A 56592-nucleotide genomic window follows, 5' to 3' on the forward strand; every position below is an offset into this window, starting at 1 on the left:
ATGGGGGCCTTCCAGTGGGCGGCAGTGGCGCAGACGGTACGAATGCCGGGAAGCGCCCGAACGAGCAACTGAGCTCGTGGTTCGTGCGCAGCGGCTGGTCGAAGGGCGAGCTCGCGCGTCAAGTGAACCGCCGGGCGCGCCAGATGGGCGCACACCACATCAGCACCGACACCTCGCGCGTGCGGCGCTGGCTCGACGGCGAGCAGCCGCGCGAGCCCATCCCGCGCATCCTCTCGGAGCTGTTCTCCGAACGGTTCGGCAGCGTCGTCGCCGTCGAGGACCTCGGTCTGCGCACGGCTCACCAGTCACCCTCGGTGTCCGGCGTCGACCTCCCCTGGGCGGGCCCGCAGACCGTCGCCCTGCTCAGTGACTTCTCCCGCAGCGACCTGATGCTGGCCCGCCGGGGCTTCCTCGGCACCTCGCTCGCCCTGGCCGCCGGCCCCGCGCTCATCGAACCCATGCAGCGCTGGCTCGTCCCCACCCCGGCCGGCGAACCGGCCCGGGCCGAACCGACCGCGCCGCGCCGCCCCACCCGGCTCTCCCGCGCCGAGCTGGACCTGCTGGAGTCCACCACCGTCATGTTCCGCCAGTGGGACGCCCAGTGCGGTGGCGGGCTGCGCCGCAAGGCGGTTGTCGGCCAACTTCACGAGGTCACCGACCTGTTGCAGGAGCCACAGCCCGGCGCGACCGCGAAGCGGCTGTTCAAGTGCGCCGCCGAACTGGCCGAACTGGCCGGCTGGATGAGCTACGACGTGGGCCTCCAGCCCACTGCCCAGAAGTACTTCGTGCTCGCCCTGCACGCCGCCAAGGAGGCCGGTGACAAGCCGCTGGGCTCGTACATCCTCTCCTCCATGAGCCGCCAGATGATCCACCTCGGACGGCCCGACGACGCCCTGGAGCTCATCCACCTCGCCCAGTACGGGAGCCGTGACTGCGCGACCGCCCGCACCCAGGCGATGCTGTATGCGATGGAGGCCCGGGCGTACGCCAACATGGGCCAGCCCAGCAAGTGCAAGCGCGCCGTGCGCATGGCCGAGGACACCTTCGCCGACGTCGGCCTCGACGGCGAGCCCGAGCCCGACTGGATCCGCTTCTTCTCCGAGGCCGAGCTCAACGGCGAGAACGCCCACTCCTACCGGGATCTCGCCTATGTGGCCGGCCGCAGCCCCACGTACGCTTCGCTCGCCGAGCCCGTGATGGAGAGGGCCGTGGACCTCTTCTCCAAGGACGAGGACCACCAGCGCTCCTACGCGCTCAACCTGGTCGGCATGGCCACCGTGCACCTGCTCAAGCGTGAGCCCGAGGAGGCCACCAAGCTCGCCGAGCAGGCCCTCGGCGTCGCCCGGCGGGTCCGCTCCGAGCGGGTCAACACCCGGCTGCGCAAGACCGTCGACACGGCGGCCCGCGACTTCGGGGACGTACCGGAGGTCGCCAGGCTCACCGACAAGCTCACCGCGCAGCTTCCGGAGACCGCCGAGGCGGTCTGACCACAGGTTTCGACACCGGTCCGAACACACACGGCACAAGACGCACACGGTAAGACGCACACGGCGCGAGACGCGCACGGTGCACGACACATACGGCACAGACTCCGGCCGCGACCGTCACCCCGTACAGCCCGACTCGGCTCCCCCATTGCCAGGTCAACAGGGTGACCGTCGCGGCCGGTCCCGTGACGTGCGCAGAGGGTACTCCCGTGACATCCCCGTGACCCGGCGGTTCATAGCGACGTAACACACCGGACCTCTTCGTCACTGCGGCGAAACATCGTGCGGCATCGACCGAAATAGCGCTGCGCAAATCTCGGGCCCATAACCGGCCACCCCTCATAGCCGGCGCAGCACCGGCTCCGCCCCGCACAGGCCGACCGACGACGAGGAGACGCCGATGCCCCCAGGCATCACGACCCTTGCGGCAGACGCAACGCTGTCCGCCGCGAACACCGGGTTCATGCTCATCTGTTCCGCCCTGGTGATGCTCATGACGCCGGCCCTCGCCTTCTTCTACGGAGGCATGGTCCGCGTGAAGTCCACCCTCAACATGCTGATGATGAGCTTCATCAGCCTCGGGATCGTCACGATCCTGTGGGTGCTCTACGGCTTCAGCATCGCCTTCGGCACCGACACCGGCTCCGTCGTCGGATGGTCGTCCGACTACGTCGGTCTCAGCGGCATCGGGATCACCGAGCTGTGGGACGGCTACACCATCCCGGTGTACGTCTTCGCCGTCTTCCAGCTCATGTTCGCGATCATCACGCCCGCGCTGATCAGCGGCGCGCTGGCGGACCGCGTGAAGTTCACCGCCTGGGCGCTGTTCATCGCCCTGTGGGTCACCGTCGTCTACTTCCCCGTCGCCCACTGGGTGTGGGGCTCCGGCGGCTGGCTCTTCGAGATGGGCGTGATCGACTTCGCGGGCGGCACCGCCGTCCACATCAACGCCGGTGCCGCGGCCCTCGGCGTGATCCTGGTCATCGGCAAGCGCGTCGGCTTCAAGAAGGACCCGATGCGGCCGCACAGCCTGCCGCTGGTCATGCTCGGCGCCGGCCTGCTGTGGTTCGGCTGGTTCGGCTTCAACGCCGGCTCCTGGCTCGGCAACGACGACGGCGTCGGCGCGGTGATGTTCGTCAACACCCAGGTCGCCACCGCCGCCGCCATGCTCGCCTGGCTCGCGTACGAGAAGATCCGCCACGGCGCCTTCACCACCCTCGGCGCCGCCTCCGGCGCGGTCGCCGGCCTCGTCGCCATCACCCCGGCCGGCGGCTCCTGCTCGCCGCTCGGCGCGATCGCCATCGGCGCCATCGCGGGTCTGCTGTGCGCCATGGCCGTGGGCCTGAAGTACAAGTTCGGCTACGACGACTCCCTCGACGTCATCGGCGTCCACCTCGTCGGTGGTGTCGTCGGCTCCCTGCTGGTCGGCTTCTTCGCCACCGGCGGCGTCCAGTCCGACGCCAAGGGCCTCTTCTACGGCGGCGGTTTCGAGCAGCTCGGCAAGCAGGCCACCGGTGTCTTCGCGGTCCTCGCCTACTCTCTGGTCGTCTCGGCGCTGCTCGCCTTCGTCATCGACAAGGTGATGGGGATGCGGGTCAGCGAGGACGACGAGGTCCGGGGCATCGACCAGGTCGAGCACGCCGAGACGGCGTACGACTTCAGCGGGGCCGGCGGCGGAGCCGGTTCGCGCAAGACCCTCACCGAGGCCCTGCCCGCAGCGGAGAACAAGAAGGTGGACGCATGAAGCTCATCACCGCGGTCGTCAAGCCGCACCGGCTGGACGAGATCAAGGAGGCCCTCCAGGCCTTCGGAGTCCAGGGCCTGACCGTCACCGAGGCCAGCGGCTACGGACGGCAGCGCGGCCACACCGAGGTCTACCGGGGCGCCGAGTACACCGTCGACCTCGTCCCCAAGATCCGCATCGAGGTGCTGGTCGAGGACGACGACGCCGAACAGCTCATCGACGTGGTGGTGAAGGCGGCCCGCACCGGCAAGATCGGTGACGGGAAGGTGTGGAGCGTCCCCGTCGACACCGCCGTACGCGTCCGCACCGGCGAGCGCGGACCCGACGCACTGTAAGGAGCCCCTGGGGTGACGAGTACCGAAGTGACCAGCGAAGACTCGGGACCCAGCGGCTACGCGGCGGCCCGGCTGCACCTCCTGCGACAGGAGGAGCGGTCCGGGCCGCCGCGCCGTGCGGCCCTGGCGCGGCTCACCGACGACTGGCTGGCCGCGCTGTTCGCCGAGGCGGCCCCCGCGCGCGGCGTGGCGCTGGTCGCCGTCGGTGGCTACGGGCGCGGCGAGCTCTCGCCGCGCAGCGACCTCGACCTGCTCCTTCTCCATGACGGCACCACGGACCCGGCCGCCATCGCCGACCGCGTCTGGTACCCCATCTGGGACCAGGGCCTCGCCCTCGACCACTCCGTCCGCACCCCCGCCGAGGCCCGCAAGACCGCCGCCGACGACCTCAAGGTCCAGCTCGGCCTGCTCGACGCCCGCCACATCGCCGGCGACCTCGGCCTCGTCACCGCCCTGCGCACCGCCGTCCTCGCCGACTGGCGCAACCAGGCCCCCAAACGCCTGCCCGAACTCGACGAGCTGTGCCGCGAGCGCGCCGACCGCTCCGGCGAGCTCCAGTTCCTCCTCGAACCCGACCTCAAGGAGGCCCGCGGCGGACTGCGCGACGCCACCGCCCTGCGGGCGGTCGCCGCCTCCTGGCTCGCCGACGCCCCGCGCGAGGGGCTCGCCGAGGCGCGCCGCACCCTCCTCGACACCCGCGACGCGCTCCACCTGGTCACCGGGCGGGCCACCGACCGCCTCGCCCTCCAGGAACAGGCCCAGGTCGCCACCGCCCTCGGGCTCCTCGACGCCGACGCCCTGCTCCGCCAGGTGTACGAGGCGGCCCGGACCATCTCGTACGCGGCCGACGTCACCTGGCGCGAGGTCAACCGCGTCCTGCGCGCCCGCTCCGCACGCCCACGCCTGCGCGCCCTCCTCGGTGGCTCCCGCGGCGGCAAGGCCCAGCCCGAGCGCACCCCGCTCGCCGAGGGCGTCGTCGAGATGGACGGCGAGGTCGTCCTCGCCCGCACCGCCCGCCCCGAACGCGACCCGGTCCTCCCGCTGCGCGCCGCCGCCGCGGCCGCCCAGAACGGCCTGCCCCTCTCCCTGCACGCCGTACGCCGCCTCGCCGCCGCCACCAAGCCGCTGCCCGAGCCGTGGCCCGCCGACGCCCGCGAGCAGCTCGTCACCCTCCTCGGCGCCGGGGAGCCCACCGTCCCCGTCTGGGAGGCCCTGGAGGCCGAAGGGCTCATCAGCCGCCTCCTGCCCGACTGGGAACGCGTCCGCTGCCGCCCCCAGCGCAACCCCGTGCACACCTGGACCGTCGACCGCCACCTCGTCGAGACCGCCGTCCGCGCCTCCGCCCTCACCCGCCGCGTCGGCCGCCCCGACCTGCTCCTGGTCGGCGCCCTCCTGCACGACATCGGCAAGGGCTGGCCCGGCGACCACTCCGTCGTGGGCGAGACCATCGCGCGCGATGTGGCCGCCCGCATCGGCTTCGACGCGCACGACGCCGACGTCATCGCCACCCTCGTACGCCACCACCTCCTCCTCGTCGACACGGCCACCCGCCGGGACCTGGACGACCCGGCGACCATCCAGTCCGTCGCCGCGGCCATCGGGTCGCCGTCCACCCTGGAGCTGCTGCACGCCGTCACCGAGGCCGACGCGCTCGCCACCGGCCCCGCGGCCTGGTCCTCGTGGCGCGCCTCGCTCGTTGCCGACCTGGTCAAACGCGTCGCCGGCGTCCTGGCGGGCGACACCCCGCCGGCCCCCGAGCCCGCCGCCCCCAGCGCCGAGGAGGAACGCCACGCCGTCGAGGCCCTCCGCACCGGCGAACCGGTACTGACCCTGCACGCGCAGGAACACTTGCCGGCCGACCACCCGGAACCGGAGCCGGTCGGAGTCGAGCTCCTCATCGCCCTCCCCGACCAGCCGGGCGTGCTGCCCGCGGTCGCCGGGGTCCTCGCCCTGCACCGCCTCACCGTCCGCTCCGCCGACCTGCGCGCCATCGACCTGCCCACCGAGCTCGGTCCCGCCGCCGTGCTCGTACTGGACTGGCGCGTCGCGGCCGAATACGGCTCCCTCCCGCAGGCCACCCGGCTGCGCGCCGACCTCGTCCGCGCCCTCGACGGGTCCCTGGACATCAGGGCCCGCCTGGCCGAGCGCGAGGCGGCCTACCCGCGCCGGCGCGGCGTCACGGCGCCGCCACCCCGGGTCACGGTCGCGGAGGCGGGCTCGACGCTGGCCACGGTCATCGAGGTCCGCGCCCACGACGCCCCGGGCCTTCTGCACCGCATCGGGAACGCCCTGGAGGGAGCCCGGGTCAGGGTGCGCAGCGCCCACGTGTCCACGCTGGGCGCGAACGCGGTGGACGCGTTCTACGTCACGGACGCGGCCGGCGCGCCGCTGCCGCCCGCGGACGCCGCCGAGGTGGCGCGGGCGCTGGAGGCGGACCTGCGCACCTGAGGCCCGGTTCCGGCCGGGGCTGCTACGGATGGCCGCGAGCCGGATACCCTTGGGGGCGACTGTCCGCCCGACCCCTAGACCCGAGGATCCGCGACCACCGTGTTCGATACCCTCTCCGACCGCCTTGCCGCGACATTCAAGAACCTCCGGGGCAAGGGCCGCCTGTCCGAGGCGGACATCGACGCCACCGCCCGCGAGATCCGCATCGCCCTGCTCGAGGCGGACGTGGCGCTGCCCGTCGTCCGCGCCTTCATCAAGCAGGTCAAGGAGCGGGCCCTCGGTGCGGAGGTCTCGCAGGCGCTGAACCCGGCCCAGCAGGTCATCAAGATCGTCAACGAGGAGCTCATCGGCATCCTCGGTGGCGAGACCCGCCGCCTCCGGTTCGCCAAGAACCCGCCGACCGTGATCATGCTCGCGGGCCTCCAGGGTGCCGGTAAGACCACCCTCGCCGGAAAGCTCGGCCTCTGGCTGAAGAGCCAGGGTCACTCCCCGCTGCTGGTCGCCTGCGACCTCCAGCGCCCCAACGCCGTCAACCAGCTCGGCGTCGTCGCCGAGCGCGCCGGCGTCGCCTTCTACGGCCCGCAGCCCGGCAACGGCGTGGGCGACCCGGTCCAGGTCGCCAAGGACTCGATCGAGTACGCCCGGACCAAGGTCCACGACATCGTCATCGTCGACACCGCCGGCCGCCTGGGCATCGACCAGGAGATGATGCAGCAGGCCGCGGACATCCGTGACGCGGTCTCGCCCGACGAGATCCTCTTCGTCGTCGACGCGATGATCGGTCAGGACGCGGTCAACACGGCCGAGGCCTTCCGCGACGGCGTCGGCTTCGACGGTGTGGTGCTCTCCAAGCTCGACGGTGACGCCCGTGGTGGTGCCGCCCTGTCGATCGCGCACGTCACCGGCCGCCAGATCATGTTCGCCTCCAACGGCGAGAAGCTGGACGACTTCGACGCGTTCCACCCGGACCGCATGGCGTCCCGCATCCTCGGCATGGGCGACGTGCTGTCGCTGATCGAGAAGGCCGAGCAGACCTTCAGCCAGGAAGAGGCCGCCAAGATGGCCTCCAAGCTGGCGAGCAGCAAGGGCAAGGACTTCACGCTCGACGACTTCCTGGCCCAGATGGAGCAGGTCCGGAAGATGGGCTCCATCTCCAAGCTGCTCGGCATGCTCCCGGGCATGGCCCAGATGAAGGAGCAGATCAACAACATCGACGAGCGTGACGTGGACCGTACGGCCGCGATCATCAAGTCGATGACGCCGGGCGAGCGCCAGGACCCGACGATCATCAACGGCTCCCGCCGGGCGCGTATCGCCCGTGGTTCCGGTGTCGAGGTCAGCGCGGTGAAGTCGCTGGTCGAGCGGTTCTTCGAGGCCCGCAAGATGATGTCGCGCATGGCCCAGGGCGGCGGCATGCCGGGCATGCCGGGGATCCCGGGCATGGGTGGCGGCCCCGGCCGCCAGAAGAAGCAGGTCAAGCAGGCCAAGGGCAAGCGCAAGAGCGGCAACCCGATGAAGCGCAAGGCCGAGGAGGCCGCCGCCGCGGCGCGCCGCGAACAGGCACAGCAGGGTGGGGCGTTCGGGCTGCCGAACGGTGAGCCCGGCAAGGACTTCGAGCTCCCGGAGGAGTTCAAGAAGTTCATGGGCTGAGGTTCGCGAGGTTCATCGGCTGAGCGAGGCTTCAAAGGGGCGTCCACCACGGGTGGGCGCCCCTTCGTCCGTAATGCCGCTTCCGTCCGCCTCTCGCATCATGGCTGCGTGGCCAATTCCGTACCCCCTCGCGACCGCACCGACCAGCCCTGGCGCTCCGAGGGCGCACCGCCGCCGCCCCCGCCGCGCAAGAAGATGCCGGGCTGGATCGGGCTGCTCCTGGCCGCGGTGGCCGTCTTCGTCCTCACCAATCTGGCCCTGTCCTTCTTCGGCGACGGCGACGAGCGGACCATCTCGTACACCGAATTCAGCCGGCAGGTTTCGGATGGAAACGTCGCCAAGATCTACTCCAAGGGCGACGCCATTGAGGGCGAGCTGAAGAACAAGCAGCGCTTCACCACCCAGCGGCCGGCCTTCGCCGACGACAACCTCTGGGCGGAGCTGACGAAGCAGAAGGTCACCGTGACGGCCGAGCCGGTCGTCGACAGGCCCAGCTTCCTCGCCAACCTGCTGTTCTCGCTGGCGCCGATCCTGCTGCTCGTCGTGCTGTGGCTGGTCATCGCCCGCCGGATGAGGGGAGCCGGGTTCGGGGCGGGCGGCATGCTCGGCCGCAAGGCCCCGCCCAAGCCGGTCGAGCTGGAGGTGGGGCAGCGGACCACCTTCGCCGACGTCGCGGGGATCGACGAGGTGGAGGGCGAGCTCAACGACGTCGTCGACTTCCTGAGGAACCCGCAGGCCTACCGTCGGATGGGCGCCAAGATGCCGCGCGGCGTCCTGCTGTCCGGCCCGCCCGGCACCGGCAAGACGCTGCTGGCACGGGCCGTGGCGGGGGAGGCGGGCGTGCCGTTCTTCTCCGCGTCCGCGTCCGAGTTCATCGAGATGATCGTGGGCGTCGGTGCCTCGCGCGTACGGGAACTGTTCAACGAGGCCCGCAAGGTCGCCCCGGCGATCATCTTCATCGACGAGATCGACACCATCGGGCGCGTGCGGGGCGGTGGCGCCGCCATGGGCGGGCACGACGAGCGGGAACAGACGCTGAACCAGATCCTCACCGAGATGGACGGCTTCTCCGGCGCGGAGGGCGTCATCGTCATCGCGGCCACCAACCGCGCCGACGTCCTGGACCCGGCGCTGACCCGCCCCGGCCGCTTCGACCGGATCGTCCACGTCAGCCCGCCCGACCGGGGCGGCCGCGAGGCCATCCTCCGCATCCACACCCGTGACATCCCGCTGGCCGGGGACGTCGACCTGGCCCAGGTCGCCCGTACGACGCCGGGCATGACCGGCGCCGAGCTGGCGAACCTCGCCAACGAGGCCGCCCTCCTCGCGGTCAAGCGCAGGCAGCACCAGGTCACCCGCTCCGACCTCTCCGACGCGCTGGAGAAGGTCCAGCTCGGCGCCGAACGCGCCCTGGTCATGCCCCTGGAGGAGCGGCGCCGCACCGCGTACCACGAGAGCGGGCACGCGCTGCTCGGCATGCTCCAGCCCGGCGCCGACCCGGTCCGCAAGGTGACCATCGTCCCGCGCGGCCGCGCCCTGGGAGTGACCCTGTCGACGCCGGACGCCGACAAGTACGCGTACACGGAGGAGTATCTGCGCGGCCGGATCATCGGCGCGCTCGGTGGCATGGCGGCCGAGCACGTCGTCTTCGGCGTCATCACCACGGGCTCGGAGAGCGACCTGGAACAGGTCACGAACATCGCGCGCGGCATGGCGGGCCGCTGGGGCATGAGCGAGCGGGTCGGCCGGCTCAGCGCCATCCCGGGCGACGCGCAGCAGGCGTACGGGCTGTCGGCGGCGCCCGCGACGCTGGACGCGGTCGCGCATGAGATGCGCCGCATCGTCGACGAGTGCTACGAGAGCGCCTGCCGGCAGCTCCAGGAGCACCGCCCCAGGCTGGACGCGCTGGCGGCGGCGCTCCTGGAGAACGAGACGCTGGAGGAGGAAGAGGCCTACCGGGCCGCGGGCATCACCCGCCTCGGCAAGGAGTAGCCGTGCACGCCTGGCCGTGCACGCCTTCCGGCGAGTCGGGGCCGTGGCGCGTCAGGGCGTCCTGGCGACCAGGTAGCGGAACACGTTCGGCATCCACACGGTGCCGTCGGGGCGCACGTGCGGGTGGAGGGCCTCGGTGACCTCCTTCTCCACCGTCGCCTGGTCCGAGGCGGCCACGGCCGCGTCGAACAGGCCGGTCGAGAACAGGCCGCGTACGGCGCTCTCGATGTCCGCGTACCCGAACGGGCACGCCACCCGTCCCGAGCCGTCCGGCCGGAGCCCGGCCCGCGCGGCCACCTCCTCCAGGTCGTCCCGGAGGGCCGGACGCCACGTCGCGCCGGTGCGCAGCCGCTCGGTCAGCCTGCCCGCCACCCGCAGCACGGCCGATGTGGCACACCGCTCCGGCGGGCCCCAGCCCGCCAGCACCACCGCGCTGCCCCGTTCCGCCAGCCGTACCGCCGCCGCGAGGGCGGGCGCCAGCCCGTCGGAGTCACCCGCGGTGCAGCCGATCGGCTGGAAGGCCGTGATGAGGTTGTACGCCGGACGGGTGGGATCGGCGGCATCGGCCGGCCCGCCGTACAGCAGTCTCGTCTCGCCGCAGCGGTGGGTTTCGCGCCCTGCCGCGTCGGGGAGCAGCCGCTTGCGAGCCAGGTCCACGCGCGCGTGGTCCGTGTCGACACCCGTGACCTGCGCGCCGCGCGCGGCGGCCATCAGCAGGGCGAGGCCCGAGCCGCATCCGAGACCGAGGAGCCGCGTTCCGGTACCGACCTCCAGATGCTCGTACACCGCTTCATATAGCGGGACCAGCATCCGTTCCTGGATCTCCGCCCAGTCGCGGGCACGGCCGGGCGCATCCGAAGCCGGAGGGGCCGAGGCCGGGTGGGGGTGGTGCTGGACGAGCATAGGTGTCATCGAAAGCGCCCCAATCCGCCGAGAGGTCCATCTGTGCGTCTGTGCCCTGATTGACAGCCCCCGTGTACGTGCGCTCGCACTCCCCGTAGCCAGGGAACTCCGCATCCGGCCCCAAGTCCAGGGGTCGGGGAGCAATGCTTACGTGCCCCGGTTGTGCGCCCCCGAGTGCGGCACGAACCACCTCCCATAGTGGAGGCGCCCCGCGATTCCCGCCATGCCAGGACGGCGGCCCGGCTCCCACCACCCCTCCCGGCCAGCGGCGTTCCCGTTTCCCGGGCCCCTTTCCACCACACCGTCCGGGGCCCGCCCGCCCCCACTGCGCCCCCGGCGCGGGCGGCCGGGCCGTGCCCCGGGGGCGGTGGCGCCGACAGCGGGCGGTGGCGGTAGGGTCGCCTTCGGCAACCGGCGGCCTCCTGGCCGGTGCGGCGCCTCGGCCCGGTGGGTGTACCGACCCGGCCGGCGCCTCGACCGGGGCGGCGACCGGCGCGCGGCGGCCGGCTACGCGCCGGGGCGTACGCGCCGCTACGTACCACCTTGATGCGAGCTGCGCGGCTTCTCCGCAGATCAGCGCACTGGCCCTCGTCGGGACGCATCAACGGCAACTGACGGGTACGTGCAAATTATTTGGGATGCCCCGGAATGGAACCCGCGGGCACTCCGGCTCGTTGTCACGACGTGAGCACGACACCACCTGTTCTCGCCGCAGAGCTGGCACAGGCGTGGGCCGACATTCAGCGGCACCACCCCGAGCTGCCCGATCTCGCCGCGCCCGAATCCCTGATCGGAGAGTCGTCGTCCGCATGTGGCGCCGAGCTCTCCTTCGAGCGACTGCTCCATGAGGCAGTCCACGGCATCGCCGCCGCGCGAGGCGTCCGCGACACCTCGCGCGCCGGTCGCTACCACAACCGCAGATTCCTGGCGATCGCCGAGGAGATGGGCCTGGACCACTCCGAGGAGCCGCACCCCAGCAGCGGTTTCTCCCTGGTCACGCTCAGCCCCGAGGCCAAGCGCCGGTACCGCCCGACCATCGAACGGCTCCAGCGCGCCCTGAAGGCGCACACGGTCGCCACGGCGGCGGACACCAAGCGCTCCTTCCGCGGGCCGGCCGCCCGGCACGGCTCCTCCGGTGGCGGCGTGCGGGTCAAGGCTGTGTGCGACTGCGGGCGCAACGTCCGGGTCGTGCCCTCGGTCCTCGCGCAGGCGCCCATCGTGTGCGGCGGCTGCGGGAAGCCCTTCCGAATCCCGGAAGCCGTGGGCGCGGCAAGCTGACCCCGCGTGATGTGGCACAATGGCTAGCTGTACTCGACAGTCGAACAGGACCCCTCTCTCCTCCGGCTGACGCGTCCATCGGGCACTCGAGTACCGCAACCCCACGCGGCATCCCGTTGTGCCCAACCACGTCAAGACCAGGAGACACCACACCCGTGGCAGTCAAGATCAAGCTGAAGCGTCTGGGCAAGATCCGTTCGCCTCACTACCGCATCGTCGTCGCCGACTCCCGTACCCGCCGTGACGGCCGGGCCATCGAGGAGATCGGCCTGTACCACCCGGTGCAGAACCCGTCGCGCATCGAGGTCGACTCGGAGCGTGCGCAGTACTGGCTGTCCGTCGGCGCCCAGCCGACCGAGCCGGTTCTCGCGATCCTGAAGCTCACCGGCGACTGGCAGAAGGCGAAGGGCCTGCCGGCCCCGGAGAAGCCGCTGCTGGCCCCGGCGACCAAGGAAGAGAAGCGTCGTTCCTTCGACGAGTTCGCCAAGGCGCTCGAGGGTGACGAGGCGAAGGGTGAGGCCATCACCCCGAAGGCGAAGAAGGCCGACAAGAAGGCGGACGAGGCCGAGGCCGCGTCCACCGAGTCGACCGAGGCCTGAGCATGCTCGAGGAGGCTCTCGAGCACCTCGTGAAGGGCATCGTCGACAACCCCGACGACGTGCAGGTCGCCTCGCGCAACCTGCGCCGCGGGCGCGTGCTGGAGGTCCGGGTCCACCCCGACGACCTCGGCAAGGTGATCGGCCGCAACGGCCGCACCGCGCGCGCTCTGCGTACAGTCGTGGGTGCCATCGGCGGGCGGGGCATCCGCGTCGACCTCGTCGACGTGGACCAGGTCCACTGATCAAGTTGGCAGTTTTACCTTAGTTGCGCCGGCGCGGGCCGGGGAGGGCTACGGCTCACCCCGGCCCGTCGTCGTACGACAGGAGAGATGAGAACGTGCAGCTCGTAGTCGCACGGATCGGCCGCGCCCACGGCATCAAGGGCGAGGTCACCGTCGAGGTGCGTACGGACGAGCCCGAGCTGCGGCTCGCGCCCGGTGCCGTACTGGCCACGGACCCGGCCTCCACCGGCCCGCTGACCATCGAGACCGGCCGCGTCCACAGCGGCAGGCTGCTGCTGCGCTTCGAGGGCGTACGGGACCGCAACGCCGCCGAGGCGCTGCGCAACACCCTGCTGATCGCCGACGTGGACCCGGACGAGCGCCCCGAGGAGCCCGACGAGTACTACGACCACCAGCTCATGGACCTGGACGTCGTCCTCGCCGACGGCACCGAGGTCGGCCGGATCACCGAGATCTCCCACCTGCCCTCCCAGGACCTGTTCGTGGTCGAACGGCCCGACGGCAGCGAGGTCATGATCCCGTTCGTCGAGGAGATCGTCACCGACATCGACCTGGACGAGCAGAAGGCGATCATCACCCCGCCGCCCGGTCTCATCGACGACCGGGCCGAGGTCGCCTCCTCCCGTGACGCCGCCGACTCCAAGGAGGCCGCCGGCTCCAAGGACGCGGGAGACCAGGGCTGATGCGGCTCGACGTCGTCACGATCTTCCCCGAGTACCTGGAACCGCTGAACGTCTCCCTGGTCGGCAAGGCACGCGCGCGTGGCCGGCTCGACGTCCACGTACACGACCTCCGGCAGTGGACCTACGACCGGCACAACACGGTCGACGACACCCCCTACGGCGGCGGCCCCGGCATGGTCATGAAGACCGAGCCCTGGGGCGACGCCCTGGACGACGTACTGGCCTCCGGCTACGAGACCGGCGCCCACGGTCCGGTGCTGGTCGTCCCCACGCCCAGCGGGCGGCCCTTCACCCAGGAGCTCGCCGTCGAGCTGTCCCAGCGCCCCTGGCTGATCTTCACCCCCGCCCGGTACGAGGGCATCGACCGCCGCGTCATGGACGAGTACGCCACCCGGATACCCGTGTACGAGGTCTCCATCGGCGACTACGTGCTGGCCGGCGGGGAGGCCGCCGTCCTGGTCGTCACCGAAGCCGTGGCGCGCCTGCTGCCCGGCGTCCTCGGCAACGCCGAGTCCCACCGGGACGACTCCTTCGCCCCCGGTGCGATGGCCAACCTGCTGGAAGGCCCCGTCTACACCAAGCCGCCCCAGTGGCGGGGCCGTGGCATCCCCGACGTCCTGCTCAGCGGCCACCACGGCAAGATCGCCCGGTGGCGGCGGGACGAGGCACTGCGGCGGACCGCCCGCAACAGGCCTGACCTGATCGAGCGCTGCGACGCGTCCGCGTTCGACAAGAAGGACCGCGAAACCCTCTCCCTGCTGGGCTGGACGCCGGAACCCGGTGGCCGATTTTGGCGCAGGCCCCAGGACGTGGAAGAATAGGCCGCTGCTGTACGTCCGGCGCGCGCCCCTGCCACAGGGGGACACGACGCCCGTCCGACGCGATCAGCACCCCTTTTCTCATCTCGACATTCCGTTGATGACCTGTGGCATCAGCGAGGAAGCAGACACACATGTCTCACCTGCTCGACACCGTCAACTCCGCGTCGCTGCGGACCGACGTCCCGGCGTTCCGTCCCGGTGACACCGTGAACGTCCACGTTCGCGTCATCGAGGGCAACCGCTCCCGTATCCAGCAGTTCAAGGGCGTCGTCATCCGCCGCCAGGGCGCGGGCGTCAGCGAGACGTTCACCGTCCGCAAGGTCTCCTTCTCCGTCGGCGTCGAGCGCACCTTCCCGGTGCACAGCCCGATCTTCGAGAAGATCGAGCTCGTGACCCGCGGTGACGTCCGTCGCGCCAAGCTCTACTACCTCCGTGAGCTGCGCGGCAAGGCCGCGAAGATCAAGGAGAAGCGCGACAACTGAGCCTCGGCTCACCTCGTCGCGCGGGGGTCCACAGGGCGGCCGGATACCATCTGGCTGCGATGGACACCGAAGCACAGCACACCGAGCGCGACCGCTCCTCCGACCCGGAGGAGCGGTCGCGCTCCGTGCTTTTCCGGCGGCACCTCTGGCTGACCGGCCTGGGCTGCGCCGTCTTCCTGCTGCTGTTCAGCCACTTCGTGGTGCAGCCTTTCCAGATCCCCAGCGGGTCCATGGAACCCACCCTGCGGATCGGGGACCGGGTGCTGGTGAACAAGTTGGCGTACCGTTTCGGGTCCGAGCCCGCGCGCGGGGACGTCGTCGTCTTCGACGGCACCGGCTCCTTCGTCCAGGAGGCACCCGAACAGAACCCGGTCACCGGGCTGTTCCACGGGGCGGCCGCGGCACTCGGCCTCGCCGAGCCCGCCGACACCGACTTCGTGAAGCGCGTCGTGGGGGTGGGAGGCGACCGCGTGAAGTGCTGCGACAAGGGGGGAAGGGTCGAGGTGAACGGCGTACCCGTGGAGGAGGACTACCTGTACGTCGGTGACGCGCCGTCCCAGGTGCCCTTCGACATCGTCGTGCCCCAGGGCACCCTGTGGGTCATGGGCGACCACCGCAGTCACTCGCGGGACTCCCGGGACCACCTCGGCTCGCCGGGCGGCGGCATGGTGCCCGTCGACCACGTGATCGGGCGGGCGGACTGGATCGGCTGGCCCTTCGGGCGCTGGTCGGGGGTGGAGCCGACGGGCGCCTTCCGCGACGTGCCGGGGGCGGGACCGGCGGGCGGGGGCCATGGGTAACCGCGGCAAGCAGGGCAGCCACCGGGCGGACACCCGGCTGCCCACCGGCTCACGCCCCACGGACGGCGCCCGGCCCCTGCCGGGGCGGGCGGAGCGGCGCAAGCTGGCCCGCAAGGTCAAGCGGCGCAGGCGGCGTTCGGCCGTCAAGGAGATACCCCTCCTCATCACCGTGGCGCTGCTCATCGCGCTCGTACTGAAGACCTTCCTGGTGCAGGCCTTCGTCATCCCGTCCGGCTCCATGGAGCAGACGATCCGGATCGACGACCGGGTCCTGGTGGACAAGCTCACCCCCTGGTTCGGCTCGAAGCCGCAGCGCGGGGACGTCGTCGTCTTCAAGGACCCGGGCGGCTGGCTCCGCCAGGAGCAGGCGCCCAAGAAGGAGGACCCGGTGGTCGTCAAACAGGTCAAGCAGGCCCTGACCTTCATCGGCCTGCTGCCGTCCGAGGACGAACAGGACCTGATCAAACGGGTGGTGGCGGTCGGCGGGGACACCGTCAAGTGCTGCGACGCGGACGGGCGGGTCACTGTCAACGGCGTACCGCTCACCGAGCCGTACCTGCATCCGGGAAACGTTCCTTCCACCATCAAGTTCGATGTGAAGGTGCCCGCCGGGCGGATCTTCGTGATGGGCGACCACCGGTCGAACTCGGCCGACTCGCGGTTTCACCTGAACGAGGCGTTTCAGGGAACGGTCTCTGAGGAGGAGGTCGTCGGGCGGGCGGTCGTCATCGCCTGGCCCTTCGACCACTGGCGCAGGCTTGAGGAACCGGACACGTTCGCGTCGGTTCCGGACTCGCGGACGGGGACTGCGTCGGCGCTCGGCGCGTCGCATAGTGTGTCCTCTCGGAATGTGAACGGATTGACCGGGCTCCCGACCCCTGCGGAACTCCCGCTCGTTATGGGAGTGGTGGGCCTGCCCCTGCTGTGGGGCCGGCGGTTGCACGGAGTGAGGAGTGGATGTGGGGGATTTGGCGGTCGGCGCACGATCCGGACACGAGGAGCCCGAGGAGAGGCCGGATCAGTTCGGCGAGCCCTCCTCCTCCGGATCCGTCGGGGAGCCCCCATCCGAGGCCGGTCCATCCGAGGGTGACGCCGACGGGGACGGCGGCCCCCACGAACCCAAGAAGCCCCGTTCCTTCTGGAAGGAACTGCCGCTGCTGATCGGCATCGCGCTGCTGCTGGCGCTGCTGATCAAGACGTTCCTGGTGCAGGCGTTCTCGATCCCGTCCGACTCGATGATGAACACGCTTCAGCGCGGCGACCGGGTGCTGGTCGACAAGCTGACCCCGTGGTTCGGCTCCGAGCCGGAGCGCGGCGAGGTCGTCGTCTTCCACGACCCGGGCGGCTGGCTGGAGGGCGAGCCCACTCCCGAGCCCAACGCGGTGCAGAAGTTCCTGAGCTTCATCGGCCTGATGCCGTCGGCCGAGGAGAAGGACCTCATCAAGCGGGTCATCGCCGTCGGCGGTGACACCGTGAGCTGCAAGAAGGGCGGCAAGGTCGTCGTCAACGGCAAGCCGCTGGACGAGACCTCGTACATCCACCCCGGCTCCACGCCGTGCGACGACGAGCCGTTCGGGCCCATCAAGGTGCCCGAGGGCCGTATCTGGGTGATGGGCGACAACCGTCAGAACTCGCTGGACTCCCGCTACCACCAGGAGCTGCCGGGCAGCGGCACGGTCGCCAACGACCAGGTCGTCGGGCGGGCGGTCGTGGTGGCCTGGCCGGTCACCCGCTGGTCCACCCTGCCGGTGCCGGACACCTTCGACCAGCCGGGGCTGAGCGCCGCGGCGGTCGCGTCCAGCGCGGTCGCGGAGATGGCCGGGCCGGGGGCGCTGGGCCTCGCCGGTGCGCTGCCGCTGGTGCTGTGGCGGCGGAAGCGGCGCGAGGCTGAGGCGCGCGGCTGACGCGCGGGGGCTGACGCGCGGGGGCTGACGCGCGGGGGCTTGTGGCCCGGGGCTGCTCTGGGCCTGGGCTCTTGCCGGGCCGGTCGGCTGCCGGTCCGCTCTTGGTCGGCATACCGCCGGGTAGGGGTGCGCGGGTAGGGTGCCGTCCCAGATCGTCGTCTCGCGAAGGTGGGAGCGCTGGGATGGGCAAGGACGTCACGACGGACGACGGCCACGGCCGTCTCGGCAGTGTGCTGTCGGGGCTGGCCGTGGCCGTCGGCTGTGTGCTCTTCCTCGGCGGCTTCGTCTGGGGAGCGATCGAGTACCAGCCGTACACCGTGCCGACCGACTCGATGTCCCCGACCGTGGCCGCGGGCGACCGGGTGCTGGCGCAGCGGGTGGACGGCGCCGAGGTGCGGCGCGGTGACGTCGTGGTCTTCAAGGACTCGGCCTGGGGCGACCTGCCGATGGTGAAGCGGGTCGTCGCAGTGGGCGGTGACAAGGTCGCCTGCTGCGACAGCGCCGGCCGGCTCACGATCAACGGCAAGGCGGTGGAAGAACCGTATCTGCGCTCCGAGGGGCCCGCGTCCTCGACGCCGTTCACGGCATCGGTGCCGGACGGTCAGCTCTTCCTGCTCGGTGACGAGCGCGCGAGCTCCCAGGACTCCCGCCTCCACCTCCAGGACCCCGGGCAGGGCGCGGTGCCGCGTGGCGCGGTGAGCGCGCGGGTGGACGCCGTGGCGTGGCCCCCGGGCGCGATGGTCGAGCGGCCGCGGAGCTTCGCGGAGCTGCCCGGTGGCGTGTCGCGGCCCGGGCCGGTGCGACTGGTGGTCGGGTCGGTGGCGGCCGGGGCGGTGTTGATCCTGGCCGGCGCGGCGTACGGGCCGGTCGCGCGGCGGCTTTCCCGGGCGGGCCGGCGGGCGCGTACGGGGGCGGGCACGGGAGCGAGCGCGCATGGCTGAGGAGACGCCGCTGCGGCAGGTGGCCCGCGTGGTGCTGCTCGACCCGCGGGACCGCATCCTGCTGCTGCACGGCCACGAGCCGGACGACCCCTCGCACACCTGGTGGTTCACGCCCGGGGGCGGGGTCGAGGGCGGCGAGACCCGTGAGGAGGCCGCGCTGCGCGAGCTCGCCGAGGAGACCGGCCTCACGGACGTACGGCTCGGGCCGGTGCTGTGGCAGCGGGAGTGTTCCTTCCCGTTCGCCGGGCGGCGCTGGCACCAGGACGAGTGGTACTACCTGGCTCGTACGACCACCACCACGGTGGCCCTGGGGAAGCTCACGGAGCTCGAGACGCGCAGTGTCGCGGGGCTGAGGTGGTGGACCTCCGCCGAACTGTCGGCGGCCCGTGAGACGGTGTACCCGACACGACTCGCCGAGCTGCTCCGCACGCTGCTCGACGAGGGACCCCCGAGTACGCCGGTGGTCCTGGCCCCCGAAATCGTCTAGGGGCGCAGGAGACTGGAGCACAATAGGGGGACGCACGGCTGAAGGGGAACATGCCATGAGCGCCGAGGACCTCGAGAAGTACGAGACCGAGATGGAGCTGAAGCTCTACCGGGAGTACCGCGATGTCGTCGGTCTGTTCAAATATGTGATCGAGACCGAGCGTCGCTTCTACCTCACCAATGACTACGAGATGCAGGTGCACTCGGTGCAGGGCGAGGTGTTCTTCGAAGTCTCCATGGCGGACGCCTGGGTCTGGGACATGTACCGGCCTGCGCGGTTCGTCAAGCAGGTGCGTGTCCTGACGTTCAAGGACGTGAATATCGAGGAGCTCAACAAGAGCGACCTGGAACTGCCCGGTAGCTGAGCCGCATGGCTGTTCAGCGGAGCTCGGTTCCTGTCGCTGTTCACCGGGGCTGAGCCCCGTGGCTGTTCACCGGTGTGGGTGAGCGGGTTTTCCACAACCGGCCCGTTGTCCACCAAGATCCACAAACCCGGCGCCGACCCGTCACAGTCGGTGACGGAGGTGGTGCCGGATGAACGCGACGGGGGCACTGGGGCGGTACGGCGAGGAGCTGGCGGTCCGCCGGCTCGGCGAGGCCGGGATGGCCATGCTCGCAAGGAACTGGCGGTGCGGGCGGTCCGGGGAGATCGACATCGTCGCCCGCGACGGTGACACGGTGGTCGTCTGCGAGGTCAAGACCCGCAGAGGGGGTGGCTTCGAGCACCCCATGGCGGCGGTGACGCCCGTGAAGGCCCAGCGGCTGAGGCGGCTCGCCGAGTGCTGGCTGGAGCGGCACGGCGGCCCACCGCCCGGCGGGGTGCGCATCGACCTGGTAGGCGTGCTGCTGCCCCGGCGCGGCGCGCCCGTCGTGGAGCACGTGCGGGGGGTGGCCTGATGGGCTTCGCACGGACGTGTTCGGTGGCCCTGGTCGGCGTCGAGGGCGTGGTCGTCGAGGTCCAGGCGGACCTGGAGCCGGGCGTCGCGGCGTTCACGCTGGTCGGGCTGCCGGACAAGAGCCTCACGGAGAGCCGCGACCGGGTGCGGGCGGCGGTGGTCAACTCGGATGCCGAGTGGCCGCAGAAGAAGCTGACGGTCGGGCTCAGCCCGGCTTCCGTACCGAAGGGCGGCTCGGGATTCGACCTCGCCGTCGCCGCGGCGGTGCTGGGCGCGGCCGAGCGTGTGGACCCCCGGGCCATCGCCGACCTGGTCCTCATCGGGGAGCTCGGGCTCGACGGCCGGGTCAGACCGGTGCGGGGCGTGCTGCCGGCGGTGCTCGCCGCCGCCGAGGCCGGCTACCGGCAGGTCGTCGTCCCCGAGCAGACGGCGGGGGAGGCCGCGCTGGTGCCGGGCGTTTCGGTCCTCGGCGTCCGCACGCTGCGGCAACTGATCGCGGTGCTCGCGGACGAGCCGGTGCCGGAGGAGGAGCCGGACGAGGCGGGACGGCCCGACGCCATGCTGGCCGGGCTGCTGGTCCCCGGTGCCGGCGTGGGCACCGGACTCAGCCACGACCCGGCCGACGCGCCCGACCTGGCGGACGTCGCCGGACAGCGGGCGGCCCGCGTCGCCCTGGAGGTCGCGGCGGCCGGCGGGCATCACCTGCTGCTGTCCGGGCCGCCGGGCGCGGGCAAGACCATGCTGGCCGAGCGCCTGCCGAGCATCCTGCCGCCACTGACCCGCCAGGAAGCCCTGGAGGTCACCGCGGTCCACTCGGTGGCGGGCATCCTGCCGCCCGGCGAGCCGCTGGTGCGCCGGCCGCCGTACTGCGCTCCGCACCACTCGGCGACCATGCAGTCCCTCGTCGGCGGCGGCAACGGCCTGCCGAGACCGGGCGCCGTCTCGCTGGCACACCGAGGGGTGCTCTTCCTGGACGAGGCGCCCGAATTCTCCGGCAAGGCGCTGGACGCCCTGCGCCAGCCCCTGGAGGCCGGCCACGTGGTGGTGGCGCGCAGCGCGGGCGTGGTACGGCTGCCGGCGCGGTTCCTGATGGTGCTGGCCGCCAACCCGTGCCCCTGCGGGCGGCACACCCTGCACGGGGCGGGCTGCGAATGCCCCGCCTCGGTGATCCGCCGCTACCAGGCCCGGCTGTCGGGGCCACTGCTCGACCGGGTCGACCTGCGCGTCGAGGTGGAACCGGTCAGCCGCGCGGACCTGCTGGGCCAGGGCGGGCGCGGCGAGTCCACCGAGACGGTCGCCGCGCGGGTGCTGGACGCCCGGGCGCGCGCCGCCGCCCGCCTGGACGGCACGCCCTGGAACGTCAACTGCGAGGTGCCCGGGCATGAGCTCCGCACCCGCTGGCAGGTCGCCCCCGGTGCCCTCGCGCCCGCCGAGCGGGACATCGAGCGGGGCCTGCTCACCGCGCGCGGCCTGGACCGGGTCCTCCGGGTCGCCTGGACGCTCGCCGACCTCGCGGGCCGCGACCGCCCCGGCCCCGACGACGTCCACCTGGCGCTGGAGCTGCGGACCGGCATCGCCCGGGGCGTACCGATGACGGTCGGGGAGGCGCTGTGACGCGGGCCGGGTGGGGTGGCCCGGGGTGGCGGGAGCGGGGTGGCGCACCCGGGGCGGGGAGCGCGCCGACGGCAGACGTACGGGGCCGCACCGGCGGGACGGGGACGGCCGGGGACGGGGGAGCGGCATGGCCGGAGGAGTGACCGAGCGGGAGCGATGGGCGCGAGCGGCGTTGACGCGGGTCGTCGAACCGGGTGATGAGCACGGCGGGCGCTGGCTGCGGGAGCTGGGGGCCGTGGAGCTGCTCCGGAGGCTGACCTCCGCGCCGCACGAGGACGAGGCGCTCACCGGGGCGAGCGAACAACGCGTCCAGGGCTTCCGGATACGGGCCGCGCGGGCCGAGCCCGAGCGGGACCTGGCGGCGGTGGCGGCCTTCGGCGGGCGGTTCCTCGTGCCGGGCGACCCCGAGTGGCCCAGCCAGCTCGACGACCTCGGGGACGGCCGGCCCGTCGGCCTCTGGGTGCGCGGCCGGCCCGACCTGCGCCGCTGGGCGCTGCGCTCCGTGGCCGTCGTCGGGGCGCGGGCCTGTACCCCCTACGGGGCCCACATGGCGGCGACCCTCGCCTCGGGGCTCGCCGAGCGCGGCTGGGTCGTCGTCTCCGGCGCGGCGTTCGGCGTCGACGGTGCCGCGCACCGGGGCGCGCTGGCCGCCGGCGGGGCGACCGTCGCCGTGCTGGCCAACGGGGTGGACGTGGCCTACCCGCGCGGCCACGCCGAGCTGATCGGGCGCATCGCGGAACAGGGCCTGGTGATCGGTGAGTTGCCGCCCGGCTCCCATCCCACCCCGAGCCGGTTCATCCTCCGCAACCGCGTGATCGCCGCGCTCACTCGGGGCACGGTCGTCGTGGAGGCCGAGTACCGCAGCGGCTCCCTGGTGACCGCGCGCGCCGCGCAGCGGCTCGGCAGGTTCACCATGGGCGTCCCCGGCCCGGCCACCAGCGGGCTCTCCGCGGGCGTGCATGAGCTGCTGCGGGGCGAGGCCGAGCTGGTCACGGACGCCGCGGAAGTCGCGGAGCTGGTCGGCGACATCGGCGACCTGGCCCCGGCCCGGCGCGGGCCCGTCCTGCCCCGGGACCTCCTCGACCCGGTCAGCGCCCGCGTGCTCGAAGCCCTGCCCGCGCGCGGGAGGGCCGCCACCGCCGGCACCGTCGCGCATGACGCCGGCACCACGGTTGACGAGGCACTCGGCAGGCTGTACGAACTCCACTCCCTGGGATTCGTCGAACGCCATGGCGAGGGATGGCAGTTGACGGCCGGGGCCATACGTCGCCCGAACGCCCGGCGAGGCGGTGCTTGACCCGGAGCATTCGGGTGAAAAGGTGATCCCGATGACCCTCGCAGCTCTCTCGGCGACGCCCGAGGGGCCGACGTCCGCGCAGTCGGCCCCATGGGCCCCATTCGAAGATGCGGCCGATGGGACGCCCTCGAGGAGTCACCATCCAGGGACCTTCGCTCACCGCAACTCCTCAGTCACGCTACGCTCACCAGAATTACCCCCTCCACATCCCGCCCTCATCCCCCCGTCCCCACTCACACCCCAGCAGAACGGCTCAAGGCGACGCATGCCCCAGCACACCTCCGGGTCCGACCGCACAGCGGTGCCCCCCGCTGCCCGGGGCACCGTGCGACCACCCGCACCCTCGTCGCTCGACGAGCTGTGGCGGTCGTACAAGGACACGGGCGACGAGCGGCTGCGGGAGCAGTTGATCCTGCACTACTCGCCGCTGGTGAAGTACGTCGCGGGCCGGGTGAGCGTCGGTCTGCCGTCCAACGTGGAGCAGGCGGACTTCGTGTCGTCCGGGGTCTTCGGACTCATCGACGCGATCGAGAAGTTCGACATCGAGCGGTCGATCAAGTTCGAGACGTACGCCATCACCCGTATCCGTGGCGCGATGATCGACGAACTCCGGGCGCTGGACTGGATCCCGCGCTCCGTGCGGCAGAAGGCGCGGGCCGTGGAGCGCGCGTACGCCACCCTGGAAGCCCAACTCCGGCGCACCCCCTCGGAGAGCGAGGTCGCCTCGGAGATGGGCATCGCCCTGGAGGAACTGCACGCGGTTTTCAGCCAGTTGTCACTGGCGAACGTAGTGGCCCTGGAGGAGCTGCTGCACGTCGGCGGCGAGGGCGGCGACCGGCTCAGCCTCATGGACACCCTGGAGGACACCGCCGCGGACGACCCGGTCGAGGTGGCCGAGGACCGAGAGCTGCGGCGGCTGCTCGCCCGCGCGATCAACACCCTGCCGGAGCGCGAGAAGACGGTCGTCACGCTGTACTACTACGAGGGGCTGACCCTGGCCGAAATCGGTAACGTGCTGGGGGTCACCGAGAGCCGCGTCAGCCAGATCCACACCAAGTCGGTGCTCCAGCTCAGGGCGAAGCTGGCCGATGTAGGACGCTGACGTCGAACGGGCGGTCGTAGAGTGGAGCCGTGCCCAGGATTCGAGCGGCCTCCGTGGCCGAGCACCGGACCATGCAGCGCGGCGCCCTGCTGGACGCCGCGCGTTCCCTGTTGTCCGAAGGCGGGACGGAGGCGCTGACCTTCCCCGCCCTCGCCGAGCGCACCGGCCTGGCCCGGTCGTCCGTCTACGAGTACTTCCGCTCCCGCGCCGCCGTCGTCGAGGAGCTGTGCGCGGTCGACTTCCCCGTGTGGGCGGCGGAGGTCGAGGCGGCGATGCAGCGGGCGGACACGCCCGAGGGCAAGATCGAGGCGTACGTCCGCACCCAGCTCGACCTCGTCGGCGACCGGCGCCACCGGGCGGTCGTCGCCATCTCCGCGAGCGAACTGGACGACGGGGCGCGGGAGAAGATCCGCGCGGCCCACGGCGGGCTCATCGCCATGATCGTCGAAGCGCTGGCGGAGCTGGGCCAGGAGCAGCCGCGGCTGGCCGCGATGCTGCTCCAGGGCGTGGTGGACGCGGCGGTGCGCCGTATCGAGCTCGGCGCGGCGGAGGACCCGTCGGCCATCGCCGACACGGCCGTCTCGATGGCGCTGCGGGGGGTTCGGGGCGCGTAGCCCTCACCTGACGGCGCCCGCGCCGCCCGGGGCCTGCGCTTTCGGCGCGCCCCTGCGGTGCGGTGCCTGCCGGTGGGTGGGGGGTGCGGCCCCTCCGGGCTCACCTCCTCGAGGCCGGCGGCCTTGGGTCTCGGCGGTAGGGAGCCCGGCCGACGCCGCCGGCCTCTGCGGGGGCGACCCTGCACGGCCACACCCCGGTCGTATGCCGTCTGCGGGCCGGTGGTCTTTGCAAGACGGCGAGGAGGGGCCGTGCAGGGTCGCCCCCGTTGGGGGTCCCCCCACGCCCCCGGGCGTAGGGGGACGATCGGCGGCGAGATACGGCCACGAGAGTGCTCGGGCACCCCGCCGACGGCGAGGAGGTGAGCCCGGAGGGGCCCCGACCCCGGCCCACCGGCCGCAACCGACCCGGCCACGCGCCGCGCGGGCGGGCGGGGGCGGGTGGGCCCGCGTCGCGGGGGTCAGCCCGGATCGGTGAGGGGCAGCAGCCGTGAGGGCGGGCGGCGGAGCAGGGCTGGGGGCAGGAGCGACAGGGGGTTGAGGTAGGTGTCGGCCCGGCGGAGGCCCCAGTGGAGGCACGTGCGGGCGCAGTGGGAGCCGGGGCCGGGTGAGACGACCGCGACCACCTGGCCGGCCGTGACCTCGGTGCCCGGGCGGAGCAGGGGGCGGACCGGCTCGTAGGTGGTGCGCAGCGGCGGGGTGCCCGTGGACGGGTGGGTGATCGACAGCACGCCCCGGCCCGCCACCGGGCCCGCGAACGACACCCGGCCGGCCGCCGCCGCGCGGACCTCGGTGCCTGGCGGGGCGGCGAGGTCGACGCCGCGGTGCCCCGCACCGTACGCGGAGGCGGGGGGCTCCCAGCCCCGCACGATCGCCGGGCGCGGCGGGCCCACCGGCCAGGCGGCCGTCAGGAGGGTCAGGGTGGACAGGACCAGGGCGAGCGCGGTGGAGTACATGCGCAGAATGTGGCGCAGGGGTGGGCAACCGCGCTGATCATGGACCCGATCTGTGGACTACCGGCCGGTTGTGGACAGCGCCGTCACCCACCGCTGCCAAGGTCCCGTACACTTCTTCTGGCGACCCGGGCCACCGGGTCGACTTCGCACGCCCCGCCACCACCCTCAAAAGTCGTGGCAGCGCTCTTCGGTCCATTCGTGGCACAGCGCGTCGGGGCGTCAGGACATAACCGAGAACCAAGGAGATACGGCCATGGCCGTCGTCACGATGCGGGAGCTGCTGGAAAGCGGCGTCCACTTCGGTCACCAGACCCGTCGCTGGAACCCGAAGATGAAGCGCTTCATCTTCACCGAGCGCAACGGCATCTACATCATCGACCTGCTCCAGTCGCTGTCGTACATCGACCGCGCCTACGAGTTCGTCAAGGAGACCGTCGCGCACGGCGGCTCCATCATGTTCGTCGGTACCAAGAAGCAGGCCCAGGAGGCCATCGCCGAGCAGGCGACCCGCGTCGGCATGCCGTACGTCAACCAGCGCTGGCTGGGTGGCATGCTCACCAACTTCTCCACCGTCTACAAGCGCCTTCAGCGTCTGAAGGAGCTCGAGGCGATTGACTTCGAGGACGTCGCCGCGTCCGGTCTGACCAAGAAGGAGCTTCTCGTGCTGTCGCGCGAGAAGGCCAAGCTGGAGAAGACCCTCGGCGGTATCCGCGAGATGCAGAAGGTGCCGAGCGCCGTCTGGATCGTCGACACCAAGAAGGAGCACATCGCCGTCGGTGAGGCGCGCAAGCTCCGCATCCCGGTCGTCGCGATCCTCGACACCAACTGCGACCCCGACGAGGTCGACTACAAGATCCCGGGCAACGACGACGCGATCCGCTCCGTCACCCTGCTCACCCGCGTGATCGCCGACGCCGTCGCCGAGGGCCTCATCGCCCGCTCCGGCGCCGCGACCGGCGACCAGAAGCCGGGCGAGAAGGCCGCCGGCGAGCCGCTGGCCGAGTGGGAGCGCGACCTGCTCGAGGGCGAGAAGAAGGCGGACTCCGACGAGGCTGCCGAGAAGCCGGCCGAGGCCGCTGCGGAGGCTCCGGCCGAGGCCCCGGCCGCCGAGGCTCCGGCCGCCGAGGCTCCGGCCGCCGACGCCGAGCAGGCCTGACCCTTTCAGGTTCGGATGACGGCGGGGGCCCACGAAGCTCCCGCCGTCCACCCGTAGATCTTCGTAGATCTTCCAGACTTCGAGAGAGACTTACAGATCATGGCGAACTACACCGCCGCTGACGTCAAGAAGCTCCGCGAGCTCACCGGCGCCGGCATGATGGACTGCAAGAAGGCGCTGGACGAGGCCGAGGGCAACGTCGACAAGGCCGTCGAGGCGCTGCGCATCAAGGGCCAGAAGGGCGTCGCCAAGCGCGAGGGCCGCTCCGCCGAGAACGGCGCCGTCGTCTCCGTGATCGCCGACGACAACACCTCCGGTGTCCTCGTCGAGCTGAAGTGCGAGACGGACTTCGTCGCCAAGGGCGAGAAGTTCCAGAGCGTCGCCAAGGCCCTGGCCGAGCACGTCGCCAAGACCTCCCCGGCCGACATCGAGGCGCTGCTCGCGTCCGAGATCGAGGCCGGCAAGACCGTCCAGGCGTACGTCGACGAGGCCAACGCCAACCTGGGCGAGAAGATCGTCCTGGACCGCTTCGCGCAGTTCTCCGGTGGTTACGTCGCGGCGTACATGCACCGCACCATGCCCGACCTGCCCCCGCAGATCGGTGTCCTCGTCGAGCTCGACAAGGAGAACGCCGAGGTCGCCAAGGGTGTCGCGCAGCACATCGCCGCCTTCGCCCCGAAGTACCTCTCCAAGGACGACGTCCCGGCCGAGGTCGTCGAGGCCGAGCGCCGCGTCGCCGAGGAGACCACCCGCGCCGAGGGCAAGCCCGAGGCCGCGCTCCCGAAGATCGTCGAGGGTCGCCTCAACGGCTTCTTCAAGGACGCCACCCTCCTGGGTCAGCCGTACGCGCTCGACAACAAGAAGTCCGTCCAGCAGATCCTGGACGAGGCCGGTGTCACCCTGAAGCGCTTCAGCCGCATCAAGGTCGGCATCTGAGCCGGTACGCGCTCGACACGGGAGCCCGCTAGGGTTTTCCCAGTGGACAGTCGGTCGCGTGAGCGCCGGCGGCCACAGATCTGACGAGGAGGCCATTGCCGTAGGGACAACCACACCCACCGGCAATGGCCTTCTTCGTATGTGCACGAGGAGATCTCCATGAACCAGGGCGCCGCACAGGGCGACGACAACACCGGTAAAAAGGCCGGCCGCTTCATGCTGAAGCTGTCCGGCGAGGCGTTCGCCGGCGGTGGTGGCCTCGGCGTCGACCCCGACGTCGTACACGCCATCGCACGCGAGATCGCCGCCGTCGTCCGCGACGGCGCGGAGATCGCGGTCGTGATCGGCGGCGGCAACTTCTTCCGCGGCGCGGAGCTTCAGGTACGCGGCATGGACCGGGCCCGCTCCGACTACATGGGCATGCTCGGTACGGTCATGAACTGCCTCGCCCTCCAGGACTTCCTGGAGAAGGAGGGCATCGACTCGCGGGTCCAGACCGCCATCACCATGGGGCAGGTCGCGGAGCCGTACATCCCGCTGCGCGCCGTGCGCCACCTGGAGAAGGGCCGCGTCGTGATCTTCGGCGCGGGCATGGGCATGCCCTACTTCTCCACCGACACCACCGCGGCCCAGCGTGCCCTGGAGATCGACGCGGAAGCTCTCCTCATGGGCAAGAACGGGGTGGACGGGGTCTACGACTCCGACCCCAAGGCCAACCCGGACGCGGTGAAGTTCGACGCGCTGGAGTACGGCGAGGTGCTCTCCCGCGACCTCAAGGTCGCCGACGCCACCGCCATCACCCTCTGCCGCGACAACAACCTGCCGATCCTCGTCTTCGAACTGCTCGCGGCGGGCAATATCGCCCGGGCCGTGAAGGGTGAGAAGATCGGCACTCTCGTGAGCGACCAGGGCACCCGCACCTGATCCCCGATCCCTGGGGACTCCGGGGTGCCCCGCGAGGGGATGGACAAAGCCCTGCCGGTCGGACACCGTGCAGGGAACAGACGCGACGCAGGTTCCGCAGCCCTTTGTACGCCGGGCCTACTCATAGACACGCAGGAGCAAGTGGTGATCGAAGAGACCCTCCTCGAGGCCGAGGAGAAGATGGAGAAGGCCGTCGTGGTCGCCAAGGAGGACTTCGCCGCGATCCGTACGGGACGTGCGCACCCGGCGATGTTCAACAAGATCGTGGCGGACTACTACGGTGCCCTCACGCCGATCAATCAACTGGCGTCGTTCTCCGTGCCGGAGCCGCGCATGGCCGTGGTGACCCCGTTCGACAAGAGCGCGCTGCGCAACATCGAGCAGGCCATCCGTGACTCGGACCTGGGCGTCAACCCGAGCAACGACGGCAACATCATCCGGGTGGTGTTCCCCGAGCTCACCGAGGAGCGCCGCCGCGAGTACATCAAGGTCGCCAAGGGCAAGGGCGAGGACGCCAAGGTGTCCATCCGCTCGGTGCGCCGCAAGGCCAAGGACGCCATCGACAAGGCGATCAAGGACGGCGACATCGGCGAGGACGAGGGCCGCCGCGCGGAGAAGGAGCTCGACGACACCACCGCGAAGTACGTCGCGCAGGTGGACGAGCTGCTCAAGCACAAGGAAGCCGAGCTGCTCGAGGTCTGATGAACGACTCTTCCTGGGGGGCCCCGCCGAGAGGCGGTCACTGGGGTCCGCCCGACCAGGGGTACCACCCGGGGTTCGCTCCGGGAGCCCCGGCGGGTCCCGCCTACGACGGGCATGAGGCACAGCAGACTCGGCCCATGCCCATCGTGCCCGACGTTCCCGCCGGCGGAGACTCCGGCGGAGACCAGGACGACCGCGACCGGGGGACCGCTCCGCTGAGCGGTCCCCCGTTCCGTGACGAGATGCCGCAGCGGCCGCAGTCGTGGCAGCAGCGGGAGAATCCGCAGGAGCCCATGCCCAGCTCGCCGTCGGGAGCACCGCAGCCTTCGGAGGAGCACGGCCCGCAGCCGAAGCAGAAGAAGCGGGCCGGCCGGGACCTGCGGGCGGCCATAGGGGTCGGCGTCGGTCTCGGCGCGGTGATCGTCGCGTCGCTGTTCATCTGGAAGCCCGTGTTCGTCGGCGTGATCGCCGTCGCCGTCGTGGTCGGGCTGTGGGAGCTGACCTCCCGCCTGGAGGAGCGCAAGTCCATCAAGGCCCCGCTCGTGCCGCTCGCCGTCGGCGGCGCGGCGATGATCGTGGCGGGGTACGTGCGCGGCGCCGAGGGTGCCTGGGTCGCCATGGCGCTCACGGGGCTCGCGGTGCTCGTGTGGCGGATGACCGAGCCGCCCGAGGGCTACCTCAAGGACGTCACGGCCGGCCTCTTCGCGGCGTTCTACGTCCCGTTCCTGGCGACGTTCGTGGCGATGATGCTCACCGCGGACGACGGCCCCTGGCGGGTGCTCACCTTCCTGCTCCTGACCGTGGTCAGTGACACCGGGGCGTACGCCGTCGGCTGGCGGTTCGGCACGCACAAGCTCGCGCCGCGCATCAGCCCCGGCAAGACCCGCGAGGGGCTCCTGGGTGCGGTGGCGTTCGCGATGGCGGCGGGCGCGCTGTGCATGGAGTTCGCCATCGACGGCGGCACCTGGTGGCAGGGCCTCCTGCTGGGCCTCGCCGTCGCGGCCAGCGCCACGCTGGGCGACCTGGGCGAGTCGATGATCAAGCGGGACCTCGGCATCAAGGACATGGGCACCCTGCTCCCGGGCCACGGGGGCATCATGGACCGGCTCGACTCCCTGCTGCCGACGGCTCCGGTGGTGTGGCTGTTGCTGGTGATCTTCGTCGGAACAGGCTGAACCGCCGTCCGGTTACCCTGGAAGGGCTCGTCGCATCGAGGCGGCGGGCCCTTTCGGCCCCGCGGCGTCGCGCGGGGATCATCCGGTGAGGTCACCCGGCTCACGTACCGCGGCCTCGTCTTTACTGAGGAGTACCAGGTCATGCCACGCCCCGCACCGGGAGAGCTCACCTTCGTCGCCCCGCGCGGAGCCAAGAAGCCACCGCGACACCTCGCCGACCTGACGCCCGCCGAGCGCAAGGAGGCCGTCGCCGCGATCGGTGAGAAGCCGTTCCGCGCCAAGCAGCTCTCCCAGCACTACTTCGCGCGGTACGCGCACGACCCGGCCCAGTGGACGGACATCCCCGCCGCGTCCCGCGAGAAGCTCGCGGCGGAGCTGCTGCCCGACCTGATGTCGGTCGTACGGCACATCTCGTGCGACGACGACACCACGCGTAAGACCCTGTGGCGGCTGCACGACGGCACGCTCGTCGAGTCCGTCCTCATGCGGTACCCCGACCGCGTCACGATGTGCATCTCCTCGCAGGCCGGCTGCGGCATGAACTGCCCGTTCTGCGCCACCGGCCAGGCCGGGCTCGACCGGAACCTGTCGACCGCCGAGATCGTGCACCAGATCGTCGACGGGATGCGGGCGCTCAGGGACGGCGAGGTGCCGGGAGGCCCCGCACGGCTGTCCAACATCGTCTTCATGGGCATGGGCGAGCCGCTCGCGAACTACAAGCGTGTCGTGGGGGCGATCAGGCGGCTGACCGACCCCGAGCCGGACGGGCTCGGGCTGTCCCAGCGCGGCATCACCGTCTCGACGGTCGGCCTGGTCCCGGCGATGCTCCGCTTCGCGGACGAGGGCTTCAAGTGCCGCCTCGCCGTCTCCCTGCACGCCCCCGACGACGAGCTGCGCGACACCCTCGTCCCCGTCAACACGCGCTGGAAGGTCCGCGAGGTCCTCGACGCCGCCTGGGAGTACGCCGAGAAGTCCGGCCGCCGCGTCTCGATCGAGTACGCCCTGATCCGCGACATCAATGACCAGGCCTGGCGCGGCGACCTGCTGGGCCGCCTCCTCAAGGGCAAGCGGGTGCACGTCAACCTGATCCCGCTCAACCCGACCCCGGGGTCGAAGTGGACCGCCTCCCGCCCCGAGGACGAGAAGGCGTTCGTCGAGGCGATCGCGAGCCATGGCGTACCGGTCACCGTCCGTGACACCCGCGGGCAGGAGATCGACGGCGCCTGTGGACAGCTCGCGGCCGCCGAACGCTGACCTTGTAGTCTGAGCTCGAACACATCTGCATATTCCGACAGGGGAGCGCCACAGCGCTGAGAGTGCGGCAACCGTCCAGGCCGCAGACCCTCTGAACCTCGCCCAGGTCATTCTGGGTAGGAAGTTCGGTCGTTACTCGAGCTGTTGCGCCCTGCCCACCGCCCGATGCGGTGGGCAGGGCCGCGTCTCTTCCTGGTCATACCCAGGAGGAATCTCAGTGAGCACCACCAAGAAGATCGCGGTCGGCGCGCTCGCCGCCGCGCTGGGCGTCACGACGCTCACCGCCTGCGGCGGCGAGTCCGGCAAGGACGCCTCCGGCGGCGGTACGAAGTCGAAGACCGTGACGCTCGTCAGCCACGACTCCTTCAACGCCTCCCCGGCCGTCCTGAAGGAGTTCACCAAGCAGACCGGCTACACCGTCAAGGTCCTCAAGAGCGGCGACGCGGGCGAGGCCGTCAACAAGGCCATCCTCACCAAGGGCGCCCCGCAGGGCGACGTCTTCTTCGGCGTCGACAACACCCTGCTGTCCCGCGCGCTCGACAACGAGCTCTTCGAGCCGTACGAGGCCAAGGGCCTGGACCGCGTCCCCGAGGCCGTCCAGCTCGACAAGGACAAGCACCGCGTCACGCCCGTCGACACCGGCGAGATCTGCGTCAACTACGACAAGAAGTACTTCGCGGACAAGCGACTGGCGCCGCCGCAGACCTTCGACGACCTCGCGAAGCCCGCGTACAAGAACCTCCTCGTCGTCGAAAACCCCGAGCGGTCCTCTCCCGGCCTCGGCTTCCTGCTCGGCACGGCGGCCAAGTACGGCGACGACGGCTGGCAGGACTACTGGAAGAAGCTGAAGGCCAACGGCGTCAAGGTCGTCGATAGCTGGGAGCTCGCCTACAACCAGGAGTTCTCCGGCTCGGCCGGCGGCAAGGCGGCCAAGGGCGACCGGCCGCTCGTCGTGTCGTACGCCTCCAGCCCGCCCGTCGAGGTGCTGTACGCCAAGCCGCAGCCGGCCGAGGCGCCGACCGGCGTCTCCACCGGCACGTGCTTCCAGCAGACCGAGTTCGCGGGCCTGCTGACCGGCGCCAAGAACCCCGACGGCGGCAAGGCCCTCATCGACTTCCTGATCGGCAAGAAGTTCCAGGAGGACATGCCGCTCCAGATGTTCGTCAACCCGGTGGCGAAGGACGCGCGACTGCCGGAGCTGTTCACGAAGCACGGCGCCAAGGTGGACCAGCCGTACACCGTCGCCCCCGAGAAGATCGCCGAGAAGCGTGACGGGTGGATCCAGTCGTGGTCCTCGCTCGTCCTGAGGTAATCGCCCGCAGAGGCGGGGCGCTGCGGGCGGGGCTGATGGTCCTGCCCGTGGTGTTCTTCGCCGTCTTCTTCGCCTACCCCGTCGCCGCGATCGTCGGGCGCGGGCTGAAGACGGCGGACGGCGTCTGGCAGTTCGGGCGGCTCGGCGACGTGCTGGGCCGCCCGGACATCCTGGACGTGCTCTGGTTCACCACCTGGCAGGCGCTCGCCTCCACCGCGCTCACCCTGCTGATCGCGCTGCCCGGCGCGTACGTCTTCGCCCGCTACGACTTCCCCGGCAAGGGGGTGCTGCGGGCGGTCGTCACCGTGCCGTTCGTGCTGCCGACCGTCGTCGTCGGCACCGCGTTCCTCGCCCTGGTCGGGCGGGGCGGACTGCTCGACGAGCTGTGGGGCGTGCGGCTGGACACCACCGTGTGGGCGATCCTCCTGGCGCACGTCTTCTTCAACTACGCGGTCGTCGTCCGCACCGTCGGCGGCCTGTGGTCACAGCTCGACCCGCGCCAGGAGGAGGCCGCCCGGGTGCTGGGCGCCTCGCGCTTCGGGGCGTGGCGGCGGGTGACCCTGCCCGCGCTCGGGCCCGCCGTGGCCGCCGCGGCGCTGATGATCTTCCTCTTCACGTACACCTCCTTCGGCATCGTCCAGATCCTCGGCGGGCCCGCGTACCGCACGCTGGAGGCGGAGATCTACCGGCAGACCGCGCAACTGCTCGACCTGCCGACGGCGGCGGTGCTCACGCTGGTGCAGTTCGCCGCCGTCGGCGCCATCCTCGCCGTCCACGCCCGGACGGTACGGAGGCGGGAGACCGCGCTGAAGCTGGTGGACGCCGCCCTGACCGCGCGGCGGCCGCGCGGAGCCGGGCAGTGGGCGCTGCTCGGCACCGTCCTCGTGACGATCGTGCTGCTGCTCCTGCTGCCGCTCGGGGTGCTCGTCCAGCGGTCCCTGGACGGGGGGCTCGGCTACTACCGGGCGCTCCAGGACGCGGACGCGGGCGGCGGGACGTTCCTGGTGCCGCCCGTCGAGGCCATCGGGAACTCCCTGGAGTACGCCCTCGCCGCCACCGCCATCGCGCTGGTGATCGGCGGGCTCGCCGCCGCCGCGCTCACCAGGCGCGCCGGGCGGCTGGTACGCGGCTTCGACGCGCTGCTGATGCTGCCGCTCGGCGTGTCCGCCGTGACCGTCGGCTTCGGGTTCCTGATCGCGCTGGACGAGCCGCCGCTCGACCTGCGCTCCTCGTGGATCCTGGTGCCGCTCGCCCAGGCACTGGTCGGCGTGCCCTTCGTCGTACGGACCATGCTGCCCGTGCTGCGCGCGGTGGACGCGCGGCTGCGCGAGGCGGCGGCCGTCCTCGGCGCGTCGCCGTGGCGGGTGTGGCGCGAGGTGGACCTGCCGCTGGTGCGGCGGGCGCTGCTGGTGGCCGCGGGGTTCGCGTTCGCCGTGTCGCTGGGCGAGTTCGGGGCGACCGTGTTCATCGCCCGGCCCGACAACCCGACGCTCCCGGTCGCCGTGGCGCGGCTCCTCGGCCGGCCCGGCGAGCTCAACTACGGCCAGGCCATGGCCCTTTCGACGATCCTGATGGTGGTGTGCGCGGTGGCCCTGCTGCTGCTCGAACGTATCCGTGTCGACCGCGCCGGGGAGCTGTGACCATGCTCGCTCTCCAGGACGTGACCGTACGCTTCGGATCACGCGTCGCGGTGGACGGGGTGTCGCTGGACGTCGCCGACCACGAGATCGTGTGCGTGCTCGGGCCCAGCGGCAGCGGCAAGTCGACCCTGCTGCGGGTCGTCGCCGGGCTCCAGCCGGTGGACGCCGGACGCGTGCTGCTCGACGGCGCCGACCAGTCGGGCGTGCCCGTGCACCGGCGCGGTGTCGGCCTCATGTTCCAGGACCACCAGTTGTTCCCGCAGCGGGACGTCGGCGGCAACGTGGCGTTCGGGCTGCGCATGCGCCGCGCCTCGCGCGAGGAACAGGCGCGGCGCGTGGCCGAGTTGCTCGACCTCGTCGGGCTGCCGGGCGCCGAACGGCGGGCCGTGGCCGCCCTGTCCGGCGGCGAGCAGCAGCGCGTCGCGCTCGCCCGGGCGCTGGCCCCCAGCCCCCGGCTCCTGATGCTCGACGAACCGCTCGGCCAGCTCGACCGGGGGCTGCGCGAGCGGCTCGTGGTCGAGCTGCGGCACCTTTTCGGGCGGCTCGGTACGACCGTGCTCGCCGTCACGCACGACCAGGGCGAGGCGTTCGCGCTCGCCGACCGGGTCGTCGTCATGCGCGACGGGCGCATCGCCCAGAGCGGCACGCCGCTGGAGGTCTGGCAGCGCCCCGCCTCCGAGTTCGTCGCCCGTTTCCTGGGCTTCGACAACGTGGTCGGGGCGACGGTGACCGGCGAGGCGGCCGACACCGTGTGGGGCAAGGTCCCCGTGCCGTCCGGCTCCCCGCAAGGAGCGGCCCGGGTCCTGGTGCGCCCCGCGGGCGTGCGGCTCGGCGACCCCGCCGACGGGCTGAGGTGCACGGTCGAGGGGCGCACGTTCCGGGGCCACCACGTGGCGGTACGGCTCCGTCCCGGCTCGGGGCCCCACCTGGAGGCCGAGTGCGCGCTGCGCGACGCACCCGAGGAGGGCGCGGTCGTCGGCGTGACGTTCACGGCGGACGAGGTCGTGGTCCTGGGCTGAGTCAGGCCTGGGCAGGTTCCTCGCGCACGGCTCCCGACAGGTCCAGTACCGCGCAGGCGCCGCCGCCCTCCGGGTTGGTGAACGTGAGGCGGGCGCCCAGCACCCCGGCCTGGCCGGCGGCGATCGTCAGGCCCAGGCCCAGGCCCTTGCCGACGGCGCTCGTCTGGAAGCGGCGCGGTCCGTGGGCCAGCAGGTGCTCGGGGAAACCGTCGCCCGCGTCGCGGACCCGGACGACCCCGGCCTCGGCCTCCACCACGACCGGTGCGGCGCCGTGCCGCAGCGCGTTGCTCACCAGATTCGTCAGGACCCGCTCCACGCGCCGCGCATCGGTCTCCACCAGTGCGTCGGCAACGATGTCAAGACGGACGCCGGGGTCCTCCACCGCCCGTACCGCCCGGCGGGCGAGCACGCTCAGCTCCACCAGCCGTACGTCGGCCTCCTCGCCGCCGTTGTCGAGGCGGGCGACCTCCAGGACGTCCTCCATCAGGTCCCGCATCCGCGCGACCCGTTCCTTCACCATCGACTCGGCCTTGCCGTCCGGGAGGAGCCCGGCGGCGGCCACCAGCCCCGCGACGGGCGTACGCAGCTCGTGCGCGATGTTCGCCGTCACCTCACGCTCCGCGCGCAGCCGCTCCGACAGCGCGTCCGCCATCGTGTTCACGGCCCGCGTCAGCGTGGCGATCTCGTCCCGCCCCGACTGGGGGAGCCGGGCGTTCAGGTCACCGCCCGTGATCTGCTCGGCCCGCCGCGCCGACAGCCGCAGCCGCCGGCCCAGCCGGGTGGCGAGCAGCAGGCCGATCAGCGTGGCGACCGCCGTACCCACGGCGCCCGCCCGGAACATGCCCGCCTGGAGCTGGTCCGACAGCGGATCCTCGAACTGCTTGAGCGCCAGGATGTCGTCGCCGACGGGGAGCGCCGCCCAGATCTGGCGGCGCTCCCCGTACGGCTGCACATAGGTGGCGCGGCGGCCGTCGAGGACGGTGCGGCGCAACTCGCCGGGCAGGTTCGGAGGGTTGACCTTGGCCCCGAAGCCGACCTGCTCGTGCTCCAGGTACAGCCGCTCCGCGTGAAGGAGCCGTTCCATGGCCTGGTCGCGGGCCCGGTCCTCCATCAGCCTCGGTACCTGCACACCCGTCACCAGCGCGGCGAGCGCGGCGGTCGCGGTGATCGTGGCACCTATCTTGAGCCGTAGCCCCATGTCTCATCTCCCTGCCGGGAGTCTACGAGGGGGCCGCTCAGCCGATGCGGGCGAGTTCCCTTTCCCTTGGCGCCTCGTCGGCGCCCGGGGCCGGCTCGGACTCCGGCGCACCGAACCACGCCACCGCGACGGCGCCCGCCACCGCCAGCACGAAGCCCACCACCGCCAGCCACGCGAACCCCGGCCGCGACGCGTCCCCCAGCCACAGCACGCCGATCATGCCCGGCAGTACCGTCTCGCCCACCACCAGCGCCGCCGTCGCCCCGTTCACCGAGCCGATCTGGAGCGCGACCGTGTGCAGGTACATCCCGCCCACGCCGGCGACGAGGATCGCGTACAGCGCCGGGTCCGCCAGCAGCGCGCCCAGGTCGAACGGGTCGATGCCGTTCAGCACGCGCACGCCGACGCCCAGGGCGCCGAAGCCGAGACCGGAGAGCAGACCGGCCAGGATCGCCGCCCGCGCGCCCAGCAGCCGCACCACGACCGTCCCGCCCACCATCAGCAGCAGCGACACGGCCAGCAGCCACCAGTGCGTGGCGATCGGCGTGTGACCGCTGCCCTCGGGCCCCGCCGCCGTGGCCAGCAGCACCAGCGCCGAGCACACGACACCGATGGAGGTCCACTCGGCGCGCGTCAGCCGGATGCCGAGCAGCCGCACGCTCAGTACGGCGGTGATCACCAGGTTCGCGCTGATCACCGTCTGCGACAGGAACAGCGGCAGCATGCGGGCGGCCAGCGCGCCCAGCCCGAAACCGACGAAGTCCAGGACCGTACCGACGATGAACTCCCAGGTCATCGCCGCCTTGGCGGTCGAGGAGAGGGACGGCCCACCGTGCTGGGTCGTCAGCCCGGCCGCCGCCTCCCGGCGGGCCGACTTGCGCGACCCCACGGCTTGCAGGACCGAGCCCGTGCCGTAGCAGATCGAGGCCGCGACGGCCGTCAACAGTCCTATGAGCACGTCCGGCTCCGTTTCGTCGGTCAGGGACTTACGTCTGCCAGACGAGAGAAAGGGCGTGGGCGTTGCTTTTTGCGCAGGCGTGGGCGTCGCTTTGTCAGGTGTGGGCGTTGCTCTGCCAGACCTGTGCCGACCTTTGGTCAGGCAGGTGCGGACGCGTCCCGGCCCGGGAGCACCAGCCCCAGCTCGTACGCCAGGATCACCGCCTGCGCCCGGTCCCTGAGGCCCATCTTCGCGAAGAGCCGGTTGATGTGGGTCTTCACGGTGTGGTCGGTGATGGTGAGCGTCTCCGCGATCTCGGCGTTCGACAGGCCCCGGGCGATCAGCACCAGCACCTCCACCTCCCGGGCGGTCAGCCCGTCGACCGGCCGCGGCGGCAGCACACCCGCCCGCTGGCGGGCGAACTCGGCGATCAGCCGCCGCGTCACGGCCGGCGCCAGCAGCGCGTCGCCGCGCGCCACCACCCGTACCGCGTGCAGCAGTTCCGGGAACGTCGCGTCCTTGAGCAGGAAGCCGCTCGCGCCCGCCGCCAGCGCGTCGTACACGTACTCGTCCAGGTCGAAGGTGGTCAGCATCAGCACCTTCGTCGCCCCGCCGGACGCGGCGAGGATCTCGCGGGCGGCCTGGATGCCGTTCTTGTGCGGCATCCGGATGTCGAGGAGGGCCAGGTCGGGCCGCTGCTCGGCCGCGACCCGGACGGCCTGCGCGCCGTCCTCGGCCTCGCCGACGACGTCGATGTCGTCCTGCGTCGCGAGCAGGCTGACGAAACCGGTGCGGACGACCGCCTGGTCGTCGGCCACGATCGCCCTGATCGTCGCGGGAGTCACCATGGGAGTACCGCCTCCACGAGAAAGCCGCCGTTCGGGCCCGGGCCGGTGCGTACGCTTCCCCCGAGAAGCGTGGCTCGTTCGCGCATGCCGGTGAGGCCGTGTCCCGTGCCGTCGGTCTCGTCCGGAGGACCGGGGCCGTCGTCCGCCACGCGTATGGTCAGTCGGTCCGAGGCGTACAGGATGTCCACCACCGTATGGGCTCCGGGGGCGTGCCTGCGCGCGTTGGTCAGCGCCTCCTGGACGATGCGGTACGCGGACAGCTCCCACCCGGCCGGCAGCGCCACCCGCTCGCCGTTCACCCGGAGGTCCGCGCTGCCGCCCACGGCACGGTGCTGCTCCACCAGTTCCTCCAGCCCCGCGAGCGTCGGCTGCGGTGCCGTCGCCGCCCGGTCGCCGGGTCGGGTGCGCAACACGCCCAGCAGGCGGCGCAGTTCGGTCATCGACGAGCGGGCCGTGCCGGCGATCTGCTGGAGCGCGTCGCGTGCCTCGGGGGACAGGTCCGGTGTCGTGTACGTCGCGCTCTCCGCCTGTACGGCGATCATCGACACCGAGTGCGCGACGACGTCGTGCAGCTCCCGCGCGATCGCGGCGCGCTCCGCCTCGGCCGCCTGCCGCCGCTCCATCGCGAGCAACCGCTCCTGCGCGGCGGCCCGTTCGTCGCGGGCCTCCTCACGCGCGCGTACCGCGTCGCCCGCGCACACCGCGCCCAGGACCACCACCGTCAGCAGGAACGTCTCCGCGTACAGGCCCGGGTCCAGCCGGTGGCCCTCGACGAGGGACGGCCGCACCGCCGGGGCCATGGCCGCCCACTTCGGGATGTGCACCAGATTCACGCCCAGCGACGCGAGGGCCCCCGCGCCGACCAGAACCGCCGGGTGCTGCACCCGGTGGCGGCCCAGGGTGTAGAGGCCCATCACGCCGCTGATCACCGTCACCAGGTACAGGCTCGTATCGGCGCCGAAGCCGATGAACGCCGCCGCGACCGTCAGCAGTGCCGTCTCCGGCCGGGTACGGCGCCACATCAGGGAGGCGGACGAGATGAGGACCGAGCCCGCCACCCAGGGCGACCCCGGCACCAGCGCCAGCTCCACAACCGTGCCGCCGGTGAGGGCGGCCCCGGTCACCCAGGGGTACGCGGGATTTCTGACGAGCGCGTTCATGGCCCCGATTGTCGCGGGGCGCGGGCGGGACGCGCGTCGGAGCACGGGTTGATCCGTGGGCCGTCCCTCATGCCAGGGGTTGGGTCCGAAGACCGGATTCACGTGTGACGTACGGGCGTTGGGGCGTTCCTAGCCTCGACCGCATGATCGAGCGGAGTGGAACACGGGTCCTCTGGGCGGGGTGCGGGGGCGTCGCCGGGGCGCTCGCCGCGGTGTCGGACCTGGGCCCGCACCGGGTGTGGGGCGTCACGGCGGCGCTCGGCTACGGGGCGGCGGCGCTGCTCGCGGGGTACCGCCGCGTGGCGATGGGCGCCGCCCTGCTGGGGGCGGTGGCGGTGCCGCTGGTGCTGCTCGTGGTGACCGGCCGGGGGCAGTTGGAGGTGGCCGTCGTCGAACGGTCGGGCGCGCTGCTGATGGCGACCGGCGTCCCGTACGCGCCGGAGCCGGGCGGGCTCGCCGACTACAACCCGTACCTGCCGGGGATGGCGGTCCTCGGGGCGCTGCCGGGGGACGCGCGGTGGTGGATGGGCGGGGTGTTCGTCGCGTCACTGGCCGCGGTACGGGCTTCGCCCTGGGTGGTCGCGTGCCCGCTGGTCGCCCTCCCGCTGGCCGTGGGCGGCGTCGACCTGCCGGTCGCCGGCCTCATGTGCCTGGGCCTCGCCCTCGCGGGCCGGGACCGCGCGGGTCCCGCCGGTCTCGCCCTGGGCGCCGCGGCCACCCTCAAGTGGACGGCCTGGCCGGCGCTGCCGGTGGCGTTGGCGCTGCTGGGGCGGGTGGGACACCCGTTGTGGGCAATCGTTCCGCAGGGCGATGGGGGTCCCCCCTGCTCGAGCGAAGCCGAGAGCTTGGGGGAGGGTGGGCACAACGGGACGGGGCGGTGCCCTTACCCGGTGACCCCTGGGGCGGTGCCTGTCCGGTGGGTGGGGGGCGGGGCCCCTCCGGGCTCACCTCCTCGAGGCCGGCGGCCTTGGGTCACGCGCAAGGGAGCCCGGCCTTCGCCGCCAACCTCTGCGGGGGCGACCCTGCACGGCGCCGCCCCGGCCGTCTGCCGGGTGCGGGCCGTCCTGCGGTGCGCCGGGGCCGCGGTGGGGGTCGCGGTGGTCGCTGTCGTGCCGGTGGCACTTGCCGACGCCGGGGCTCTTTACACGCACGTCGTCGCCTTCCCGCTCGGGCTCGCCGGCACCGAGTCGCCCGCCGCCAGTCCCTTCCCGGGGCGGCTGCTGGCCGCGTACGTGCCCGGCGGCGCCGTCGTCGCGGGGGTGCTGCTGGTGGTGAGCGCCGTGCTCGTGGCCGGCTCGCTGGTGGTCAGGCCGCCCCGGACCGTGCGGGCGGCGGCCGGGCGGCTCGCGCTCGGGCTGACCCTCGCGATCGCGTTCATGCCCGCGACCCGGTTCGGCTATCTCGTCCACCCGTTCGTCCTGCTCGCGTGCCTCTCAGGGAGGGCCCATGCACCGTACGCTCGTCGTCACCAACGACTTCCCGCCCCGGCAGGGCGGCATCGAGACGTTCGTGAAGGCGGTGACGGACCGGTTCCCGCCCGACCGGGTGGTGGTGTACACGTCGGCGGAGGCGGGCGCCGCCGCGCACGACGCCGGGCTTCCGTACCCGGTCGTCCGTGACCGCGCCCGGATGCTGCTGCCCACGCCTCGCGTGACCGCCCGGGCCGTCGCGCTGGCCCGCGAGCACGGGTGCGACAGCGTCTGGTTCGGGGCGGCCGCGCCGCTCGGGCTGATGGCCGGCAGGCTGCGGCGGGAGGCCGGGGTGCGGCAGTTGGTCGCCACGACGCACGGCCACGAGGTGTGGTGGGCCCGCACGCCCGGCGCCCGGGCCCTGCTGCGGCGCATCGGCGCGCGGGTGGACGTCGTCACGTACCTGGGCGCGAGCACCCGGGCGCCCATCGCCGCCGCGATCGGACCGGCTCCGAGGCTCGCGCGGCTCGTGCCCGGCGTGGACGCCGGTGTGTTCCGGCCCGGCGCCGACGCGGGCCCCGTACGCCGCCGTTACGGCCTCGGTGACGCGCCCGTCATCCTGTGCGCCGCCCGCCTGGTCGCCCGCAAGGGCCAGGACGCCCTGATACGCGCCCTGCCGGGGGTCCACGCGCGCGTACCGGGCGTCAGGTTGCTGCTCGTCGGCTCGGGTCCGTACGAGAGCCGCCTGCGCCGCCTGGCCGCCGAGCACGGCGTGACGGCTGCCGTCGTCTTCGCGGGTGGCCACGCGCACGACGAGCTGCCGTCCTTCTACGCGGCCGCCGACGTGTTCGCGATGCCTTGCAGAAGCCGTAAACGCGGTCTGGAGGTCGAGGGCCTCGGCATCGTGTACCTGGAGGCCGCCGCGGCCGGGCTGCCGGTCATCGTGGGCGACTCGGGCGGCGCGCCCGACGCCGTACGGGACGGCGAGACCGGCCATGTCGTCGACGGGCGGGACGTGGCGGCGGTCACCGGCCGGCTGGTGGACCTGCTGACCGACCGCCAGGCCTCCCGGCTGATGGGGGAGAAGGGCCGTGACCTGGTCCTCCGCGCATGGACGTGGGACCGCACGTACGACACTCTCACCCGACTGCTGGGAGGCGGCGGACCGCGTCAGTGACGGAGCAGCGCGCAGACGAAGTCCTCCTGGACCTTGCGCATCTCGGCCAGCAGCTTCGGCGTCCCCTGGGACACCTGGGTGCTGAGGGAGAACGTCAGCGAGCGCTTGCCGTCGGGTGTGGCGGCGGCGAGCTGGGTGTAGCCCAGGACGGTGCCCGTGTGGCCGTAGACGACGCCGCAGCGCGTCGTGTACTTGAACAGCGCGAGACCGGCCTCGTTGCGGCCCGGGCCGGGGTTCACCGAGGAGCCCTTCACCCACTTCGTCTGCTGCTTGCGGGTCTCCTTGGACAGAGGCCTGCCGCCCGCGTAGGCGCGCATGAAGGCGTTCAGGTCGTTCGGGGTGGAGACGATCCCGCCGGAGGCCCAGACGGCCGACCCGCTGACGGAGTCGCTGACGTCGTCCAGCCCTCGGGGCTCGACGACGTAGCCGTGGATGTAGGGGCGGGGAAGCCGGTGCCCCCTCGGCAGGCTGGTGTGGTGGAGGCCGAGCGGCCGGAAGACGAGCCGGCGCAGCAGCTCCTCGTACGGGCGGCCCGTGGCCGCCTCCGCCATGAGTGCCACCACGATGTTGTCGGAGTTGCCGTAGCGGTAGCGCGAGCCCGGCTTGAACAGGAGGGGCTCGTCGGCGACGAAGTCCAGCAGCCCGCGCGGGTCGAACTCGCGGCGGGGGTCGGCCGTGAACAGCTCCAGGAAGTCGCGGTCCTCGGTGTAGTCCGGCAACCCGCTGGTGTGCTGGAGCAGGTGCCGGAGCGTCACCTTGTGCCAGGCCGCGGGCAGCCAGGGAAGGCGCTTGCCGATCGTGTCGCCGAGCCTCAGCTCGTCGCGGTCCACGAGCTGGAGCGCCACGGCCCCGCTGTACGCCTTGGACACACTGGCGATCCGCATGTGGTCGCCGGGCCGGGGCGGCCGTTTGGACTTCACGTCGGCCACACCGGCGCGGTAGATCTGGACGTCCCGGCCCCGTTGCAGCACGGCGATCGCACCTGGCGGGCCGTCCGGGCGCGCCACCAGCTCCCGCAGCGCCTTGCGCAGAGCGCGGTCGTGGCCGTCGGGACGCGGGGCCTCGGCCTGCGCCGGTCCGGCGACCAGGCCGGCGGCACAGGCTCCGGCCGCGACCAGGGCGGCGGTCAGTCTCAGACGGGTGCGGAAGGGGCGTCCGCGGCGGGTGGGCGCTGCACGCATACCGGCGTACCTCCTGGGAGTCATCCGTGCCCGGCGCCTGCCGGGCCGCTCACGGCCCAGCATCCGGCGCCCCCGCCAACGGCGCCCGCCCAGTGGGCCATCCGGCCTTATGGAGGGAGGTGGTTCGTGGTGTGTCGTGCTACCGGGGTCCGCCGAGCCGCCGCAGCGCCTCCGGGGCCTCGTCCACGCTGTCGACGAGGGCGATGCGCGGCTCCATGGAGCGGCCGGCGGCGAGGGCCCGTAGCAGGGGCCAGGCGGGCAGGTGCTCGGTCCAGTGGGTGCGGTTGACCAGGACCATGGGGGTCGGTTCGCCGCGCGACTCGTAGTAGTTGGGGGTGGCGTTGTCGAAGATCTCCTGGACGGTGCCGGCGGCGCCGGGGAGGAAGACGACCCCCGCGTTGCAGCGGGCCAGCAGGCCGTCCTCGCGGGTGGCGTTCGCGAAGTACTTGGCCGTGTGGGACGCGAAGGCGTTCGGCGGCTCGTGGCCGTAGAACCAGGTGGGGATGCCCACCGAGTCGCCGCCCTCCGGCCAGCGGGACCGCACCTCGAACGCCGCCCGCGCCCAGTCGCCCACGGACGGCGCGAACGACGGCTCCTTGCCGAGCAGCAGCAGCGCCTCCTCCAGCATGGCGTCGTCGTACGGCGCGGCGTACGCGCCCAGGTTGGCCGCCTCCATGGCGCCGGGCCCGCCGCCCGTCGCGACGGTCAGCCCGGCGCGGGCGAGGCTGCGGCCGAGGCGGGCGGCGCCCGCGTACGCGTCCGTGCCGCGCGCCATGGCGTGCCCGCCCATCACGCCCACCACACGCGCCCCGTCGAGGTGTTCGTCGAGCGCGTCGGAGACCGCGTCGTCGTGCACGGCCCGCAGCATGGACGCGAAGATGTCGCCGTCCGTCTTCGTCCGCTGGAACCAGGCGTAGGTCAGCGCGTCCGGGGTGTGCTCGTAACCCCGCTCGGCGAGGCCCGCGAACAGCTCGCCGGGGGAGTACAGCAGCCCCCGGTACGGGTCGAACGGCAGGTCCGGCACGGGCGGGAAGACGAGCGCCCCCTCCGCCCGCACCTTCGCGGCGGCGTCCGGCTCCATGCGGCAGCCGAGGAAGACGGCACCCGTCACCGGCAGGGCGAGCAACGCGCTCGTACGCTCCGTCAGGTCCACCGACTGGAGGCGGTGGCCGACGAGACTGCCGCGCGCGGCCACCTCGTCGAACTCCTGGAGCGTTTCGATCTCGCGGTCGTGGCCGTGCCGAGGGGAGTGCGCCATGCCGACACGATAGTCCTACGAACGGTCCTCCCCTGTACCGCCCTTCAACGCGAGACCCCGGCAGGGGATACCGGCGACGGCGATCAGCGCCGCAGCGGCAGCACCGCCAGCTCCGCCACCGCCCACGTCAGCGGCGCGAACACGGCCAGCAGCGTCAGGGCGCGCAGCGCCACCGCCAGCCGGAGCATCGAGCCCGAGGCGCCCAGCCGCAGCAGCGCGTCCTTCGTGGTGACGCGGGTCTGCCGCGACTCCAGCGCCGCGGTCAGCAGCGTCGCCGTGGTGCACGCCATGACCAGTGCGGCGCCCAGCCCGGTCAGCGGGCCGAAGGGGCGCGCGCCGCCCGCCCCGTACAGGCTCGTGGCGCCGATCGTGGTCGCGGCCACCGCGCCCGCCACGCCCAGCGGGCGGCCGATGCGCCGGGCCTCCTCCATCAGGGCGCGCCCCGCCAGCAGCCGGGTCACGCCCGGGCGGAACGTCTGGAGCAGTTGCCCGGACAGGTATGTGAGCCCCGGCCCGGCGACGGCGAGGCCCAGCGCGGTGAGCGCCCAGCCCGCCAGCACGCCCGCCGGGCCGCCGCCGAAGCCGCCCGCCGGCGGCAGCGCGTCCAGGGCCGTGGCGCGCGCGGCGTACGTCTCGATCGCCAGGCCCAGCGCGATCAGCGCCACGCCCCATGGCAGCCCGGCCGGTGCCGCCGGCGGGGCGGGGTCGGCGGCGTCGGGGTCGTCGTCCAGGACGGCCTTGCGGCTCGGGCGCAGCGTCAGGGCGGCGGCCCCGGAGGCGGTGACCGGCACGATCGCCAGCAGCGTCAGCGCGGCGGCGAGCGGCAGTGGCCGGCCGGCGCCCAGCAGCTCGGCGGACGCCCCGTCGAACGGCAGGCCCGTGAGGTCGCCGCGCAGGTGCAGGAAGACCAGCAGGGCGACCATCGAGCCGAGCGAGCAGGACACGGCGGTCGACGCGGCGGCGATCGCGGCGAGCCGCGCCGGGCCCAGCCCGATGGCCGACAGGCTGGGGCGCGGCCGGGTGGCCGGGTCGGTACGGGCGACGGCGACCGCGAAGTGCACGGTCGCGGCAAGCGGCAGGGCGCACCAGGCCAGCCGCATCAGGGCCGCCTGTGACTCGCCGGGGTGCCCGACCGCGTACCCCAGGGTGCACAGCAGCAGGAACCCCACCCCGGCCGAGGCGGCCGCGACGAGCAGCCGCCGCAGGAGCACCAGGGGGTGGGTGCCGCGGGCTAGACGGAGAGCGAGCACGCGTCGCGGCCCTCCGCTCCGTTGAGGTGTACGGAGTTGACGCGCCGCCCGTCGAGCAGGTGCACCGTGCGGTCGGCGAGCGCCGCCACCTCCGGGTCGTGGGTGGCGAGCAGGACGGTGATGCGGTGCGACCGGGCGGCGGCGGTGAGGGTACGCAGCACCTGGGCGCCGTCGGCGCGGTGCAGGGGCGCGGTCGGTTCGTCGGCGAACAGCAGCGACGGCATGGTCACCAGGGCGCGGGCGATGGCGACGCGCTGGCGCTGGGCCTGGGGGAGGGCGTGCGGCCGCTGGCGCGCGCAGTCGCCGGCGTCGAGCCGCTCCAGCCAGTCCAGGGCGGCGGCCTTGGCGGCGCGGCGGGAGGTGCCGCGCAGCATCAGCGGCAGGGCGGCGTTCTCCCAGGCGGTCAGTTCGGGGACGAGGCCCGGCTCGGGGCCGATCCAGCCGAACCGGTCGCGGCGGAGCCGTTCGCGCTGAAGCCGGGTCATGGTGTGGACGGGGGCGCTGTTGTACCAGACCTCGCCGTCGCCGGGGACGAGCCGGCCGGACAGGCAGCGCAGGAGCGTCGTCTTGCCGCATCCGCGCGGCCCGCTGACCGCGAGGATCTCGCCCTCGCGCACGCCGAGGGAGACACCTTGAAGCGCGGGGGAGCCGTTGTGGGAGTGGTGCAGGGCGCGTGCCCAGAGCACGTCGTTGTCCGGCGGGGCCACCATGGCGAACACCTCGGTATCGGTTCTGATGTGTCGTCCCCCGTACGTTGTTCCCCCGTATGGGGGAACGATGGCAGGGCGGATCGGTCACAGGAACCGTAGGTATTGGCGAGCCGGGTGTCCGGACAGCACACGGCCCGGGTCACGCCATCTCACTCGGATGGGGCATGACCCGGGCCGCGTTCAGCCTACGATCGGACGATCACGTCGAGGGTTACAGCTTCGTCCAGGCCTCGGTGAGGGTGGCCCGGAGGATCTGCTCGATCTCGTCGAACGTGGACTGGTCGGACACCAGCGGCGGCGCGAGCTGGACGACCGGGTCGCCGCGGTCGTCGGCACGGCAGTACAGGCCGTTGTCGAACAGCGCCTTGGAGAGGAACCCGTACAGGACGCGCTCGGTCTCCTCCTCGTTGAACGACTCCTTGGTCGCCTTGTCCTTGACGAGCTCGATGCCGTAGAAGTAGCCGTTGCCGCGGACGTCGCCGACGATCGGCAGGTCGTGCAGCTTCTCCAGCGTGGCGCGGAAGGCGCCCTCGTTGTCCAGGACGTGCTGGTTGAGGTTCTCGCGCTCGAAGATGTCGAGGTTGGCGAGGCCGACGGCCGCGGAGACCGGGTGACCACCGAAGGTGTAGCCGTGCAGGAAGGTGTTGTCACCCTTGTAGAACGGCTCCGCCAGGCGGTCGGAGATGATGCACGCGCCGATCGGGGAGTAGCCCGAGGTCATGCCCTTGGCGCAGGTGATCATGTCCGGTACGTAGCCGAACTTGTCGCACGCGAACATCGTGCCGAGGCGGCCGAAGGCGCAGATGACCTCGTCGGAGACGAGCAGCACGTCGTACTGGTCGCAGATCTCGCGCACGCGCTGGAAGTACCCGGGCGGCGGCGGGAAGCAGCCACCGGCGTTCTGCACCGGCTCCAGGAAGACCGCCGCGACGGTCTCCGGGCCCTCGAAGAGGATCTGCTGCTCGATCTGGTCGGCGCACCAGCGGCCGAAGGCCTCCGGGTCGTCGCCGAAGAGCGGAGCGCGGTAGATGTTGGTGTTCGGCACCTTGTGCGCGCCCGGCACCAGCGGCTCGAAGGGGGCCTTCAGGCCCGGCAGGCCGGTGATGGACAGCGCGCCCTGCGGGGTGCCGTGGTAGGCGACCGCGCGGGAGATGACCTTGTGCTTGGTGGGCTTGCCGACCAGCTTGAAGTACTGCTTGGCCAGCTTCCAGGCGGTCTCGACCGCCTCGCCGCCACCGGTGGTGAAGAAGACCTTGTTGAGGTCACCGGGGGCGTGGTGCGCGATGCGCTCGGCCAGCTCGACGGCCTTCGGGTGGGCGTAGGACCACACCGGGAAGAAGGCGAGCTCCTGGGCCTGCTTGTAGGCGGTCTCGGCGAGCTCGGTCCGGCCGTGGCCGGCCTGGACCACGAACAGGCCGGCGAGGCCGTCGAGGTAGCGCTTGCCCTTGTCGTCGAAGATGTAGGTGCCCTCGCCGCGGACGATGGTCGGGACGGGGCTGTTCTCGTACGACGACATGCGGGTGAAGTGCATCCACAGGTGGTCGTAGGCGGTCTTGGAGAGGTCCTTGCTCACGGCTATCGGGTTCCCCACATATAGGTCTGCTTCTTGAGCTTGAGGTAGACGAAGCTCTCGGTGGAGCGCACGCCGGGGAGAGTGCGGATGCGCTTGTTGATCACATCCAGAAGGTGGTCGTCGTCCTCGCAGACGATCTCCACCATGAGGTCGAAGGAGCCCGCGGTCATCACCACGTACTCGCATTCGGCCATGGCCGTCACGGCGTCCGCCACCTGCTCCACGTCGCCCTCGACATTGATCCCGACCATCGCCTGCCGGCGGAAGCCGACGGTGAGCGGGTCGGTGACGGCGACGATCTGCATGACGCCCTGATCGAGGAGCTTCTGGACGCGCTGCCGCACGGCCGCTTCCGACAGGCCGACGGCCTTGCCGATGGCGGCGTACGGACGGCGTCCGTCCTCCTGGAGCTGTTCGATGATCGCCAGGGATACGGCGTCGATCGTCGGTGACGATCCGTTCCCGGCCCTGGGGTCTGCGCTTCGACTGGCCACGTCTTCACTGTGCACCGAGTCTCGTCACTCGCGCAACCCCAGATCGAGGAAATTCGTTGTTCGGGAGATCCAATCCGACTGAATCCGAAGTTCTGGAGCGTCGGGCCTGTCGAAAGCGTGGGTTCAGCGATTAGGGTGGGGCTGTCCAGCACTTGGACACCGAGAACCACGAGACCGACAGGAGGGGTGGCAAGTGACCACCGAGCTGCGTCGTCTGCGCAACTACATCAACGGGGAGTTCCGGGACGCCGCCGACGGACGGACCATCGACGTGGTCAACCCGGCCACCGGCGAGGTGTACGCCACTTCTCCGCTCTCCGGGCAGGCGGACGTGGACGCCGCCATGGAGGCCGCCGCGGCCGCCTTCCCGGCCTGGCGCGACACCACGCCGGCCGAGCGCCAGAAGGTGCTGCTGAAGATCGCCGACGCCTTCGAGGAGCGCGCCGAGGACCTCATCGCGGCCGAGTGCGAGAACACCGGCAAGCCGATCGAGCTCACCCGCAGCGAAGAGATCCCGCCGATGGTGGACCAGATCCGCTTCTTCGCGGGCGCCGCGCGGATGCTGGAGGGCAAGTCCGCCGGTGAGTACATGGAGGGCATGACCTCGATCATCCGGCGCGAGCCGGTCGGCGTCTGCGCCCAGGTCGCGCCCTGGAACTACCCGATGATGATGGCCGTGTGGAAGTTCGCCCCGGCGCTCGCCGCGGGCAACACCGTCGTCCTCAAGCCGTCGGACACCACCCCGGCCTCCACCGTGCTGATGGCCGAGATCATCGGCTCGATCGTCCCCAAGGGCGTCTTCAACGTCATCTGCGGCGACCGTGACACCGGCCGCGCCATGGTCGAGCACCCCACCCCGGCGATGGCCTCCATCACCGGCTCCGTACGCGCCGGCATGCAGGTCGCCGAGTCCGCCGCCAAGGACGTCAAGCGCGTCCACCTGGAGCTGGGCGGCAAGGCGCCGGTCGTCGTCTTCGAGGACACCGACATCGCCAAGGCCGTCGAGGACATCTCCGTCGCGGGCTTCTTCAACGCCGGCCAGGACTGCACCGCCGCCACCCGCGTGCTCGTCCACGAGTCCATCCATGACGAGTTCGTCTCCGCGCTGGCCAAGGCCGCGTCCGAGACCAAGACCGGTCAGCCGGACGACGCGGACGTGCTGTACGGCCCGCTCAACAACGCCAACCAGCTCAAGCAGGTCACCGGCTTCATCGACCGCCTCCCCGCCCACGCCAAGGTCGAGGCGGGCGGCCACCGGGTCGGCGACAAGGGCTACTTCTACGCCCCGACCGTCGTCTCCGGCCTCAAGCAGGACGACGAGATCGTGCAGAACGAGGTCTTCGGCCCCGTCATCACCGTCCAGTCCTTCCGTGACGAGGAGCAGGCCGTCGAGTACGCCAACGGCGTCGAGTACGCGCTCGCCTCCTCCGTCTGGACCAAGGACCACGCGCGCGCGATGCGCATGTCCAAGGCGCTGGACTTCGGCTGCGTGTGGATCAACACCCACATCCCGCTGGTCGCGGAGATGCCGCACGGCGGCTTCAAGAAGTCCGGCTACGGCAAGGACCTCTCGGCGTACGGCTTCGAGGACTACACGCGCGTCAAGCACGTGATGACCTCGCTCGGCTGACAACCGTCACGCCAATGGGGCGGGCGGGCCAGGGGATCGTTCCCCGGGCCCGCCCGCGCCCTTTTCCGGTCCAGGTGATCAGGGGTCGCGGCGGTTGAGCTCCTCCTGGACGGTGCCCTTCGGCCGGTCCGCCCGGCTCGCGTAGAGCTTCCCCTCTCCCGCCGGGGTGAGCACCATCGAACCCCGCACCGGGCAGGCGCTCTTGGCCGAGGTGAGCGGCCCGAGGACGAGCCGGTCGCTGTGCGCACCCGAGAGCACGGCCTTCCACCTGCACTCCTTGAAGGAGCCCGCGCCGGTCGCCGTCGCGACCTCGTCACCGACCGCACCCTGCTTGATCGTCACCCTGAGGCTGTTGACCGCGGGCTTGACCGGAAGGTCCCAGGTCCCGATGAACTTCGGGTGGACGGCGAGATCGCTCGTCTCCGCCGGCTTGAGCGTCGTGGACGCGCCCATCGTCTCCCACAGCAGCGTGCCGTCCGGCTGCGCCTTGAGGACCTGGTTCTGCGACGCCTTCGCGCAGCTCTTGGCCCCGGCGGGCACGGTCTTGGCCCGGCTGCCGCCGCCCAGGACGACCTTCTCGTCGCTGGCGGAGACCAGCGGGGCGCGGTCCTGGCAGAGCGCGTGCGGCAGGGTGTACGTGACGGTGGCCACCATCCGGCCCTTCTCGCCCTGCACGATGTCGAAGCGCCCCTGGAACTCGCCCTCGGTACCCGCCCGCATCACGCCCTCCCACGCGCCGACGTAGGCGTCCGGCACGGCACCGATGGGCTCGCGGATCTCGGGCGTCTTGTCGTCGTCGCCGACGATCATGCCGATGACGACGAGCAGGACGATGCCCACCACCGGCACCCCGATCACGATGCTCAGCACGATCACCGCCAGCCGCGCACCGCTCCCGGACCCGTTGCCCGGAGGGCTCGGGGCCAGGTGCTGCGAGGGCAGGTGCTGAGGGGCCACGTGCTGCGGGGGCACGTGGTGCATGTAGGGGTGGGGATGCGGCGCGGGAGGCGGCGTCTGGAACGCCGTGGGCGCGTACGGCAGGCCCAGGTGCGGCGGCTGTGCCGACTGCGGCGGCGGGCCCGACTGTGCCACAGGGCCGTGGGCCGACGCGGGCAGCTCCGCGTCCAGCAGCCGCGCCGCCCGCTGGCCCAGCTCCGCGAGCAGCGCGCCCGGCAGCCAGGCCCCGGCGGGCTCGGCGTCCCGCGTGGCCTCGATCAGCTCCGCCACCGAGGGGCGGCCGGCCGGGTCCTTGATCAGACAGGCCCTGACCAGGCCGGTCAGCCGCTGCGGCACGCCCACCAGGTCGGGTTCCTCCTGCACGATCCGGTACATCAGGCTGTGGACGCCGCTGTCGGCGCTGCCGAACGGCATCCGTCCCGTCGCCGCGTACGCGAGGACCGCGCCCAGGCAGAACACGTCCGACGCGGGCGTGATGCTCTCGCCGCGCACCTGCTCCGGCGACATGAAGCCGGGCGAGCCGACGACCGCGCCGGTACGGGTCCTGACGTCACCGGCGGCACTGTGCGCGTCCAGCGCGCGGGCGATGCCGAAGTCGATCACACGGGGGCCGTCCACGGTCACCAGGACGTTGGAGGGCTTCAGGTCGCGGTGCACCAGGCCCACGGAGTGGATGGACTCCAGCGCCTGGGAGAGCCCGCTCGCCAGGGCGCGTACGGACGTGTCGGGCAGCGGCCCGTGGTCCTTGCCGACGACCTCCGACAGGGACGGACCCGGAATGTAACCGGTCGCCACCCAGGGCACCGCGGCCCCCGTGTCGGCGTCCAGCACCGGCGCCGTCCACCGCCCGCCGACGCGCCGCGCCGCGGCCACCTCCTGTGCGAACCGCTGCCGGAACTCGCCGTCCTGGGCCAACTGACGGAGGATCAACTTCACGGCGACGGTCCGGCCGCCCTCGCTGCGCGCGAGATAGACACGGCCCATGCCGCCCTCGCCCAGGCGTCCGAGGAGGCGGTACGGGCCTATCCAGGTGGGGTCTTCAGCGCTGATCGGTTGCACCGTCGGATCTTCGCACAGTGACGCTCGGTCACCGGCCCGCCCGCCGCTTTCCGCCCGGTCCATGAGCGTGCGACGCCCGGGGACGGGTACCCGGACGGCCCGCGACCAGGGAGGAAGCATGAGCCAGGAGAAGGACCGCGGCACCCGCGAGCCCCACGACGAGCGCGGGCCCGGAGCCCACTCGGGCGCGGAGCAGCAGGCCACCCGCCGTACCGTCCCCGGGACGGCGAGCGCGGCGGAGGGCTACCGCCCCGGTGAGGGCACCGAGGGCGGCGAACCGCTCAAGGGAGTCGAGGCGCGGCAGAAGGACACGGACACGCAGGACACCGGCGAGCAGAAGCGCGGCGAGCAGAAGCGCGGCGGGTAGAAGCCTGGCGAGCAGAAGCGCGGCGAGTGGAAACCCGGCGAGCAGGGCGGTCCCCGGCGCAGGGCGCAGACGCCACCATCCTGCCGCACACCGGTAGGCACGGACGCCTCCGGGCCCCGGTAAAGCGCGCGTAAACCCCGGCGTACGCTGCGGACATGAGCGAGACCCGCGCCCTACTGCGGCGTATACGTGTGTGGTTGGTGGTTTTCATCGTCTGTCTGGTGCTGAGCGGAGCCACGGCCTTCCCGCTCGTCACCGAACTGCACCTCGCCGAGGACGCCCTCAACGGTTGGGCGTCGCCCGTCGCCGACGCGTTCCCCGGCCTCCAGGAGTGGATCGAGCGCGTACGCACCGGCCTCGACACCGCCGACGAGCAGTACCCGTTCCTGCTGTACGGGACCGACTGGCTCGCCTTCGCGCACCTCGTCATCGCCGTCGCCTTCTACGGGCCCTACCGCGACCCCGTCCGCAACATCTGGGTCATCGACTTCGGCATGATCGCCTGCGCCGGGATCATCCCGCTCGCGTTGATCTGCGGCCCGATCCGGGACATCCCCTTCTGGTGGTCGGTGATCGACATGTCCTTCGGGGTCTTCGGAGTGATCCCGCTGCTGGTCGTACGCCGCATGATCAAGCGCCTGGAGGCGCTCACCGAGCCCGTCAGCGCTCGAACGCTGCTCGTATGATCCGCTCGGCCACCGGGTTCATGCCCCTGCCCTTCGCGTCCGTCGAGTTCACGGAGTACACCAGGGTGCGGGAGAGGTCCTCGGTGGCCGCGATCAGCGCGTTGTAGCCCCACCGGCCGCCCGTCTTCAGCCACAGCACGCGGCCGTCCTCCGCCACGTAGCGCTGCAACCCCGCGCTCATGGTCGCCCCGGGCACACCCGCCGGAACGGTGAACATCTCCTTCAGCAGCGGGCCGCGCACCACCCGCCCCCGGAACAGCGCCAGCAGGAACCGCTCCAGATCGGCGGTCGTCGAGACGATGTCGCCGGCCGCCCAGCCGCCCGTGACGCCCCACACCGTCACGTCCCGCAGCTCCTTCGTGCCGTCCGGCATCGGGAAGACCTGGTAGCCGTGGCCGATCACGGCTTGCGGGCGACCGCGCCGAATTGCGCCACCTCCGTCGCCGCCGCGAAACGCCAGCTCGCGCACGACACGATGCCCGGCGCCAGGACCTCGAGACCGTCCAGGAACGACGCGAACTCGGCGCGGCTGCGGGCGGTGATCGGCGGGGTGGCGTTCCTGTTCCAGAACTCCATCGCCTCCGCGTTGCCCTCGCCGCCCAGCTCCAGCGTCGGGTGGGTCAGCACCAGGTGACTGCCGGACGGCACCGCAGCCATCAGTGTCCGGACGATCGAACGGGCCTCGTCCGTGTCCAGGACGAAGTTCAGGATGCCGAGCATCATCACCGCGACCGGCCGGTCCAGGTCCAGGACCGGCCGGACCGCCTCCAGGATCCGTTCCGGCCGGTGCGCGTCCGCGTCGATGTACTCGGTCACGCCCTCGGGGGAGCCGGTGAGCAGCGCGCGGGCGTGGGTGAGGACGATCGGGTCGTTGTCGACGTACACCACCCGCGCGTCGGGCGCGACGCGCTGGGCGACCTCGTGGGTGTTGTCGGCGGTCGGCAGGCCCGTGCCGATGTCCAGGAACTGCCGGACGCCCGCCTCACCGGCCAGGTAGGTCACGGCCCGGCCGAGGAACGCCCGGTCGGCGCGGGCGACTTCGCCGATGCTCGGGTACATGGCGACGATCTCGTCGCCGACCGCACGGTCGACGGGGTAGTTGTCCTTGCCGCCGAGCCAGTAGTTCCAGACGCGGGCGTTGTGCGCGATGTCGGTGCGGATCCTGCCTGTGCTGTCCGGGGTCACGTGCGGCTTCCCTTCAGTACGGCGCTCAGCGTGTCCACGCGGTTGGTGGTGATCGAGTCCACCCCGTCGGCGATCAGCCTGCGCATGGTGCGGCGCGTGTCGGCCGTCCAGGCGGAGACGAGCAGCCCGTCCCGGTGGACCCGGTCGGCGAGCGCCCGACTGACCAGCCCGAAGCGGTAGTTGAGCCAGCGCGGCGCCACCGCCTCCAGCAGCACCGGGCGCGGCGGGGCGAGAGTCGTCCACGTCAGGGCGATCTCGGCGCCCGGGTCGGCCGCCCGGACCAGCAGCATGGCGGCGGCACTGGAGCAGTAGTACGCGCGGTCGGCCGCGCCGCACTCGTGGACGGTGCCCACGATGGTGCGCACCGACCGCTCCGTGGCGCCCGGCAGGTCGACCATCACCCGGTGGCCGTCGAGCGCGTCCAGCGCCTCGGCCAGGGTGGGCACGCCCTCCGCGCCGGTCAGCTCGCGCAGCTCGTCCAGCGTGACGTGGGCGAGCGGCCGGTCCACGCCCCACAGGCGCCCCAGCGACTCGTCGTGGAGGAGCACCGGGACGCCGTCGCGGGTGAGCCGTACGTCGATCTCCACCGCGTCCGCCCCGCGCGCGACCGCCGAGCGGAGCGACGCGAGCGTGTTCTCACGGACGCGGTACGGATCGCCCCGGTGGGCGACGACGGTGACGGTACGCATCACGGCTACCGCGCGAGCCACTCGTTGGTGTAGCTGTCGATCTCGGCGGCGATCCTCGCCTTGCCGGCCGGGTCGAGGAACGACGCCTCCACGGCGTTCCTGGCGAGCGCGGCGACGCCCCGCTCGTCCAGGCCCAGGAGGCGGGCGGCGACGCCGTACTCCGTGTTGAGGTCGGTGCCGAACATCGGCGGGTCGTCGGAGTTGATGGTGACCAGCACCCCGGCGTCCACCATCTCCTTGATGGGGTGCTCGTCGATGTTCGCGACGGCTCGCGTGGCGATGTTGGAGGTCGGGCACACCTCCAGCGCGATGCGGTGCTCGGCGAGGTGCGCCAGCAGCTCGGGGTCCTGGACGGAGCTGGTGCCGTGGCCGATGCGCTCGGCGCGCAGCTCGGTCAGGGCGTCCCAGACGGTCTGCGGGCCGGTCGTCTCGCCGGCGTGCGGCACGGAGTGGAGCCCGGCGGCGATGGCCCGGTCGAAGTACGGCTTGAACTGCGGGCGCGGTACGCCGATCTCGGGGCCGCCGAGCCCGAACGACACCAGGCCCTCGGGCCGCAGGTCCACCGCGAGCCGGGCCGTCTCCTCGGCCGCCTCCAGACCGGCCTCGCCGGGGATGTCGAAGCACCAGCGCAGGATGACGCCGAGCTCGGTCTCGGCGGCGGTGCGGGCGTCCTCGATGGCGGCCATGAACGCCTTCTCGTCGATGCCGCGCCGGGTGGAGCTGAACGGCGTGACGGTCAGCTCCGCGTACCGGATGTTCTGCCGGGCCATGTCGCGGGCGACCTCGTACGTCAGCAGCCGGACGTCCTCCGGGGTGCGGATGAGGTCGACGACCGACAGGTACACCTCGATGAAGTGGGCGAAGTCGGTGAAGACGAAGTAGTCGACGAGCGCCTCGGGGTCGGTGGGGACCTTCGAGTCGGGGTGGCGGGCGGCCAGCTCGGCGACGATCCGGGGCGAGGCCGAGCCGACGTGGTGGACGTGCAGCTCCGCCTTGGGCAGCCCCGCGATGAAGGGGTGCAGATCGGTCATCGGGGTCCTCCGTGTGCGGTTCGTGGTTCGCCGGGCTGGTCAGGGATCATCGTAGGGCGGCCGTTAGCATGACCGGACACGATGGGGGAGGCCCATGTCAGAGCAGAGTGATCCGACCGATCCGTGGGCTCCGCCCGAGAGCAGGACGCCCCGGGACCGGGCCGAACCGTCGCCGTTCCAGCCGCCGTCGTCCCCGCCGGGCGTCCACGAACAGCCGACGATGACGTCCATACCCGGCGAACTCCCGCCGCCCCCGATAGCCCCGGGCGGCCCCGCCCAGCCCCCGCCCGGCCCGTACGGCTACCCGGCCCCCACGCCGGCCACCGGTGCGTACGGCTACCCCGGCTACCCGGGCTACGGCGGTCACGCCGGCTACAGCCCCTACGGCCAGCCCGGCTGGCAGC

At 72.1% G+C, this 56592-nt stretch carries 54 protein-coding genes, 1 pseudogene and 1 riboswitch (1 of these 56 only partly in view); of the genes and pseudogenes, 38 read left to right on the plus strand and 17 right to left on the minus strand.

Features of this window, described 5'->3' with window-relative positions; translation table 11 throughout:
* The first annotated feature begins 14 nt into the window (after positions 1–14).
* The 6 genes from AB0J57_RS31210 to ftsH all read left to right on the plus strand — a co-directional run bounded on the left by AB0J57_RS31210 (position 15) and on the right by ftsH (position 9656).
* Positions 15–1487 (plus strand): hypothetical protein, encoded by a 1473-nt coding sequence (locus tag AB0J57_RS31210; protein ID WP_366131720.1) that lies wholly within the window; start codon positions 15–17, stop codon positions 1485–1487.
* A gap of 400 nt (positions 1488–1887) precedes the next feature.
* On the plus strand, positions 1888–3231 hold the full coding sequence (locus AB0J57_RS31215; RefSeq protein ID WP_366131721.1) for an ammonium transporter: 1344 nt from the start codon (positions 1888–1890) through the stop codon (positions 3229–3231).
* A complete protein-coding gene (locus AB0J57_RS31220) occupies positions 3228–3566 on the plus strand; it encodes a P-II family nitrogen regulator (protein WP_084904268.1) in 339 nt (112 codons plus the stop codon). The genes AB0J57_RS31215 and AB0J57_RS31220 overlap by 4 nt, the downstream gene beginning before the upstream one ends.
* Before the next feature lie 12 nt (positions 3567–3578).
* Positions 3579–6014 carry a [protein-PII] uridylyltransferase gene (locus tag AB0J57_RS31225; protein ID WP_366131722.1) on the plus strand — a complete coding sequence of 812 codons (2436 nt, stop codon included), beginning with the start codon at positions 3579–3581 and terminating at the stop codon, positions 6012–6014.
* 99 nt (positions 6015–6113) lie between these two features.
* Positions 6114–7664 carry a signal recognition particle protein gene (gene ffh / locus AB0J57_RS31230; protein WP_366131723.1) on the plus strand — a complete coding sequence of 517 codons (1551 nt, stop codon included), beginning with the start codon at positions 6114–6116 and terminating at the stop codon, positions 7662–7664.
* A gap of 108 nt (positions 7665–7772) precedes the next feature.
* Complete coding sequence (gene ftsH / locus AB0J57_RS31235) at positions 7773–9656, plus strand: ATP-dependent zinc metalloprotease FtsH (protein WP_366131724.1); 1884 nt, start codon at positions 7773–7775, stop codon at positions 9654–9656.
* A 51-nt stretch (positions 9657–9707) separates the two neighbouring features.
* On the opposite strand, the gene AB0J57_RS31240 is transcribed toward ftsH, so the two are convergent.
* Entirely contained in the window at positions 9708–10568 is an 861-nt protein-coding gene (locus AB0J57_RS31240; protein WP_366131725.1) for a methyltransferase domain-containing protein, read from the minus strand.
* Between the two features lie 675 nt (positions 10569–11243).
* Here AB0J57_RS31240 and AB0J57_RS31245 point away from each other — a divergent pair.
* The 17 genes from AB0J57_RS31245 to AB0J57_RS31325 all read left to right on the plus strand — a co-directional run bounded on the left by AB0J57_RS31245 (position 11244) and on the right by AB0J57_RS31325 (position 24318).
* The gene (locus AB0J57_RS31245) at positions 11244–11837 is read left to right on the plus strand and encodes a hypothetical protein (protein ID WP_198944041.1); all 594 of its coding nucleotides are present in this window, start codon (positions 11244–11246) and stop codon (positions 11835–11837) included.
* Between the two features lie 155 nt (positions 11838–11992).
* The gene (gene rpsP / locus AB0J57_RS31250) at positions 11993–12436 is read left to right on the plus strand and encodes a 30S ribosomal protein S16 (protein WP_366131726.1); all 444 of its coding nucleotides are present in this window, start codon (positions 11993–11995) and stop codon (positions 12434–12436) included.
* 2 nt (positions 12437–12438) lie between these two features.
* On the plus strand, positions 12439–12678 hold the full coding sequence (locus tag AB0J57_RS31255; RefSeq protein WP_018850017.1) for an RNA-binding protein: 240 nt from the start codon (positions 12439–12441) through the stop codon (positions 12676–12678).
* A 95-nt stretch (positions 12679–12773) separates the two neighbouring features.
* Complete coding sequence (rimM, locus tag AB0J57_RS31260) at positions 12774–13361, plus strand: ribosome maturation factor RimM (RefSeq protein ID WP_366131728.1); 588 nt, start codon at positions 12774–12776, stop codon at positions 13359–13361.
* Positions 13361–14182 carry a tRNA (guanosine(37)-N1)-methyltransferase TrmD gene (gene trmD, locus AB0J57_RS31265; RefSeq protein WP_366131729.1) on the plus strand — a complete coding sequence of 274 codons (822 nt, stop codon included), beginning with the start codon at positions 13361–13363 and terminating at the stop codon, positions 14180–14182. The genes rimM and trmD overlap by 1 nt, the downstream gene beginning before the upstream one ends.
* Before the next feature lie 131 nt (positions 14183–14313).
* Entirely contained in the window at positions 14314–14664 is a 351-nt protein-coding gene (gene rplS, locus AB0J57_RS31270) for a 50S ribosomal protein L19 (protein WP_366131730.1), read from the plus strand.
* Positions 14665–14723: 59 nt separating this feature from the next.
* Positions 14724–15464, plus strand: coding sequence for a signal peptidase I (gene lepB / locus AB0J57_RS31275; RefSeq protein ID WP_366131731.1), 741 nt, complete (start codon positions 14724–14726; stop codon positions 15462–15464).
* The gene (gene lepB, locus AB0J57_RS31280; RefSeq protein ID WP_366131732.1) at positions 15457–16554 is read left to right on the plus strand and encodes a signal peptidase I; all 1098 of its coding nucleotides are present in this window, start codon (positions 15457–15459) and stop codon (positions 16552–16554) included. The genes lepB (AB0J57_RS31275) and lepB (AB0J57_RS31280) overlap by 8 nt, the downstream gene beginning before the upstream one ends.
* Positions 16555–16666: 112 nt before the next feature.
* A complete protein-coding gene (gene lepB / locus AB0J57_RS31285) occupies positions 16667–17368 on the plus strand; it encodes a signal peptidase I (protein ID WP_366131838.1) in 702 nt (233 codons plus the stop codon).
* Positions 17369–17550: 182 nt separating this feature from the next.
* A complete protein-coding gene (lepB, locus tag AB0J57_RS31290) occupies positions 17551–18309 on the plus strand; it encodes a signal peptidase I (RefSeq protein ID WP_366131733.1) in 759 nt (252 codons plus the stop codon).
* A complete protein-coding gene (locus tag AB0J57_RS31295) occupies positions 18302–18796 on the plus strand; it encodes an NUDIX hydrolase (protein WP_366131734.1) in 495 nt (164 codons plus the stop codon). The genes lepB (AB0J57_RS31290) and AB0J57_RS31295 overlap by 8 nt, the downstream gene beginning before the upstream one ends.
* Before the next feature lie 55 nt (positions 18797–18851).
* Complete coding sequence (locus AB0J57_RS31300) at positions 18852–19160, plus strand: DUF2469 domain-containing protein (protein WP_005311352.1); 309 nt, start codon at positions 18852–18854, stop codon at positions 19158–19160.
* 169 nt (positions 19161–19329) lie between these two features.
* Complete coding sequence (locus AB0J57_RS31305; protein ID WP_366131735.1) at positions 19330–19692, plus strand: YraN family protein; 363 nt, start codon at positions 19330–19332, stop codon at positions 19690–19692.
* Positions 19692–21305, plus strand: coding sequence for a YifB family Mg chelatase-like AAA ATPase (locus tag AB0J57_RS31310; RefSeq protein WP_366131736.1), 1614 nt, complete (start codon positions 19692–19694; stop codon positions 21303–21305). Before AB0J57_RS31305 ends, AB0J57_RS31310 begins: the two co-directional genes overlap by 1 nt.
* Before the next feature lie 127 nt (positions 21306–21432).
* Entirely contained in the window at positions 21433–22602 is a 1170-nt protein-coding gene (gene dprA / locus AB0J57_RS31315; protein ID WP_366131737.1) for a DNA-processing protein DprA, read from the plus strand.
* 265 nt (positions 22603–22867) lie between these two features.
* Positions 22868–23704: an RNA polymerase sigma factor WhiG gene (gene whiG, locus AB0J57_RS31320; protein WP_366131738.1), complete on the plus strand. Its 837-nt coding sequence runs from the start codon at positions 22868–22870 to the stop codon at positions 23702–23704.
* Between the two features lie 53 nt (positions 23705–23757).
* Entirely contained in the window at positions 23758–24318 is a 561-nt protein-coding gene (locus AB0J57_RS31325; RefSeq protein WP_366131839.1) for a helix-turn-helix domain-containing protein, read from the plus strand.
* Between the two features lie 458 nt (positions 24319–24776).
* On the opposite strand, the gene AB0J57_RS31330 is transcribed toward AB0J57_RS31325, so the two are convergent.
* Complete coding sequence (locus AB0J57_RS31330; protein WP_366131739.1) at positions 24777–25271, minus strand: M23 family metallopeptidase; 495 nt, start codon at positions 25269–25271, stop codon at positions 24777–24779.
* 253 nt (positions 25272–25524) lie between these two features.
* On the opposite strand from AB0J57_RS31330, the gene rpsB reads away from it, so the two are divergent.
* The 9 genes from rpsB to AB0J57_RS31375 all read left to right on the plus strand — a co-directional run bounded on the left by rpsB (position 25525) and on the right by AB0J57_RS31375 (position 35389).
* Positions 25525–26427, plus strand: a complete 903-nt coding sequence (gene rpsB, locus AB0J57_RS31335) for a 30S ribosomal protein S2 (RefSeq protein WP_366131740.1) — start codon at positions 25525–25527, stop codon at positions 26425–26427.
* 99 nt (positions 26428–26526) lie between these two features.
* Positions 26527–27363 carry a translation elongation factor Ts gene (gene tsf, locus AB0J57_RS31340; RefSeq protein WP_366131741.1) on the plus strand — a complete coding sequence of 279 codons (837 nt, stop codon included), beginning with the start codon at positions 26527–26529 and terminating at the stop codon, positions 27361–27363.
* Positions 27364–27522: 159 nt separating this feature from the next.
* Positions 27523–28287 carry a UMP kinase gene (pyrH, locus tag AB0J57_RS31345; RefSeq protein ID WP_073754599.1) on the plus strand — a complete coding sequence of 255 codons (765 nt, stop codon included), beginning with the start codon at positions 27523–27525 and terminating at the stop codon, positions 28285–28287.
* 144 nt (positions 28288–28431) lie between these two features.
* On the plus strand, positions 28432–28989 hold the full coding sequence (gene frr / locus AB0J57_RS31350) for a ribosome recycling factor (protein ID WP_366131742.1): 558 nt from the start codon (positions 28432–28434) through the stop codon (positions 28987–28989).
* Positions 28989–30164 carry a phosphatidate cytidylyltransferase gene (locus AB0J57_RS31355; RefSeq protein WP_366131743.1) on the plus strand — a complete coding sequence of 392 codons (1176 nt, stop codon included), beginning with the start codon at positions 28989–28991 and terminating at the stop codon, positions 30162–30164. Before frr ends, AB0J57_RS31355 begins: the two co-directional genes overlap by 1 nt.
* A 141-nt stretch (positions 30165–30305) precedes the next feature.
* On the plus strand, positions 30306–31418 hold the full coding sequence (rlmN, locus tag AB0J57_RS31360) for a 23S rRNA (adenine(2503)-C(2))-methyltransferase RlmN (RefSeq protein WP_366131744.1): 1113 nt from the start codon (positions 30306–30308) through the stop codon (positions 31416–31418).
* Between the two features lie 29 nt (positions 31419–31447).
* Positions 31448–31559: riboswitch (TPP riboswitch) on the plus strand.
* A 76-nt stretch (positions 31560–31635) separates the two neighbouring features.
* Positions 31636–32730 carry a thiamine ABC transporter substrate-binding protein gene (locus AB0J57_RS31365; RefSeq protein WP_366131745.1) on the plus strand — a complete coding sequence of 365 codons (1095 nt, stop codon included), beginning with the start codon at positions 31636–31638 and terminating at the stop codon, positions 32728–32730.
* A 35-nt stretch (positions 32731–32765) separates the two neighbouring features.
* The gene (locus tag AB0J57_RS31370; protein WP_366131840.1) at positions 32766–34370 is read left to right on the plus strand and encodes an iron ABC transporter permease; all 1605 of its coding nucleotides are present in this window, start codon (positions 32766–32768) and stop codon (positions 34368–34370) included.
* 2 nt (positions 34371–34372) lie between these two features.
* Complete coding sequence (locus tag AB0J57_RS31375) at positions 34373–35389, plus strand: ABC transporter ATP-binding protein (protein WP_366131746.1); 1017 nt, start codon at positions 34373–34375, stop codon at positions 35387–35389.
* Between the two features lies 1 nt (position 35390).
* Here the strand turns inward: AB0J57_RS31375 and AB0J57_RS31380 are convergent, their stop codons facing one another.
* The 4 genes from AB0J57_RS31380 to AB0J57_RS31395 all read right to left on the minus strand — a co-directional run bounded on the left by AB0J57_RS31380 (position 35391) and on the right by AB0J57_RS31395 (position 39532).
* Positions 35391–36587 carry a HAMP domain-containing sensor histidine kinase gene (locus AB0J57_RS31380; protein WP_366131747.1) on the minus strand — a complete coding sequence of 399 codons (1197 nt, stop codon included), beginning with the start codon at positions 36585–36587 and terminating at the stop codon, positions 35391–35393.
* 37 nt (positions 36588–36624) lie between these two features.
* The gene (locus AB0J57_RS31385) at positions 36625–37545 is read right to left on the minus strand and encodes a hypothetical protein (RefSeq protein WP_366131748.1); all 921 of its coding nucleotides are present in this window, start codon (positions 37543–37545) and stop codon (positions 36625–36627) included.
* A gap of 137 nt (positions 37546–37682) precedes the next feature.
* On the minus strand, positions 37683–38372 hold the full coding sequence (locus AB0J57_RS31390; RefSeq protein WP_366131749.1) for a response regulator transcription factor: 690 nt from the start codon (positions 38370–38372) through the stop codon (positions 37683–37685).
* Complete coding sequence (locus AB0J57_RS31395; RefSeq protein ID WP_366131750.1) at positions 38366–39532, minus strand: histidine kinase; 1167 nt, start codon at positions 39530–39532, stop codon at positions 38366–38368. Before AB0J57_RS31395 ends, AB0J57_RS31390 begins: the two co-directional genes overlap by 7 nt.
* A 143-nt stretch (positions 39533–39675) precedes the next feature.
* On the opposite strand from AB0J57_RS31395, the gene AB0J57_RS31400 reads away from it, so the two are divergent.
* Complete coding sequence (locus AB0J57_RS31400; RefSeq protein WP_366131751.1) at positions 39676–41151, plus strand: hypothetical protein; 1476 nt, start codon at positions 39676–39678, stop codon at positions 41149–41151.
* A complete protein-coding gene (locus AB0J57_RS31405; protein WP_366131841.1) occupies positions 41051–42118 on the plus strand; it encodes a glycosyltransferase family 4 protein in 1068 nt (355 codons plus the stop codon). Before AB0J57_RS31400 ends, AB0J57_RS31405 begins: the two co-directional genes overlap by 101 nt.
* On the opposite strand, the gene AB0J57_RS31410 is transcribed toward AB0J57_RS31405, so the two are convergent.
* From AB0J57_RS31410 to AB0J57_RS31435, 6 genes are all read right to left on the minus strand, one after another.
* Positions 42112–43299 carry a serine hydrolase domain-containing protein gene (locus tag AB0J57_RS31410; protein WP_366131752.1) on the minus strand — a complete coding sequence of 396 codons (1188 nt, stop codon included), beginning with the start codon at positions 43297–43299 and terminating at the stop codon, positions 42112–42114. The genes AB0J57_RS31405 and AB0J57_RS31410 overlap by 7 nt on opposite strands.
* 139 nt (positions 43300–43438) lie before the next feature.
* Positions 43439–44557, minus strand: coding sequence for an LOG family protein (locus AB0J57_RS31415; RefSeq protein ID WP_366131753.1), 1119 nt, complete (start codon positions 44555–44557; stop codon positions 43439–43441).
* 83 nt (positions 44558–44640) lie between these two features.
* Positions 44641–45807, minus strand: a complete 1167-nt coding sequence (locus AB0J57_RS31420) for a hypothetical protein (protein WP_366131754.1) — start codon at positions 45805–45807, stop codon at positions 44641–44643.
* Positions 45789–46517, minus strand: coding sequence for an ATP-binding cassette domain-containing protein (locus tag AB0J57_RS31425; RefSeq protein WP_366131755.1), 729 nt, complete (start codon positions 46515–46517; stop codon positions 45789–45791). Before AB0J57_RS31425 ends, AB0J57_RS31420 begins: the two co-directional genes overlap by 19 nt.
* Positions 46518–46728: 211 nt before the next feature.
* Positions 46729–48108 carry an aspartate aminotransferase family protein gene (locus AB0J57_RS31430; RefSeq protein WP_366131756.1) on the minus strand — a complete coding sequence of 460 codons (1380 nt, stop codon included), beginning with the start codon at positions 48106–48108 and terminating at the stop codon, positions 46729–46731.
* The gene (locus tag AB0J57_RS31435; protein WP_189551667.1) at positions 48093–48599 is read right to left on the minus strand and encodes an Lrp/AsnC family transcriptional regulator; all 507 of its coding nucleotides are present in this window, start codon (positions 48597–48599) and stop codon (positions 48093–48095) included. The genes AB0J57_RS31430 and AB0J57_RS31435 overlap by 16 nt, the downstream gene beginning before the upstream one ends.
* A 178-nt stretch (positions 48600–48777) precedes the next feature.
* Between AB0J57_RS31435 and AB0J57_RS31440 the strand changes: the two genes are divergently transcribed.
* Positions 48778–50214: a gamma-aminobutyraldehyde dehydrogenase gene (locus AB0J57_RS31440; protein ID WP_366131758.1), complete on the plus strand. Its 1437-nt coding sequence runs from the start codon at positions 48778–48780 to the stop codon at positions 50212–50214.
* A 78-nt stretch (positions 50215–50292) separates the two neighbouring features.
* On the opposite strand, the gene AB0J57_RS31445 is transcribed toward AB0J57_RS31440, so the two are convergent.
* Positions 50293–52230 carry a serine/threonine-protein kinase gene (locus AB0J57_RS31445; RefSeq protein ID WP_366131759.1) on the minus strand — a complete coding sequence of 646 codons (1938 nt, stop codon included), beginning with the start codon at positions 52228–52230 and terminating at the stop codon, positions 50293–50295.
* Between the two features lie 118 nt (positions 52231–52348).
* Here AB0J57_RS31445 and AB0J57_RS31450 point away from each other — a divergent pair, with 118 nt between their 5' ends.
* Together AB0J57_RS31450 and AB0J57_RS31455 are read left to right on the plus strand one after the other, a co-directional pair.
* Entirely contained in the window at positions 52349–52597 is a 249-nt protein-coding gene (locus AB0J57_RS31450; RefSeq protein WP_366131760.1) for a hypothetical protein, read from the plus strand.
* Between the two features lie 155 nt (positions 52598–52752).
* Positions 52753–53283, plus strand: coding sequence for a hypothetical protein (locus AB0J57_RS31455; RefSeq protein WP_366131761.1), 531 nt, complete (start codon positions 52753–52755; stop codon positions 53281–53283).
* On the opposite strand, the pseudogene AB0J57_RS31460 reads toward AB0J57_RS31455, so the two are convergent.
* The 4 genes and pseudogenes from AB0J57_RS31460 to AB0J57_RS31475 all read right to left on the minus strand — a co-directional run.
* Positions 53258–53677: pseudogene (locus AB0J57_RS31460) on the minus strand (serine hydrolase); the annotation flags it as partial. The gene AB0J57_RS31455 and the pseudogene AB0J57_RS31460 sit on opposite strands and share 26 nt — an antisense overlap.
* A 5-nt stretch (positions 53678–53682) precedes the next feature.
* On the minus strand, positions 53683–54468 hold the full coding sequence (locus tag AB0J57_RS31465) for an SAM-dependent methyltransferase (protein ID WP_366131762.1): 786 nt from the start codon (positions 54466–54468) through the stop codon (positions 53683–53685).
* On the minus strand, positions 54465–55157 hold the full coding sequence (locus tag AB0J57_RS31470; protein ID WP_366131763.1) for a glycerophosphodiester phosphodiesterase: 693 nt from the start codon (positions 55155–55157) through the stop codon (positions 54465–54467). Before AB0J57_RS31470 ends, AB0J57_RS31465 begins: the two co-directional genes overlap by 4 nt.
* A gap of 5 nt (positions 55158–55162) precedes the next feature.
* The gene (locus tag AB0J57_RS31475) at positions 55163–56188 is read right to left on the minus strand and encodes an adenosine deaminase (protein ID WP_366131764.1); all 1026 of its coding nucleotides are present in this window, start codon (positions 56186–56188) and stop codon (positions 55163–55165) included.
* Between the two features lie 94 nt (positions 56189–56282).
* On the opposite strand from AB0J57_RS31475, the gene AB0J57_RS31480 reads away from it, so the two are divergent.
* Positions 56283–56592: the beginning of a DUF4190 domain-containing protein gene (locus tag AB0J57_RS31480; RefSeq protein ID WP_366131765.1), read on the plus strand. The gene runs 329 nt beyond the window's last position; the window shows 310 of its 639 coding nt (coding positions 1–310); its start codon is at positions 56283–56285; the stop codon falls past the right edge of the window.

Source organism: Streptomyces sp. NPDC049837 (assembly GCF_040674455.1).
Classification (GTDB): Bacteria; Actinomycetota; Actinomycetes; order Streptomycetales; family Streptomycetaceae; genus Streptomyces.

Excerpts from the sequence above, each read along its gene's own strand:
- AB0J57_RS31330 (WP_366131739.1), bottom strand. The coding sequence starts at position 25,271 with ATGTACTCCACCGCGCTCGCCCTGGTCCTGTCCACCCTGACCCTCCTG.
- rpsB (WP_366131740.1), top strand. The coding sequence starts at position 25,525 with ATGGCCGTCGTCACGATGCGGGAGCTGCTGGAAAGCGGCGTCCACTTC.
- AB0J57_RS31410 (WP_366131752.1), bottom strand. The coding sequence starts at position 43,299 with ATGCGTGCAGCGCCCACCCGCCGCGGACGCCCCTTCCGCACCCGTCTG.
- AB0J57_RS31380 (WP_366131747.1), bottom strand. The coding sequence starts at position 36,587 with ATGGGGCTACGGCTCAAGATAGGTGCCACGATCACCGCGACCGCCGCG.
- AB0J57_RS31370 (WP_366131840.1), top strand. The coding sequence starts at position 32,766 with ATGGTCCTGCCCGTGGTGTTCTTCGCCGTCTTCTTCGCCTACCCCGTC.
- AB0J57_RS31375 (WP_366131746.1), top strand. The coding sequence starts at position 34,373 with ATGCTCGCTCTCCAGGACGTGACCGTACGCTTCGGATCACGCGTCGCG.
- AB0J57_RS31300 (WP_005311352.1), top strand. The coding sequence starts at position 18,852 with ATGAGCGCCGAGGACCTCGAGAAGTACGAGACCGAGATGGAGCTGAAG.
- whiG (WP_366131738.1), top strand. The coding sequence starts at position 22,868 with ATGCCCCAGCACACCTCCGGGTCCGACCGCACAGCGGTGCCCCCCGCT.
- trmD (WP_366131729.1), top strand. The coding sequence starts at position 13,361 with ATGCGGCTCGACGTCGTCACGATCTTCCCCGAGTACCTGGAACCGCTG.
- lepB (WP_366131731.1), top strand. The coding sequence starts at position 14,724 with ATGGACACCGAAGCACAGCACACCGAGCGCGACCGCTCCTCCGACCCG.
- AB0J57_RS31295 (WP_366131734.1), top strand. The coding sequence starts at position 18,302 with ATGGCTGAGGAGACGCCGCTGCGGCAGGTGGCCCGCGTGGTGCTGCTC.
- AB0J57_RS31450 (WP_366131760.1), top strand. The coding sequence starts at position 52,349 with ATGAGCCAGGAGAAGGACCGCGGCACCCGCGAGCCCCACGACGAGCGC.
- AB0J57_RS31215 (WP_366131721.1), top strand. The coding sequence starts at position 1,888 with ATGCCCCCAGGCATCACGACCCTTGCGGCAGACGCAACGCTGTCCGCC.
- lepB (WP_366131732.1), top strand. The coding sequence starts at position 15,457 with ATGGGTAACCGCGGCAAGCAGGGCAGCCACCGGGCGGACACCCGGCTG.
- pyrH (WP_073754599.1), top strand. The coding sequence starts at position 27,523 with ATGAACCAGGGCGCCGCACAGGGCGACGACAACACCGGTAAAAAGGCC.
- AB0J57_RS31400 (WP_366131751.1), top strand. The coding sequence starts at position 39,676 with ATGATCGAGCGGAGTGGAACACGGGTCCTCTGGGCGGGGTGCGGGGGC.
- dprA (WP_366131737.1), top strand. The coding sequence starts at position 21,433 with ATGGCCGGAGGAGTGACCGAGCGGGAGCGATGGGCGCGAGCGGCGTTG.
- AB0J57_RS31455 (WP_366131761.1), top strand. The coding sequence starts at position 52,753 with ATGAGCGAGACCCGCGCCCTACTGCGGCGTATACGTGTGTGGTTGGTG.
- AB0J57_RS31240 (WP_366131725.1), bottom strand. The coding sequence starts at position 10,568 with ATGACACCTATGCTCGTCCAGCACCACCCCCACCCGGCCTCGGCCCCT.
- AB0J57_RS31475 (WP_366131764.1), bottom strand. The coding sequence starts at position 56,188 with ATGACCGATCTGCACCCCTTCATCGCGGGGCTGCCCAAGGCGGAGCTG.
- AB0J57_RS31470 (WP_366131763.1), bottom strand. The coding sequence starts at position 55,157 with ATGCGTACCGTCACCGTCGTCGCCCACCGGGGCGATCCGTACCGCGTC.
- AB0J57_RS31415 (WP_366131753.1), bottom strand. The coding sequence starts at position 44,557 with ATGGCGCACTCCCCTCGGCACGGCCACGACCGCGAGATCGAAACGCTC.
- rplS (WP_366131730.1), top strand. The coding sequence starts at position 14,314 with ATGTCTCACCTGCTCGACACCGTCAACTCCGCGTCGCTGCGGACCGAC.
- lepB (WP_366131733.1), top strand. The coding sequence starts at position 17,551 with ATGGGCAAGGACGTCACGACGGACGACGGCCACGGCCGTCTCGGCAGT.
- AB0J57_RS31395 (WP_366131750.1), bottom strand. The coding sequence starts at position 39,532 with ATGAACGCGCTCGTCAGAAATCCCGCGTACCCCTGGGTGACCGGGGCC.
- rlmN (WP_366131744.1), top strand. The coding sequence starts at position 30,306 with ATGCCACGCCCCGCACCGGGAGAGCTCACCTTCGTCGCCCCGCGCGGA.
- tsf (WP_366131741.1), top strand. The coding sequence starts at position 26,527 with ATGGCGAACTACACCGCCGCTGACGTCAAGAAGCTCCGCGAGCTCACC.
- AB0J57_RS31425 (WP_366131755.1), bottom strand. The coding sequence starts at position 46,517 with ATGGTGGCCCCGCCGGACAACGACGTGCTCTGGGCACGCGCCCTGCAC.
- AB0J57_RS31355 (WP_366131743.1), top strand. The coding sequence starts at position 28,989 with ATGAACGACTCTTCCTGGGGGGCCCCGCCGAGAGGCGGTCACTGGGGT.
- AB0J57_RS31305 (WP_366131735.1), top strand. The coding sequence starts at position 19,330 with ATGAACGCGACGGGGGCACTGGGGCGGTACGGCGAGGAGCTGGCGGTC.
- AB0J57_RS31220 (WP_084904268.1), top strand. The coding sequence starts at position 3,228 with ATGAAGCTCATCACCGCGGTCGTCAAGCCGCACCGGCTGGACGAGATC.
- AB0J57_RS31390 (WP_366131749.1), bottom strand. The coding sequence starts at position 38,372 with ATGGTGACTCCCGCGACGATCAGGGCGATCGTGGCCGACGACCAGGCG.
- AB0J57_RS31310 (WP_366131736.1), top strand. The coding sequence starts at position 19,692 with ATGGGCTTCGCACGGACGTGTTCGGTGGCCCTGGTCGGCGTCGAGGGC.
- AB0J57_RS31255 (WP_018850017.1), top strand. The coding sequence starts at position 12,439 with ATGCTCGAGGAGGCTCTCGAGCACCTCGTGAAGGGCATCGTCGACAAC.